The sequence below is a fragment of the Pseudomonas crudilactis genome (assembly GCF_013433315.1).
Classification (GTDB): domain Bacteria; phylum Pseudomonadota; class Gammaproteobacteria; order Pseudomonadales; family Pseudomonadaceae; genus Aquipseudomonas; species Aquipseudomonas crudilactis.
In genome coordinates, this window is sequence record NZ_WXVV01000036.1 from 1 (window position 1) to 55,684 (window position 55,684).

Consider the following 55,684-nt stretch of genomic DNA (forward strand, 5'->3'; position numbering starts at 1 on the left):
TCAGGGCCAGCAGCCGATCGGTTGGAAGCATTCGCAGTCTCTCGCGCACATCAAAAAGGTGCGGGGACTTTGCGGGGGATCAAACAGGAAAGAAGTCGGGCGAGTAGGCGATGTCTGTAGGATGTTTCGCTAAATGTTCTGGAGTCGTTCATCGCTGCAACGGACATTGCCCGTTGCTCAATGTCCGCCACGCTCGTTATGCTGCTGAACCCTTTAATCAGATCCGCGTAGCGGCGCCAACTGTGCCGCCCGGGATATCTTTGTTAACGGATCCGATGATGAATGCACCGCTGAAGGCGTTCGGCCCGATCAAGGCCGTGATTTTCGATATGGACGGTTTGCTGCTGGACACCGAGGGCATTTACACCGAAGTCACCTCGCTGATTGCCCAGCGTTACGGGCGCACCTTCGACTGGAGCGTCAAGCAGAACATCATTGGTCGCGGGGCCAACGATCTGGCCAATTACGTGGTGCAGGCGCTGGATCTGCCGATCACCGCCGAAGAGTTTCTGGTGATCCGCGAACCACTGATGCGTGAGCGTTTCCCAACAGCGCAAGCGATGCCCGGTGCCGAGGAGCTGATTCGCCACCTCAAGGCGCACAATATTCCAATCGCGGTGGGCACCAGTTCATCGCGTCAATCGTTCGGCCAGAAAACCACGCTGCACCGCGACTGGTTTGCGTTGTTCGACTTCATCGTCACTGCAGATGATCCGGAAGTCGGCGCGGCCAAACCGGCGCCGGATATCTTCCTGACCGCTGCCCGTCGTTTGGGTGTCGCGCCTGAAGATTGTCTGGTGTTCGAGGATTCGCCGTTTGGCGTGACCGCTGCGAAAGCCGCAGGCATGACAGCGATTGCCATCCCCGATGCTGCCATGGCCGATGAAAAATACGCACACGCTGACGGGATTCTGCGCACACTGAAAGCGTTTACTCCGAGTGCTTGCGGCTTGCCGGCGCTGGAATGGGCGTAAGCATCTGACACAAAAAACGCCGCCCCTCTGTAACAAGAGGGGCGGCGTTTTTCGTTCAGTCGACTCAGATAAATCAGGCGCCGAAACCACCGTCGATGGTCAGGCTGGCACCGGTAATGTAACCGGCTTCCGGGCCTGCCAGATAAGCGACGAAACTGGCGATTTCTTCGGCTTTACCGTAACGACCCACTGCCATCAACGGGATCAGGCTTTCGGCGAAGTCACCGTGCGCCGGGTTCATGTCGGTGTCGACCGGGCCTGGCTGCACGTTGTTGACGGTGATACCGCGTGGGCCGAGGTCGCGGGCCAGGCCTTTGGTCAGGCCCACCAGTGCTGATTTGCTCATCGCGTACACACCGCCGCCGGCGAAGGGCATGCGGTCGGCGTTGGTGCTGCCGATGTTGATGATGCGTGCGCCTTCGCCCATGTGTTTGGCGGCTTCCTGGGAGGCGATGAAGACGCTGCGAATGTTGATCGCCACGGTCTGGTCGAAGTCTTCAAGTTTGAAATCTTCCAGCGGTGCGACGGCCAGTACGCCAGCGTTGTTGACCAGAATGTCGAGGCGGCCAAAGGCTTCGACTGTGGCGCTGACGGCGTGGCGAATGGCGGCGGCATCAGCGCTGTCAGCCTTGATCGCCAAGGCTTTGCCACCGTTGGCGGTGATGCTGTTCTGCAATTCTTCGGCTTTGGCGGTGGAGCTGACGTAGGTGAAGGCTACTGCGGCGCCTTCAGCGGCCAGGCGTTTGACGATGGCTGCGCCGATACCACGGGAACCGCCTTGAATCAGAGCAACTTTACCGCTGAGGTGTTGAGTGGTCATGTTCGATCTCCAGAGTGATCAAGGCGGGAATGCCTTGGTATTGGTGCCGAGTATCGGCGTGGTATCGACAACTGTGTAGACCATGATTGCTATAGTCTGTGTAAACCAGAAGTTTATAGTGGCGGATCATGGAAACCTTCAGCAGCATTGAATGCTTTGTGCGCAGTGCCGAAGTCGGCAGCTTTGCCGAGGCCGCACGGCGCTTGAGCCTGACCCCGGCAGCCGTCGGCAAAAGTGTGGCCAAACTCGAAGTGCGGCTCGGCGTGCGGCTGTTCCAGCGTAGTACACGCAGCCTGACGCTGACCGAGGCCGGGCAACTTTTCCTGGATCAGGTCAGTGGCAGTTTGACGACGATTCAAAATGCCGTGGCCAATCTGTCCAGTGTCGAAGGGCTGCCGGCGGGAACGCTGAAAGTCAGCATGGGCGCAGCGTTTGGCTGCCTGCATATCGTGCCGATGCTCGGTGAGTTTCTGCGACGATATCCGGCGATCAATCCGGACTGGCATTTCGATAATCGACAGGTCGATCTGATCGGACAGGGCTTTGATGCGGCCATTGGTGGTGGTTTTGAACTGCCGCAAGGGGTGATCGCGCGCAAGTTGAGCCCGGCGCACCGGATATTGGTCGCGTCCACCGACTATTTACAGGCCAATCCCGCGATCATCGAGCCGGATGACCTCAGCCATCACGACGGCATTCTGATCCGTTCCCCGCAAACCGGACGCGTGCGTTCCTGGCAATTGACCGGGCGCAATCCACAGAACTGTCGGCCGTTGATGCTCAAGGCGCGGATGACCATGAGTGATTCGGAGGCCGCTTGCAGGACGGCGGCGCAAGGCTTGGGAATCGCGCTGGTGAGCATGCCGTTTGCGGTGGGCTATCTGGAGGCGGGGACGTTGCAGCGGGTGTTGCCGGACTGGTTTGTCGATGATGGCAACATCTCGATCTATTACGCCGAACATAAGTTGTTGCCGGGCAAGACGCGGGCGTTTGTCGATCATGTGATTGAGCAGTTTGCCGAGAGAGGGTTGGCGCGGCGGTTCAGTGCTATTTGATCAAGGCTTTAGACCGAGTCGCTGCCTTCGCGAGCAGGCTCGCTCCCACATTTGGAATGCATTTCCCCTGTGGGAGCGAGCCTGCTCGCGAATGGGGCGACTCGGTTTCCGAGGATGACCTCAGCGGGCGAACCGCCCCGGCCAGCCAATGATGTTCTTCGGCCGAGGTGTCGCATACGTTCGCACCTTCGACGTCGACAAACGCAAGCGCACCAGCGATTCCGCAATCGTCACCGCCGCTGTCACTCCGTCCACCACCGGCACGCCGGTACGTCGACGAATCTGCTCATCCAGCCCGGCCATGCCGCCGCAACCCAGGCAGATCACCTCGGCTTTATCCTGCGTCACCGCCAGTTCAGCCTGATGCACGATCGCTTCCAGCGCACGCTGCGGTTCGTGCTCCAGCTCCAGAACGGCCAGACCACTGGCCCGCACTGACGCGCAACGGTCCCACAGACCCGACAGTTTCAGCCGATCCTCAATCAATGGCACGGTGCGATCCAGCGTGGTCACCACTGAATACGCGTGACCGAGAAACATCGCCGTACTCGCTGCCGCATCAGTGATATCCACCACTGGCACATTGAGCAATTCCTGCAAACCTTCGCGACCATGTTCGCCGTAGCCGGCCTGAATCACCGCATCGAACGGCTGATCGTAGGACATCACCCGATCCATCACCGCGATGGCCGCCAGGTAGCTTTCAAAATTTCCTTCAATCGAATCGGCGCCGAAGTATGGCGTCAAACCGACAATTTCCGTTCCGGGTGAGGCAACGGCCTGCGCCGATCGGGCGATGGCCTCAGTGATGGACTCGGTGGTGTTGACGTTGACCACGAGAATACGCATGGGGAAATCCTTATTGCGGGCAGTTCTGCGGCCCGAAATCCGGGCCGCGAGGAAGTTAATGGCAGACATTGTCGACAGCGATCGATTCGCCGCTGACGTCGGCGTAGTGCGGTTGGCGTCTGGCGATGATCAGATAAAGCATTCCGGCGATGCCGGCACCGATCAGCCAGGAGAACGGCGAGACGCTGTGGAAGCCCGGTACCAGTGCCAGGACGATGGCTATCAGCGCCGCAGGAATAAACGCCGCCACCGCACGGAAATTGACGCCTCGGCTGTAGTAATAAGCGCCGTTGGGATCTTCGCTGTAGAGCTGCGGTACGTTGATCCGGCCTTTGCGGATCAGCCAGTAGTCGACCATGATCACCCCGTACAACGGGCCGAGCAGGGCGCCGAGACCGGACAGGAAGTACACGATTACCAGCGGGCTGTTGTAGAGATTCCACGGCAGGATCAGCACCGCGATGGTCGCACTGATCAGTCCGGCGCGGCGGAAGGTCAGGTACTTCGGCGACAGGTTGCTGAGCACGAAGGCCGGGGCGACGAAGTTGGCCATGATGTTCACCGCTACCGTCACGATCAGGAATGCCAGGCAACCGAGCACCAGAAAGAAGGTGTTGGGAATCGAGGCGATGATCTCGGTCGGGCTTTCAATGATCCGGCCATTGATCTGAAATTGCGCGCCGCAGAGCAGGACAGTAATCGCGGCGAACACCAGAATATTCACCGGCAAACCCCAGAAGTTTCCTACCTTGATGGTTTTGCGGCACGGCGAAGAGCGGGCGAAGTCGCAGAAATTCAGAATCAGCGTGCCGTAGATCGCCAGCCACAACGCGCCGCCGGCAAAAATGTTGCGCCACATTTCGCCACCCGTGAGCGGTTCGCGGATCGCCCAGGCGATGGTCGCGTTGGCCTGGAAGTACATCCACGCGGCGAGGGCGGCGACGGTCAGCAGAATCACCGGTCCGGCAAAGGCTTCGTAACGGCGCACCATTTCCATGCCGTAGGCAAGGATCGCCAGTTGCACGAGCCAGATCGCCACGAAGCACACCCAGCCAAGCGTCGACAGACCAAGGATCGAATCGTGGTCGTATTCGGCAAAACCGGGATGCACCGCTGTGAGCAACACGCGGAACACCACCGACGCCAGATACGTCTGAATGCCAAACCAGGCAATGGCGATAACCGCGCGGATCAGCGCAGGAATTTGCGCGCCATGGATGCCGAAACTGATCCGGCTGATCACCGGAAACGGCACGCCGGTTTTCTGCCCCATGTAGCCGGACAGGTTCATGAAAAAGTAAACCAGCGCCGCACCAATCCCCAGCGACAGCAGAATCTGCCAGCCACCCAAGCCCAAGGCGTACAGGCCAATGGCGAACGAGTAGTTGGCGATGTTGTGCACATCGTTGGTCCACAGGGCGAAGATGCTGTATTTACCCCAGCGTCGACCTTCGGCCTTGGTTGGCGCCAGATCACTGTTGTGCAGACGCGGACTCAGTTGCAGCGGCTCAATCAGGCCATCGTGCGGCGACGGTTGATCGAGAGCAGAGGCGGGCAGATTCAGCGCGATGTTGTTGGAGAGACTTGTACGCATTCCGGCAGGCTCCTGATGTTCAGGGCCGCGATGACTGTGCATGAGCGGTCAGGCTCGACATATCTTCGTCGCGGCCAGCAACATCACTGGTTACGGGGCATCTGCAGCCTGTACGGGATAGGGCGCTTCAGGCTTGCGGATCGAAAGTGGGTTTATGTTTTGCAGTTTTGTATACAAAACATGTATGCACTAAAGCCAGATTTGTGCCAGTTGCGGCTCTATAGAAGGCCGTACTCATTTCGAAAAGTTATCTAAGTTCGTTAAGTCTTTGAAAATAATTGGTTAAAAATTGACCGTTCGAACAGGTATTTATTTTTGGAGGGCGATTTCGATGGCGGGCGGAGGCGAGGGGTTTTTGGCTGGGATGTAACTTTTCAGGGCGCTCAAAGTAAAAAGTGCACACATAAATGGCACCGATGGTGACATTCGTGTGTACACGTTTTTAAGGTCGCGCAGGTGCAGAGTGTGGGAGCGAGCCTGCTCGCGAATGCGTTGGATCAGTCAACGAAGATGTCGATTGGGACTACGCATTCGCGAGCAGGCTCGCTCCCACAGGGGGATGTCACTGGAATTGGAGATCAGGCCTTGCTGATGATATTCCCGGCATGCAACCCGCATTCTTTCTGCGTCGCCTCTTCCCACCACCAGCGGCCTTCGCGCTCGTGCTGGTTCGGCAGGACAGGGCGGGTGCACGGTTCGCAGCCGATGCTGATGAAACCGCGTTCATGCAAGCTGTTGTACGGCAGCTCGAGCATGCGGATGTAGCCCCAGATCTCTTCGCTGGTCATCTGCGCCAACGGGTTGAACTTGTACAGGGTGCGCTCCGGTGTGGAGAACGCGGTGTCGATTTCCATCGCTGCCACGGCGCTGCGAGTGCCCGGGCTCTGATCGCGGCGCTGGCCGGTGGCCCAGGCTTTAACGTCGGACAGTTTGCGACGCAGCGGTTCGATCTTGCGGATGCCACAGCATTCGCCGTGGCCGTCCTTGTAGAAACTGAACAGGCCTTTTTCCTTCACGAACGGTTCCAGTTTCGTGTAGTCCGGCGACACCAGTTCGATGTCGATCTTGTAGTGCTCGCGCACCTGATCGATGAAGCGGTAAGTCTCCGGGTGCAGGCGGCCGGTGTCGAGGCTGAACACCTTGACGTTCTTGTTGAGCTTCCAGGCCATGTCCACCAGCACCACATCCTCGGCGCCGCTGAAAGATATCCACAGGTCATCGCCGAACTCGGCAAACGCGAGTTTGAGGATGTCTTGCGCGGATTTGTTGGCATAGGTCGTGGCGAGTTCCACGATGTCGAACGTTGCACTCATCAGGGCGGCTTCCTACAGGTCGGTGGCGCTGGGCGCTCTATATGGGGCCGATGGTAACAAAAAGCGGCAGCGCTCGGGGCGCGCTGTGCGTTGCACGCCTGGATGTGAGCGGCTAGAGTTCGGCCTCGCTCGACTCAAATAATCAATACAAACGGGAGTGTCTTGTGGAAATTGCTTGCCTGGATCTTGAAGGGGTGTTGGTGCCGGAAATCTGGATCGCCTTCGCCGAAAAAACCGGAATCGACTCCCTCAAGGCTACCACCCGGGACATTCCCGATTACGACGTGCTGATGAAGCAGCGTCTGCGCATCCTCGATGAGCATGGCTTGAAGCTTTCGGACATTCAGGAAGTGATCGCCACGTTGAAGCCGCTGGATGGCGCGGTGGAGTTCGTCAACTGGCTGCGCGAACGCTTTCAGGTGGTGATTCTGTCGGATACGTTCTACGAGTTCTCGCAGCCGCTGATGCGTCAACTGGGCTTCCCGACGTTGCTTTGCCATCGTTTGATTACTGACGAGACCGGGCGGGTGACCAGCTATCAGTTGCGTCAGAAAGATCCGAAGCGGCAGTCGGTGCTGGCGTTCAAGAGCCTGTATTACCGGGTGATTGCGGCGGGGGATTCGTATAACGATACGACGATGCTGGGCGAGGCGGATGCCGGGATTCTGTTTCATGCGCCGGAGAATGTGATTCGCGAGTTTCCGCAGTTTCCTGCGGTGCATACGTTTGCCGAGTTGAAGCAGGAATTCCTCAAGGCCTCGAATCGGGATTTGAGTTTGTAGTCGTCTGGAAAGGCCCCTTCGCGAGCAGGCTCGCTCCCACATTTGGAATGCGTTCACCCTGTGGGAGCGAGCCTGCTCGCGAAGTTTTCAAGCTTTTAGAGGTTCTGCAGGGTTTCCAGCAAAATCTTCACTTTAGTGATCGACTCCTGATACTCGGCCTGCCAATCCGAATCCGCCACAATCCCGCCACCGCCCCAGCAACACACCTGCCCATCCTTGACCAACAGACTGCGAATCGCGATGGAACTGTCCATTTCGCCGCGCACGTCCAGGTACAGCAATGACCCGCAATACAGGCCGCGCCGGGTCGGCTCCAATTCATCAATGATCTGCATCGCACGTATCTTCGGCGCACCGGTGATCGAGCCGCCGGGGAAACTGCCGGCAATCAAATCCAGTGCGTCGCGATCATCCGCCAATTCACCGGTGACGCTGCTGACCAAGTGATGTACGTTCGGATAGCTTTCCAGGCTGAACAACTCCGGCACGCGCACCGAGCCGATGCGGCAGGTGCGCCCGAGATCGTTGCGCAGCAGGTCGACGATCATCAGGTTTTCCGCGCGATCCTTGGGGCTGGCCAGCAGTTCGGCGGCGTTGGCGGCATCTTCGTCAGGTGTGAGGCCGCGCGGGCGGGTGCCTTTGATCGGGCGGGTTTCGACCTGACGCTGGCTGACTTTGACGAAGCGTTCCGGCGACAGGCTCAACACCGCGCCGCCGTCGGGCAGGCTCTGGAAACCGGAGAACGGTGTCGGGCAGGCTTCGCGCAACTTGCAGTAAGCCAGCCACGGATCGCCCTGACACGTAGCGCGGAAGCGCTGGGCGAAGTTGACCTGATAGCAATCGCCGGCCTGGATGTAATGCTGAATGCGTTCGAAGGCTTGGCGGTAGTCGTCGGCCGAAAGGTCGGCGGTCATCGGGGCGTTCAGTTTGAACGGTGTCAATGCCTCAGCATGCGGCTCGGTGAACAGCGCGATCAGCCGGTGTCTCTCGCTGTCGATCACGGACGGATGGAAGACCAATTGGCTGGTGGCCGACTGGTGATCGCTGATCAGTGCCCAGGCATACAGACCAAAACGCGCGTCCGGCAATTGCAGATCATCGCGGGCCTGGCTCGGCAGATTTTCCAGATGCCGACCGAAGTCGTAGCTCAGGTAGCCGATCAAGCCGCCCGCGAATGGCAGCTCGAAACCCGCTGGCAAATCAGCCTCGCCCAGGCGACTGAGATTGTTCCGCAGACGTTGCAGGAAGTGCGCGCCGCTCTCGTCCGGCAACACCGCCAGTTGTTCCAGCGGCCAGGCGCTGAGCAGGTCATAACGGCCACGGTCAGCGCTCGGGCGGCCACTGTCGAGCAGCACGGCGCCGGGCGCGTTGCGGATGGCCGCGAAGTAGTCGGCGGGATTGGCGCGGTAGGGCAGCGGGTGTACGGAACAGGTCAACATGGGCGGGGCAGATCGGCCGTTGAGGCGGGGTGGGGATTGTAGTCCTCTCCGATGCCAGATCAAAGTCAAAAGCCTACCCCCTCACCCCAGCCCTCTCCCCCAAGGGGGCGAGGGGGAAGGGAGCAGATCGGGGGCTTTTCAAAACTTGGATTCGGCTCGGTATCTCAGGTCATTGTTAATAGCAAAATCGACTCGGTCAGTCCCCTCTCCCTCTGGGAGAGGGCTAGGGTGAGGGGCTCTTCAGCTTTTAGCCCTCGACCGCAGGAATATGCCCAAACATTTCCTGAGTAAACGCCACACGCTCTTCAACCGTCTCCGTCACCCCACGCGCCTTCAACTCTTCCAGCCGCGCTTCCACCGCGTGCGTACGCAACGTCAGCCCACAGTCGTTAGCAATCTGAATATTCAGCCCCGGCCGCGCATTCAACTCAAGAATCAGCGGACCCTTCTCCTGATCGAGCACCATATCAACGCCGATATAGCCCAACCCGCACAGCTCATAACAGCCCGCCGCGAGTTTCATGAAACCGTCCCAGTAGGGCAGTTGCACGCCATCCACCGCGTTGGTGGTGTCGGGGTGTTTTGTGATGATGTTGTTCAGCCAGGTGCCTCGCAACGTCAAACCGGTCGCCAGATCGACACCGACGCCAATCGCGCCCTGGTGCAGGTTGGCCTTGCCGCCAGACTGCCGGGTTGGCAGGCGCAGCATCGCCATCACCGGATAACCCATCAGGACGATGATGCGGATGTCCGGCACGCCTTCATAACTGATGCTTTTGAAGATCTGATCCGGGGTCACCCGGTATTCGATCAGCGCCCGGTCACGGTGGCCGCCCAGCGAGTACAAACCGGTGAGAATGCTCGAGATGTGATGCTCCAGCTCCTCATGGGCAAGGATCTTGCCCGACACCGTGCGATAGCGGCCCTCGAAGCGGTCGGCAATCACGATGATGCCGTCACCGCCAGCACCCTGCGCCGGTTTGATCACAAAGTCGCTGCGCCCGCCGATGATCTCGCCGAGTTTGTCGATTTCCTTCTCGGTGGAGATCACGCCATACAGCTCCGGCACGTGAATGCCGGCCTCGATGGCGCGCTCCTTGGTGATGATCTTGTCATCGACGATCGGGTACAGACTGCGCTTGTTGTACTTGAGCACGTAGTCGGCGTTACGCCGATTGATGCCCATGATGCCCCGCGCCTCCAGCGCTTTCCAGGTCTTCCAGAAACCGAACATCAGGCGTCAGCCTTCTTCAGGAAAGCCTTGAAACGCACCAGTTCGGTCAGGCGGTAGCCGCGATAGCGACCCATCGCCAGCATGAAACCGACCAGAATCAGCAGGATCGCCGGGAAGGTAAACACGAAGTACACCAGCTCAGGCACGGTCATGATCAAGTGCGCCAGAGAGGCGGCGAACAGCGTGCCGATCGCGACTTTCAGCGCATGGCTGGCGCCGCGCTCTTCCCAGGTGATCGACAGGCGTTCAATGGTCATGGTCAGAATCACCATCGGGAACAGCGCCACGGACAAGCCGCGCTCCAGACCGAGTTTATGACTGAACAGACTGATGGCCGCGATCAGTACCACGACAAAGGTCAACACCACCGACAGTCGCGGCAGCATTTGCAGCTTCAGGTGTTCCAGATAAGAACGTAATGACAGGCCCAGCGCCGTAATCACGGTAAACAGCAGAATGCCGAAGCCCAGCTGCGTTTCACGGAAGGCGAGGGCGATCAGCACCGGGGTGAACGTGCCGAGGGTCTGCAGGCCGATCAGGTTGCGCAGGATCAGAATCACCAGCACGCCAATCGGGATCATCACCATGATCATGAACGTTTGCTGGGTCTGCAGCGGCAAGCCGTACAGCGAGTATTCAAGGAAGTTGGCGTCGGTGTTCTCGTCGGTCAGCTTGGCCAGACGAATCGCATTCATCTCGCTGTTGTTCAGGCTGAAGGTCACGTTGGCTTTTTTGCCGCCGTCGACGGTGATCAGGTTTTCATCGCCGGTCCACCACAGCAGGCGGTCGGTCGGCAGGCCTTGCTCGCCGGTTTCCGGGTTGAAGTACAGCCAGTCGTTGCCGTTGAAGCTGCGCAGCCACAGTTCAGGCGTTTGCGGCTGATCGGCGACGAGGCGGATGGTGTGGACTTTTTCCACCGGCACGTGGGCGATGGACAGCAGCAGTTCGACGATTTTGGCTTTGTGCGGCGTCGACGGATCGCCGGCCAGCAGCAGTTTCACGTTGTCATCGTTGACGTTGTTGACGCGTTTGATCGCCTCGCCAATGAACGTTTCGACGTCGGCCGAGTGCTGGCGGATCGGCGCGAGCAGGGCTTCGGCGGCGATTTTCTCAGGGCCTTCGATGGCGATGCTGTCGCGGAAGGTCGGGCCTTTGATCTTGGTCTTTTCCGCGGTGTAGCGCTTGGTCAGCACCAGACGGTAATAAAGGGTCTGGTTGCCCTTGGCCCGGCGTGCCGACCAGGTGACCTTGCGGTTGCCGTCGACGCGGTTCACGGCGACGCCGTAGTTATTGGAGATAAAACTTTCGTTGAGGCTGACGTAATCGCGGCTCAACGGTGGCACGAACATCTGGATCTTCACCGGATCCTTGGTGCTGGCGACGAACTCGACCTTGGCGTCGATGTTCCACAAGTCGTCGGTTGCATCTTCGGTCACCGGGATGCCGAGCACGAAAATCTGATAGGCCGTAACCGAAACGCCCAGAAGCACCAGAATGGTGATCAGGATTTTCAGGTGGAAGGTTAGAGAACGCATGGAAATTACTCGGCGGTATGAGCGGCGATAGTGCAGGCGGGTTTGCCGGCAGCGTATTTAAGACTGGGGTCGACCAGCGCGTCGAAGCGTTTCAGCGCTTCGGAGCCAATCAAAAGCGGATATTGGAACGCACTTCGGTCGGTCAGGTTCACTTCGATGCTGCGCATTGCCGATCCCATGCAGATATCCAGCTCGATCACCGGACGAGCGGTGTACTTCTTGCCTTCTTCCGGGTCGTAGTCGCCGGCGCGGCGCTTGATCTTGCTGACCCGGGCCAACGGCCGTTCGATCGGGTGCGAATGCGCGGCGTCGATCGCCAGGTAGAAACGTACCCAGGACTCGCCATTGCGTTTAAAGCGTTTGATGTCGCGGGCACTCAGCGAGGCGGTTTTCGCGCCGGTGTCGAGTTTGGCCGCGACTTCCAGATTGATGCCGTCAAGCGAAGCGTATTCGTTGAGGCCGTACACGGTTTTTTCCCCCGCGGCGGCTAGGCCGGGCAGGCAAAACAGGGCAAAGAATGTGGGGAAGGGCTTGAGTCTCATAAATCCTGGTGCGCAGCGTTCCGTTTTCGGTTCAGGTCCCTGGCAAAACTTGCGCAAGGCCCTTCGTGTGCCTATCAGCTTTTTATGACAAGCCGTACAAATGGCCAGCAAATGCGGGCGGCATTCTAGCACGGTGGTTTTATGGCGCCAGCGCCGGGGCCGGTCTATAACCCTTGGGGATGTCAGAAGCTGTTATTAGACGATTGTCGACAATATCTATTTATCCTTTGACTGGTGCGGGCGAATTGGCTAGTTTTTGCCGCATTGGATTTAAAGGTGTCGACAATCATGCTGGATCAACTCGATCCTCCGGTCATCAGCGGCGACGATTCCGAGACGCTCTCGGAAAACGTCTTCCGGCGTATTCAGGCGGCCATCGTCAAAGGCGAGATCGCGCCGGGCAGCAAGATCTCTGAGCCGGAGCTGGCGCGCACCTATGGCATCAGCCGTGGGCCATTGCGTGAGGCGATTCATCGCCTGGAAGGCCAGCGCTTGCTGGTGCGCGTGCCGCACGTCGGCGCGCGGGTGGTCTCGCTCAGCCATGCCGAATTACTCGAACTCTACGAAATCCGCGAATCCCTCGAAGGCATGGCCTGCCGTCTGGCGGCCGAACGCATGAGCGTCGAAGAAATCGACGAGTTGCGCCGGGTGCTGGAAACCCACGAGCGCGACGCGGCGTTTCAGGCTGGTGTCGGCTATTACCAGCAGGAAGGCGATTTCGACTTCCACTACCGGATCATCCAGGGCAGCGGCAACCGTACGCTGACGCAGATGCTCTGCGGCGAGCTGTATCAACTGGTGCGCATGTACCGCATCCAGTTCTCGACCACGCCGAACCGCCCACGCCAGGCCTTCGCCGAACACCACCGGATTCTCGATGCCATCGCCGACCGTGACGGCGAGCTCGCGGAATTGTTGATGCGCCGTCACATCGGCGCCTCGAAACGCAACATCGCCCGTCACTACCAGGACGGCGCCCACAATAAGACAGCCACTGAACGAGGTGAGTCATGAGTTCCAAGCACAGCACTCCAGGCCAGCGTTTCCGCGATGCGGTCGCCAGCGAGCACCCATTGCAGGTGGTCGGCGCGATCAATGCCAACCACGCGCTGCTGGCCAAGCGCGCCGGTTTCAAGGCGATCTACCTGTCCGGTGGCGGGGTGGCCGCAGGCTCGCTCGGCGTGCCGGACCTGGGCATCACCGGTCTGGATGACGTGCTGACCGACGTGCGCCGCATCACCGACGTTTGCGATCTGCCGCTGCTGGTCGACGTCGACACCGGTTTCGGCTCCTCGGCGTTCAACGTCGCGCGCACCGTCAAGTCGATGATCAAGTTCGGCGCGGCGGCGATTCACATCGAGGATCAGGTTGGCGCCAAGCGCTGCGGCCACCGTCCGAATAAAGAGATCGTCAGCCAGCAGGAAATGGTCGACCGCATCAAAGCCGCCGTCGATGCCCGCACCGATGACAGCTTCGTGATCATGGCGCGTACCGATGCGCTGGCGGTGGAAGGTCTGGAATCGGCACTCGATCGTGCAGCAGCGTGTATCGAGGCCGGCGCCGACATGATCTTCCCGGAAGCCATCACCGAACTGGAGATGTACAAGCTGTTCGCCAATCGCGTGAAAGCGCCGATCCTGGCCAACATCACCGAGTTCGGCGCAACACCGCTGTACACCACCGAGCAACTGGCCGGCGCCGACGTGTCGCTGGTGCTCTATCCGCTGTCAGCGTTCCGCGCGATGAACAAGGCTGCGGAAAACGTTTACACCGCGATTCGTCGCGACGGCACGCAGCAGAATGTCATCGACACCATGCAGACTCGCATGGAGCTTTACGATCGCATCGATTACCACACGTTCGAGCAGAAGCTCGATGCGTTGTTTGCACAAAAGAAAGGCTGAACAAGACCCCTGTGGAAGCGAGCCTGCTCGCGAGGGACGCCAACGATAACGCGGTGTCCCTGACGCACCGAGGTGTTCCAGCCACCTTCGCGAGCAGGCTCGCTCCCACAAGTTTTCCCCATACAAATTCAAAAAGATTGGAGAACACAATGGCCGAAGCAAAAGTACTCAGTGGCGCCGGGCTCCGTGGCCAGGTTGCCGGGCAAACCGCACTGTCCACCGTGGGCCAGGCCGGTGCCGGGCTGACCTATCGCGGCTACGACGTGCGCGAACTGGCAGCCGATGCGCAATTTGAAGAGGTCGCTTACCTGCTGCTTTACGGCGAGCTACCGACCCAGGCGCAGCTCGACGAATACCAAGGCAAACTGAGCAAACTGCGCGACCTGCCGCAGGCGCTGAAAGAAGTGCTCGAACGCATCCCCGCCGACGCCCACCCGATGGACGTGATGCGCACCGGTTGCTCGTTCCTTGGCAACATCGAACCGGAGAAGGACTTCTCCGAGCAACGCGACAAGACCGACCGTTTGCTCGCCGCATTCCCGGCGATCATGTGCTACTGGTATCGCTTCAGCCACGACGGCAAGCGCATCAATTGCGTCAGCGACGAGCCAACCATCGGCGGCCACTTCCTGCACCTGCTGCACGACAAGAAGCCGAGCGAGCTGCACGTCAAAGTGATGAACGTCTCGCTGATCCTTTACGCCGAACACGAATTCAACGCCTCGACCTTCACCGCCCGCGTCTGCGCCTCGACTCTGTCTGATTTGTATTCTTGCGTAACGGCCGCTATTGGTTCGCTGCGCGGCCCGCTGCATGGCGGCGCCAACGAAGCGGCGATGGAAATGATCGAGCGCTTCTCGTCGCCGGAAGACGCGATCAAAGGCACCCTCGGCATGCTCGAGCGCAAGGACAAGATCATGGGCTTCGGCCACGCGATCTATAAGGACAGCGACCCGCGCAACGAGGTGATCAAGGGCTGGTCGAAAAAACTCGCCGATGAAGTCGGTGACAAGGTGCTGTTCCCGGTTTCCGAAGCCATCGACAAGACCATGTGGGAGCAGAAAAAACTCTTCCCCAACGCCGATTTCTACCATGCCTCGGCGTACCACTTCATGGGCATTCCGACCAAGCTGTTCACACCGATCTTCGTCTGCTCGCGCCTGACCGGCTGGGCCGCGCACGTGTTCGAACAACGTGCCAACAACCGCATCATCCGTCCGAGCGCCGAGTACATCGGCGTCGAACAGCGCAAGTTCGTGCCAATCGAACGTCGCTGAAATGGTGAGTGCCAACCATCGGCATTGAAATCACCCAGATCCTGTGGGAGCGAGCTTGCTCGCGAATGCGGTAGATCAGTCGACATTGATGCTGAATGTCAGTCCGTCTTCGCGAGCAAGCTCGCTCCCACAGTGGCCGGTGTGAATTTCAGGTCGGTGTCTGCCCACCCTTTGCAACCACCGTGACCCGAGTCCTGACCCGATGAACACAGAATTCCGCAAAACCCTGCCCGGCAGCCCTCTGGATTATTTCGACGCCCGTGCGGCGGTCGAGGCGATCCAGCCCGGCAGTTACGACACTCTGCCGTACACCTCCCGCGTGCTGGCGGAAAACCTCGTGCGTCGCTGCGACCCGGCCACGCTCACCGATTCCCTCATGCAACTGATCGAACGCAAGCGCGACCTCGACTTCCCGTGGTTCCCGGCGCGTGTGGTCTGTCATGACATTCTCGGCCAGACCGCACTGGTCGACCTTGCAGGCCTGCGCGACGCCATCGCTTTGCAGGGCGGCGACCCGGCGCAGGTCAATCCGGTGGTACCGACGCAATTGATCGTCGACCACTCGCTGGCAGTGGAAGCGGGCGGTTTCGACAAGCAGGCGTTCGAGAAAAACCGCGCCATCGAAGACCGTCGCAACGAAGACCGTTTCCACTTCATCAACTGGACCAAAAAGGCCTTCAAGAACGTTGATGTGATCCCGCCCGGCAACGGCATCATGCACCAGATCAACCTGGAGAAAATGTCGCCGGTGATTCAGGTGCGTGAGGGCGTCGCGTTTCCCGACACCTGCGTCGGCACTGACAGCCACACCCCGCACGTCGATGCGCTGGGCGTAATCGCCATTGGCGTCGGCGGCCTCGAGGCCGAGAGCGTGATGCTCGGTCGCGCGTCGTGGATGCGCCTGCCGGAAAGCGTCGGCGTCGAGCTGACCGGCAAGCTGCAACCGGGCATCACCGCCACCGACATGGTGCTGGCGCTGACCGAATACCTGCGCAAACAGAAAGTCGTCGGCGCGTGGCTGGAGTTCTTCGGTGAAGGCGCCGCGGCGTTGACCCTCGGCGACCGCGCGACCATCTCCAACATGGCCCCGGAATACGGCGCCACCGCGGCGATGTTCTACATCGATCAGCAAACCATCGACTACCTGAAACTCACCGGTCGTGAAGACCAGCAAGTGCAGTTGGTCGAGCAATACGCCAAGCTGACCGGTCTATGGGCGGACAGCCTGAAAGGCGCGCAATACGAGCGCGGTCTGACTTTCGACCTGTCCTCGGTGGTGCGCAACATGGCCGGCCCGAGCAACCCGCATGCGCGCGTTGCGGTATCCGATCTGGCCGCCAAAGGCATCTCCGGCCAGTGGGATGACGTGCCGGGGCAAATGCCCGACGGCGCGGTGATCATCGCTGCCATCACCAGTTGCACCAACACCAGCAACCCGCGCAACGTCATCGCCGCCGGCCTGCTGGCGCGCAATGCCAACAAGCTTGGTCTGACCCGCAAGCCGTGGGTGAAATCCTCACTGGCGCCGGGTTCGAAAACCGTGGCGCTGTACCTCGACGAAGCGGGGCTGACCACGGAGCTGGAGCAGCTCGGCTTCGGCGTCGTCGCCTTCGCTTGCACCACGTGCAACGGCATGTCCGGCGCGCTCGATCCGCTGATCCAGCAAGAGATCATCGACCGCGATCTGTACGCCACCGCCGTGCTTTCCGGCAACCGCAACTTTGACGGCCGCATTCACCCGTATGCCAAGCAAGCGTTCCTCGCTTCGCCGCCGCTGGTGGTCGCTTACGCCATCGCCGGGACCATCCGTTTCGACATCGAGAAGGATGTGCTGGGCGTGGTCGACGGCGAGGAAATCCGCCTCAAAGACATCTGGCCGAGCGACGAAGAAATCGACGCCGTGGTGAAATCTTCGGTCAAGCCTGAACAGTTCCGTCAGGTCTACATTCCGATGTTCGCCGTCCATGAAGACACCGGCCCGAAAGTCACGCCGCTGTACGACTGGCGCGAGATGAGCACCTACATCCGCCGTCCGCCGTATTGGGAAGGTGCACTGGCCGGCGCCCGTCCGCTCAAAGGCATGCGCCCGCTGGCCGTGCTGCCGGACAACATCACCACCGATCACCTGTCGCCATCCAACGCGATCATGCTTGACAGCGCCGCCGGCGAATACCTGGCGAAAATGGGCCTGCCGGAAGAGGACTTCAACTCTTACGCGACCCACCGTGGCGACCACTTGACCGCACAGCGCGCGACGTTCGCCAACCCGAAACTGTTCAACGAAATGGTCGTGGAAAACGGCAAGGTCAAGCAGGGGTCGCTGGCCCGTGTCGAGCCGGAAGGCCAAGTGATGCGCATGTGGGAAGCCATCGAAACCTACATGGAACGCAAGCAGCCGCTGATCATCATTGCCGGCGCCGATTACGGTCAGGGATCGTCCCGCGACTGGGCGGCCAAAGGCGTGCGTCTGGCCGGTGTCGAGGCGATTGCTGCTGAAGGTTTCGAGCGCATTCACCGCACCAACCTGGTGGGCATGGGCGTGTTGCCGCTGGAGTTCAAAGCGGGCACTGACCGTCACACCCTGGCCATCGACGGCAGCGAAACCTACGACGTGATCGGCGAGCGCAAACCGCGCGCGGATCTGACGCTGGTGATCCATCGCAAGAACGGCGAGCGCGTTGACGTGCCGGTCACTTGCCGTCTCGATACCGCTGAAGAAGTGTCGATCTACGAGGCTGGCGGCGTGTTGCAGCGCTTCGCTCAGGACTTCCTCGAAGAGTCGGCGGTTGCCGTTTAAATCAACTGATGCGGGCATGGAATTTTAAGTCCCATGCTTTCGGTAAGGAGCAATATGGCTCACGCACCACAGATTAAAATCCCCGCCACCTACATGCGCGGCGGCACCAGCAAAGGCGTGTTTTTCAGTCTCAAGGATCTGCCCGAAGCGGCGCAGATTCCCGGCCCGGTTCGCGACGCTTTATTGCTGCGCGTGATCGGCAGCCCCGACCCGTACGACAAGCAGATCGACGGCATGGGCGGCGCGACGTCGAGCACCAGCAAAACCGTGATCCTGTCGAAAAGCATCAAGGCTGATCACGACGTCGATTACCTGTTCGGTCAGGTCTCCATCGACAAGCCATTCGTGGACTGGAGCGGCAACTGCGGCAATCTCTCGGCAGCGGTCGGTTCGTTCGCCATCAGCAATGGTCTGGTCGACGCCAGCCGCATTCCGCACAACGGTGTCGCGGTGGTGCGCGTGTGGCAGGCCAACATCGGCAAAACGATTATTGCCCACGTGCCGATCACCAATGGCGAAGTGCAGGAAACCGGTGATTTCGAACTCGACGGGGTGACCTTTCCGGCGGCTGAAGTGCAGGTTGAATTCATGGACCCGGCGGCAGAAGAAGAGGGCGGCGGTGGCTCGATGTTCCCCACCGGCAACTTGATCGATGAGCTGGAAGTGCCGGGTGTCGGCACCTTCAAGGCAACCATGATCAATGCCGGCATCCCGACGATTTTCGTCAACGCCGAAGCCATCGGTTACACCGGGACCGAGTTGCAGAGCGCGATCAACAGCGATCCGAAAGCGTTGCAGATGTTTGAGACGATTCGGGCTTACGGCGCATTGCGCATGGGCTTGATTGCCAATCTCGATGAAGCAGCGAAACGGCAGCACACGCCGAAAGTCGCGTTTGTCGCCAAGCCTGCGGATTACGTGGCGTCGAGTGGCAAAGCGGTTGGCGCCGGCGATGTCGATTTGCTGGTGCGCGCCTTGTCGATGGGCAAGTTGCATCACGCGATGATGGGCACGGCGGCGGTGGCGATTGGTACTGCGGCAGCCATTTCCGGCACGTTGGTGAACCTTGCGGCAGGTGGCGTTGAACGTAGCGCCGTGCGTTTCGGGCATCCGTCCGGAACCCTGCGCGTCGGCGCTGAAGCCAGCCTGGAAAACGGCGAGTGGGTAGTCAAAAAAGCCATCATGAGCCGCAGTGCGCGTGTGCTGATGGAAGGTTATGTGCGCATCCCCGGGGATTCCTTCTGACTTGAAATCTTTTACCCTCATCGGAACGCCGCCCGCCCAGCCCTCTCCCGGAGGGAGAGGGGGCCGACCGAGGTGTCCGGAGATGTACATCGACCTGAAAGATCGAGGCGATTATGGATTCAGTGAGGGCGGATCGGGCGGGCTGAAGTTTTATATTCACCTGCTCGATTATGGATTCAGCGCAGATCGTTCACTTCGGTGAACCTCTGAAGCATCCCCCATTCAGTTCCCTCTCCCTCGGGAGAGGGCTAGGGTGAGGGGCCCACCCACTGAAGAAACCCAAAACAAGCAGGCACCCCAGACCTGCAATCAACCAGACCCAACCCGCCAAGCCCTGAGGAAGACCGCACCACTCATCATTCCCGCACAGGAGAACCGCAATGAGCGCCAACGTCGACCTGAACAACCGCCCCGACTACGACCGTGTCCTGCAGGATATCGCCGATTACGTCCTCACCTTCAAAGCCCCCTCTGCCGAAGCACTCGATACCGCCCGCAACTGCCTGATGGACACGCTGGGCTGTGGCCTGCTGGCACTGCGTTTTCCCGAGTGCACCAAACACCTAGGCCCGATAGTCGAAGGAACGGTGGTTCCTTACGGTGCGCGGGTCCCCGGCACCAGCTATCGCCTCGATCCGGTCAAAGCCGCGTGGGACATCGGCTGTATCGTCCGCTGGCTCGACTACAACGACACCTGGCTCGCCGCCGAATGGGGCCATCCATCGGACAACCTCGGTGGCATTCTCGCGGTGGCCGATCACCTCTCGCAGAAACGCCTGGCCAACGCTGAAGCACCGCTGACCATTCGCGATGTACTCGAAGCGATGATCATGGCCCACGAGATTCAAGGCGTGATCGCCCTGGAAAACTCCTTCAACCGCGTAGGACTCGATCACGTCATTCTGGTCAAAGTCGCCTCAACCGCCGTCACCGCCAAACTGATGGGCGCCAATCGCGAGCAATTGCTGTCGGCGTTGTCCCATGCGTTCGCCGATGGTCAGGCACTGCGCACTTATCGCCATGCACCGAATGCCGGCTCGCGAAAGTCCTGGGCGGCGGGGGATGCGACGAGTCGTGGTGTGCGTCTGGCCGACATCGCCATGCGCGGCGAAATGGGCATTCCCGGGGTGCTGACTGCGAAACAGTGGGGCTTTTATGATGTGCTGTTCAGCCACACAAATAGCGATCTGGCGCTGAAACCGGAAGATAAACGCGCTTTCAGTTTTTCGCGGCCATTCGGCAGTTACGTGATGGAAAACGTGCTGTTCAAGATCAGCTTCCCCGCCGAGTTTCATGCGCAAACTGCCTGCGAAGCCGCGGTGACCTTGCACCCGCACGTGCGCAATCGCCTGCACGAAATCGACAAAATCGTCATCACCACCCACGAATCGGCGATTCGCATCATTTCCAAAGTCGGGCCGCTGGCCAACGCTGCCGACCGCGACCACTGCATCCAGTACATGACCGCCGTGCCGCTGGCCTTCGGCAATCTGGTCGCCGAGCAGTACGAAGATGATTTCCACAAGGCGCACCCGATCATCGATGTACTGCGCGAGAAAATGGTTATCGTCGAAGATCCGCGTTTCACTCGCGAATATCTGGAGGCCGACAAACGCTCGATCGCCAATGCCGTGCAGGTGTTTTTCAAGGACGGCAGCAGCACCGACAACGTCGTTGTGGAATACCCGATCGGTCATCGTCGCCGCCGTGCCGAGGGCATTCCGTTGCTTGAGGACAAGTTCAAAGCCAACCTGGCCACGCGCTTCACCGGCCAGCGCAGCAGCGAAATCTTCGCGTTGTGCAAGGATCCGGCGCAGCTCGAAGCCACCCCGGTCAATCGTTTTGTGGATATGTTGGTTATCTGAACCACTTTTCCACAGGCAATTTGGTGAGCGCAAACCCGCTCAACAAAACCGCCGAATAGATCATCAGCTCCCGGGACAGGGTTTGCCCCTCGTACCAGGCGCCGATGATCACGGCGAACACCGGGAAAATGATAAACACGAACGACAGAATGATCGGGCTCAAGCGTTTAAGCAGCAAAAAGTAAACGATGAATCCGCCCACCGATGCCACCAGTCCCAGATACAGCAGGGCGCCCCACGAGCGCGCGCTGACGTCACTGAACACCGGCGTCTCAACGCTCAACCCGACAATAAATAACATCGCTCCGGCAATGCCTATCGGCAACGTGTTGTAAGTGATCACGCTGATCGCGCTGCCATGTTTTTTCGTCACCACGTAACACAGCGCATGCATCACCGCTGCGCACAGAATCGCCAACACGCCAAGCCACTCCGCTTGATCCAGATGCAGACCCTGACTACGAATAATCATGAACAGACTGCCAAAGCCGATCGCGATACCGAGCATCTGCGACGGGTAGATTTTCTCGCGCAGAAACAGCGCGGAAAACAGCAGGATAAACACCGGCATGCAACTGAACAGCAGCGCTGTCAGGCCCGATGACACGTGCATCTCGCCGTAGTTGAGCAGGTAGTAGGGCAGGCTGAAATACGACAGCGTGACGAACAAAAAAAACCAGCGACTTTGCCGGGGAAACAACAGCGGTTCCTTGCGCAACAGCGCGAAGCTGAGGAACAGCGGAAAGGCAATCAGAAAACGCAGCCCGGCGGCCGTCAGTGGCGGCACGCTTTCCACGGCAATCTTGATCCCCAGCCACGTCGTGCCCCAGCTCAGACAGACGATCAGAAACAGCGTGCTGGTGATCAAACCGGCGAGCCAGGGTTTGCTGATGTTTATCGGTGTACTGATGGCGGTCGACATGTGGCGTGCTCCGAAACTGTGGAATTGACCTTGTAGCGGAAACGGTCTATTCATGATTGAACCTGTTTAAAGCACGCTATTCGGGGTGACAATGACTGTCAAAGTAAGTATTGCCATGGTGTCAATCCTCCGCGACGGCCTCGTCAACGGCGTGGGCGTGAAATACAAACGTCTAGCGGATGCAGTCGCGCAAGCCATCGATGAAGGCGTTATCGATGCAGGATGCAAGTTGCCGCCGCACCGTTTGCTGGCGGACAGCCTGGGAGTGACCATCGGCACCATCAGCCGTGCCTACGGTGAGCTTGAGCGTGTCGGACTGGTGGTTGCTCGCGTAGGAGATGGCACCTACGTCTGTCAGCGCGGGATGGAGCGGCCGCAGGACAAAGGCTTTCGCAATGTCAGTGATGAGCCTTCAGCCTGTTTCGACATGAGCCGCAATCAACCGATGCCAGGGCAGGAAGCGGCGTTCATGAGCCAGAGCCTGCAGGAGTTGGCCAGCGATCCGCGCGTTTTGCAGCAATTGACCGGCTACACCGCTGAAGCTGGGCTGGCACGGCATCGTGTGGCGGGGGCGGTCTGGTTGCAGCACGGGGCATTTGTCCCGCACGCCGATCAGGTGTTGTGCGTCAACGGTGGCCAACATGGACTGCTGTGCGCGTTGATGGGTTTGCTCAAGGCCGGCGACACGGTGGTCACCGAGTATTTGTCCTACCCAGGGTTGATCGGCGTCGCACGTCAGCTGGGGATAAAACTGATCGGTGCCGCGCTGGATGACGAAGGATTGTTGCCGTCGGCACTGGAGGACATCTGCCGTCAGCATCGGGTTTCGGCGGTGTATTGCACGCCGACGATCCAGAATCCTACGGCTGCAGTCATGTCGATCTCACGGCGCGAGGCGATTGCCGATATCTGCCGCCAGCACAATTTGCTGATTATCGAAGACGAAGCCCATGCGGTTCTGGACCGTCAGCGCCCGTTGCCGCTGAGTTATTTCGCGCCGGAGCGTTCGGTATTGATCGGCAGTCTGAGCAAGGCCGTTTCAGCGGGTTTGCGCGTCGGTTATCTGCACGCGCCGCAAGCGTTGATCGGGCGTTTGAGTGCGGCCATTCGCGCAACGTGCTGGATGGCCAATCCGCTCTCGATGGAAGTGGCCAGTCTGTGGATCGAAAGCGGCATGGCCGAGCGTTTGCTGGACGAACAGATCAGCGAGATCGCTCGGCGCAAGGCTTTGGTGGCGCCGGTTCTGCAGGGTTTGAATTACAAGACTCACCCTTACAGCCCGCACTTTTGGGTGGAAGTGCCTGAGCTGTGGCGGGCGTCGCAGATTGCGGCGGAGTTGAAGGAGAACAACTATCTGGTCGCCACGGCTGAAGCGTTTGCGGTCGGGCATTCAGCGGTGCCGCAGTTTATTCGGGTGAGTGTGTGCAATGCGGTGGGGGATGATCGCTTGCTGCTCGCAGGGTTTGAGGCTTTGGCGAATGCATTAACAGACACCGTGTAATCGTTCTTCGCGAGCAGGCTCGCTCCCACAAGGGGGGGGGTGAATGCAAAATGTGCAAACACCCGAGAACCCTGTGGGAGCGAGCTTGCTCGCGAAGGCGTCAGCCCAGACACCACAAATCTATTTGAACCGCCGCTCCACACCTTTCTCCACCAGAATCTTCGCCGAAATCTCTTCCACCGAAAAATGCGTGGAGTTGATGTTCGGGATGTTCTCGCGGCGGAACAGATTCTCCACTTCGCGCACTTCGAATTCGCACTGGGCGTAGCTCGAATAGCGGCTGTTGGGCTTGCGCTCGTTGCGGATCGCGGTGAGGCGATCCGGGTCGATGGTCAGGCCGAACAGCTTGTGCTGATGGGCGCGCAGGGCGTTCGGCAAGGTCAGACGTTCCATGTCGTCTTCGGTCAGCGGATAGTTGGCCGCGCGGATGCCGAATTGCATGGCCATGTACAGACACGTCGGCGTTTTGCCGCATCGCGACACGCCCACTAGTATCAGGTCGGCTTTGTCGTAATAGTGCGTGCGCGCCCCGTCGTCGTTGTCGAGGGCGAAGTTCACCGCCTCGATACGCTCCATGTAATTGGAGTTGTGCCCGATCGAGTGGGACTTGCCGACGGTGTAGGAAGAATGCTCGGTCAGTTCCTGCTCAAGCGGGGCGAGGAAGGTCGAGAAAATGTCGATCATGAAACCATTGGACGTTGCGAGAATCTCACGGATGTCCTGATTGACGATGGTGTCGAAGATGATCGGGCGAAAGCCGTCGGTTTCAGCGGCTTTGTTGATTTGTTGTACCATGGCCCGCGCTTTTTCAACGCTGTCGATGTACGGTCGCGTGAATTTGCTGAAGGTAATGTTTTCGAACTGCGCCAGAAGGCTTTGACCCAGGGTTTCGGCGGTAATGCCGGTGCCATCGGAGATGAAGAAAGCAGATCGTTTCATTTGCACCTTGGGCCTTAAGCTAATGAGCATTTCTGGATATGATAGGCGCGATTTGTCGGCCGCGACTGGCCCGCATTCTCACTTATTTTCCAGGTCCAGGCCATACAACCGGCCAAGGCTCCCCCGGGCCGCCGGTTTCTGAGCTTTTCCAACACAGTTAGTGGAGAGATCACCTTGGTAGAGTACGTAGTTTCCCTCGATAAGCTCGGCAAACACGATGTTGAGCATGTGGGGGGCAAGAACGCATCCCTGGGCGAGATGATCAGTAACCTGGCAGGCGCCGGTGTTTCGGTCCCCGGCGGTTTCGCCACGACGGCTCAGGCTTATCGTGATTTCCTCGAACTGAGCGGCCTCAACGACCAGATCCACGCGGCCCTCGATGCGCTCGACGTCGACGACGTCAACGCCCTGGCCAAAACCGGCGCACAGATCCGTCAATGGATCATGGAAGCCGAATTCCCTGAAAAACTGAATGCCGAAATCCGCACCGCGTTCGCCGCGCTGTCGGCCGGCAACCCTGACGTGGCCGTGGCTGTGCGTTCTTCCGCCACCGCCGAAGACTTGCCGGACGCCTCGTTCGCCGGTCAGCAGGAAACCTTCCTGAACATCCGTGGTGTGGAAAACGTTATCCGCGCCGCCAAAGAGGTGTTCGCTTCGCTGTTCAACGACCGTGCAATTTCCTACCGCGTGCACCAGGGCTTCGACCACAAACTGGTCGCCCTGTCGGCTGGCGTGCAGCGCATGGTGCGTTCGGAAACCGGCACTGCCGGCGTGATGTTCACCCTCGATACCGAATCCGGTTTCCGTGACGTGGTGTTCATCACCGGCGCTTACGGCCTGGGCGAAACCGTCGTTCAAGGCGCGGTCAACCCCGACGAATTCTACGTGCACAAGGGCACGCTGGAGGCCGGTCGCCCGGCGATCCTGCGTCGCAATCTGGGCAGCAAAGCCATCAAGATGATCTACGGCGACGAGGCCAAGGCCGGTCGTTCGGTCAAGACCGTCGACGTCGACAAGGCTGAGCGCGCGCGTTTCTGCCTGACCGACGCTGAAGTCAGCGAACTGGCCAAGCAAGCGATGATCATCGAAAAGCACTACGGCTGCCCGATGGACATCGAGTGGGCCAAGGACGGTGACGACGGCCAGTTGTACATCGTGCAGGCGCGTCCGGAAACCGTGAAAAGCCGCACCCAGGCCAACGTCATGGAACGTTACCTGCTGAAAGAAACCGGCACCGTGCTGGTGGAAGGTCGTGCGATTGGCCAGCGCATCGGCGCCGGTAAAGTGCGCATCATCAAGGACGTCTCCGAGATGGACAAAGTCCAGCCGGGCGACGTGCTGGTTTCCGATATGACCGACCCGGACTGGGAACCGGTGATGAAGCGCGCCAGCGCCATCGTCACCAACCGTGGCGGCCGTACCTGCCACGCAGCGATCATCGCTCGCGAGCTGGGTATTCCGGCAGTGGTCGGATGCGGCAACGCCACCCAACTGCTGAAGGATGGCCAAGGCGTGACCGTGTCCTGCGCTGAAGGCGACACCGGTTACATCTTCGAAGGCGAACTGGGCTTCGACATCAAGAAGAACTCCGTCGACGCCATGCCGGAGCTGCCGTTCAAGATCATGATGAACGTCGGCAACCCGGACCGCGCTTTCGACTTCGCGCAACTGCCGAACGCCGGTGTCGGTCTGGCCCGTCTGGAATTCATCATCAACCGCATGATCGGCGTCCACCCGAAAGCGCTGTTGAACTACGACGGGCTGCCACAGGAAATCAAGGACAGCGTCGACAAGCGTATCGCCGGTTACAACGACCCGGTCGACTTCTACGTCGACAAACTGGTCGAAGGCATCAGCACCCTCGCCGCAGCGTTCACGCCGAAAAAAGTCATCGTGCGTCTGTCGGACTTCAAGTCCAACGAATACGCCAACCTGATCGGCGGCAAGCTGTACGAGCCGGAAGAAGAAAACCCGATGCTGGGCTTCCGTGGCGCTTCGCGTTACATCAGCGAATCGTTCCGTGACTGCTTCGAACTCGAATGCCGCGCGCTGAAACGCGTGCGCAACGAGATGGGCCTGACCAACGTCGAAATCATGGTGCCGTTCGTCCGTACTCTGGGCGAAGCCAGCCAGGTGGTCGATCTGCTCGCCGAAAATGGCTTGAAGCGCGGCGAGAACGGTCTGCGCGTGATCATGATGTGCGAACTGCCTTCCAACGCGATCCTCGCTGAAGAATTCCTCGAATTCTTCGACGGTTTCTCGATCGGTTCCAACGACCTGACTCAGTTGACGCTGGGCCTGGACCGCGATTCCGGTATCATCGCGCATCTGTTCGACGAGCGTAATCCGGCGGTCAAGAAGCTGTTGGCCAACGCGATTGCCGCGTGCAACAAGGCCGGCAAGTACATCGGTATCTGCGGTCAGGGTCCTTCGGACCACCCGGATCTGGCCAAGTGGCTGATGGAACAGGGCATCGAAAGCGTGTCGCTGAACCCGGATACCGTGCTGGAAACCTGGTTCTTCCTCGCCGAAGGCCAGGCGCCGGCCTGATAAGTATGTGAACGGCCCGCTCCCTGTGGGAGCGAGCTTGCTCGCGAAGACGGAGCAACATCCGCCATGGATGTTGGCTGATACGCCGATTTCGCGAGCAGGCTCGCTCCTGCAAGGGCAGGATTTTGAGATTCAAGTAGGGCGGGCTCCTGTAGATGCCGCCCTTTTTTGTGCAAGAGCATTATGCAAAGCAGCAGTGACCTATTTCCTGTCGCCCTGATCAGCGCCGAACGGCGCGGTGATCTGAGCGAAGATGTGTATCGCTTGAAACCCGGCAACAGTCCCGACTGGTCCGTTGAAATCGCTGTGACCCGGTTGGGCATGGCCGATGACTCGGCGCCTCGCGGTGTGCCGGTGATTTTGCTGCACGGCAGTTTTTCCAATCGACGTTTCTGGTTTTCACCCAAAGGTCTGGGGCTGGGCGCGTATTTGACGCGTCTGGGTTTCGATGTGTGGATTCCGGAGATGCGCGGTCACGGCCTGTCGCAGCGCAACGAGGAATACCGCCGCAACCGTGTCGCCGACTATGCGCGATACGATCTGCCGGCGATTGCCGCGTTCGTGCGTGAGCAGAGCGGGCAGGTTCCGCACTGGATCGGCCATTCGCTGGGCGGCATCACTTTAGCTGCGGCGCTCGGTGGCGAGTACTTGGGCGAGCCGGCGGTGGCTTCGGCGGCATTTTTCGGCACCCAGGTCAGCCGCACATACTGGCCGCTGAAAATCCCGCCAGTGGAGTGGAGCAGCCGCTTCATTCTCAAGCGCTTCGCGCAACTGTCGGGCTCGCGGCTTAAACGTGGTCCGGAAGATGAACCAATCGGCCTGGCGCTGGAAAGCATGCGCTGGTACGGCCTGTTCGGCCGCTTCGGTGACAAGGACAAGGATTGGTGGGCGGGTCTGGCCGACGTTCAAGTGCCAGTGCTGGCGGTGACCGCAGCCGGGGATCACCAGGATCCGGCCTGGGCCTGTCGCAAGTTGTTCGAGCAGATCGGCTCGGAGCACAAGCAGTTCGTCAATCTGGGCCGCGAGCAGGGCTTCAACGATAATTTCGGTCATGTTGAAATGTTGGTGAGCAAAGCCGCGCAGACTGAGGTATGGCCATTGGTGGCGCGTTGGTTGAACGATCAGCGCGCGCCGTTGTTGGGCGAGAAGCCGGATTTGGCTGCTGCGGTCTGAGAGGGAGGCCCTGAAAAGGGCATTTCGTTCGGGTTGGCTTGCGGCTAAGATATGACGAATTGTGCGGTTCTGGTCATATTCGGTGGCAGCTTAGCGATTACGTTTCAGCGTTTGTTCAGGTTCATTCAGCCAACATTCAATGAGCTAAGGTAAACAGCGACCACCGGAACTCGTCTCTTCAGAACGCGGCATCCTTGATCGTCTTGCTTTTTACAGGAGTTTTTCGATGAACCATTACCTTACGCCTGACCTGTGCGACGCCTATCCGGAGCTGGTGCAGGTGCTGGAACCGATGTTCAGCAATTTCGGTGGCCGTGATTCTTTCGGCGGCGAAATCGTGACCATCAAATGCTTCGAAGACAACTCGCTGGTCAAGGAGCAGGCCGAACTCAAAGGCAACGGCAAGGTGCTGGTGGTCGATGGCGGCGGTTCGCTGCGTCGCGCGCTGCTGGGCGACATGATTGCCGAGAAAGCCGCCAAAAATGGCTGGGAAGGGCTGGTGATCTACGGCTGCATCCGTGATGTCGACGTCATTGCCCAGACCGATCTGGGTGTGCAGGCGCTGGCCAGCCATCCGATGAAAACCGAAAAACGCGGCATTGGTGACCTCAACGTCGCGGTGACGTTTGCCGGCGTGACGTTCCACCCGGGTCAATACATTTATGCGGACAACAACGGCGTGATCGTCTCGCCTAACCCGCTGAAAATGCCTGAATAAGCTTTTCGACAAAGGGATGCGGATGTTCGAGGAAGAAAACGCGCAGTGGGGGCTGGTGCATGCCCTGGTGCTGGACGGAAAAGGCGGTGCGCGTTCGATAGCCCGGACTGAGCTCGACGATTTGCAGTTGCAGGCCCATGAAAGCCTGTGGCTGCATTGGGATCGCAGCCATCCGCAGACCCAGACCTGGCTGCGCAAATCCAGCGGTCTCAACGAATTCACCTGCGATTTGCTGCTGGAAGAGAACACGCGTCCGCGCCTGTTGCCGCTGCCGGATGCCGAGTTGCTGCTGTTTCTGCGCGGGGTCAATCTCAACCCGGGCGCCGAGCCGGAAGACATGGTTTCGGTGCGGATTTTTGCTTCCGCCCAGCGAGTGATTTCCCTGCGTCTGCGCCCATTGCGCGCCACCGATGAGCTGCTGGCGCTGTTGAGCGACGGCAAAGGCCCGAAAACCTCTTCTGAACTCATCCTTTATCTGGCGCAGTTCCTCACCAACAAGGTGCAGGATCTGGTCACTTGCCTCTCGGAAATCGCCGATGAGGAAGAAGAAAAGATGGATGCCGACGAACGGTATACCCCTGAGCATGGCGCCATTTTGCACATCCGTCGCCGGGCGGCCGGGCTGAAGCGTTTTCTTGCGCCGCAGCGGGATATTTTCGGACAACTGACGCGGATAAAACTGCCGTGGTTTGTCGATGACGATGCCGATTACTGGAACGAATTGAACAACAGCCTGACCCGCTATCTCGAAGAGCTCGAATTGACCCGAGAGCGCGTGGGGCTTGTGCTGGAGGCTGAAGACCGGCGCCTCAGCGAGCGTATGAATCGCACGATGTACCGCTTCGGCATCATCACCTGCATCTTTTTGCCGATGAGTTTCATCACCGGCCTGTTGGGCATCAACGTTGGCGGAATTCCATTCTCCAGCAGTCCTTATGGTTTCCTGATTGCCTGTTTGACGGTGCTCGCCCTGGCCTTCGGTCAGTGGTGGTTATTCCGTCGTTTGCGCTGGGTCTGAACATGGCGCATGTGACCCGACCAAATCTGCCCGCGTCTTTCACAGACATCACGAGAGGTGCGTATGCACGATCCGTTTGAACAGTCTTTGCGCGACATGCTCAACGCTTCGCCGTCCAGCCGCGACGACGATGCCTGCCTGGGCCGCGTACTCAAAACCGCCAACCGCCAGGTTGGCGCCGGTGATCTGTTCAGCCTGCTGGGCCGCTGGCTGCCCGCGCTGATGATCGCCCTGAATAACGGATCGGCCCATGTCTCGCCGGTTTCCCGTCTTCGTAAACCTACCGCTCGCACTGCTGATAAGGCTGATTGAATATGGAACTCGACCTCTGGACTCAGAGCCTCGTCACTGCAATGACTGCGTTGTGGACCAAAGTAGCCAACTTCATTCCGAACCTGTTCGGCGCACTGGTCGTGCTGCTGTTGGGTTTCGTTGTGGCCAAGCTGCTCGATACCTTGCTGTCCAAGCTGCTTGCCAAACTGGGCCTTGATCGCCTGATGGGTGGCACCGGCCTGACCAAATTGATGTCGCGAGCCGGGCTGCAAGTGCCGATCTCGACCCTGATCGGCAAAATCGTTTACTGGTTCGTTCTGCTGATTTTTCTGGTTTCGGCAGCAGAATCCCTTGGCCTTGAGCGAGTTTCAGCTACGCTGGATATGTTGGCGCTCTATTTGCCGAAAGTATTCGGCGCAGCCTTGGTGTTGCTGGTAGGTGTTTTGCTGGCGCAACTGGCCAACGGGCTGGTGCGCGGGGCGGCAGAAGGTGTGGGCCTGGACTACGCTTCGGGACTTGGACGGATAGCTCAGGGGCTGGTGATCATCATCAGTATCTCGGTGGCAATCAGTCAGCTCGAAGTCAAAACCGACCTGCTGAACCATGTGATTGTCATTGTATTGATTACCGTTGGTCTGGCGGTTGCGCTGGCCATGGGTTTGGGAAGCCGGGAAATTGCCGGTCAGATTCTTGCGGGAATCTATGTGCGTGAGTTGTATCAGGTTGGGCAACAAGTGCGTGTTGGCGAGGTCGAAGGGCAGATCGAGGAGATCGGCACGGTTAAAACCACATTGCTGACCGATGAGGGTGAGCTAGTCTCTCTTTCCAATCGGATCCTGCTGGAACAGCATGTGAGTAGCCGCTAATCCGGCAAACCCTGCTAATGTATGCCGCCGCAAAATGCCAGCTGATGCTGGTTGCGGTGGACATTGACCTGACTGTCGGCACGCCTTGTTTTGAATAAAGCCCAAACGCTATCCACGCGCTACGACCCCCGCGAGCTCTCTGATGAGGAGTTGGTCGCGCGCTCGCATACCGAGCTTTTTCACGTAACGCGCGCCTATGAAGAACTGATGCGGCGTTACCAGCGAACATTATTTAACGTTTGTGCGAGATATCTTGGGAACGATCGCGACGCAGACGATGTCTGTCAGGAAGTCATGTTGAAGGTGCTGTATGGCCTGAAGAACTTCGAGGGGAAATCGAAGTTCAAAACGTGGCTCTACAGCATCACGTACAACGAATGTATTACGCAGTATCGGAAGGAACGGCGAAAGCGTCGCTTGATGGACGCATTGAGTCTTGACCCCCTCGAGGAAGCGTCCGAAGAAAAGGCGCCGAAACCCGAGGAGAAGGGCGGGCTTGATCGCTGGCTGGTGTATGTGAACCCGATTGACCGTGAAATTCTGGTGCTACGATTTGTCGCAGAGCTGGAATTTCAGGAGATCGCAGACATCATGCACATGGGTTTGAGTGCGACAAAAATGCGTTACAAACGTGCTCTAGATAAATTGCGTGAGAAATTTGCAGGCATTGCTGAAACTTAGTTCAGCGCAAATATCTCTTACGTGTAGGCAAGTTCTGATAGACTTGCCGCCGAGTTGTCCCCCGGTTTGCGGGACTGCTTCACAATCACCAGATGGGGATTTAACGGATGAAACTGAAAAACACCTTGGGCTTGGCCATTGGTTCTCTGATTGCCGCCACTTCGTTCGGCGCTCTGGCACAAGGCCAAGGCGCAGTTGAAATCGAAGGCTTCGCAAAGAAAGAACAATTCGACAGCGCTCGTAACTTCAAGAACAACGGCAACCTGTTCGGCGGTTCGATCGGTTACTTCCTGACCGACGACGTTGAACTGCGTCTGGGCTATGACGAAGTGCACAACGTGCGTTCCGACGACGGTCGTAACATCAAGGGCGCTAACACCGCTCTGGACGCTCTGTACCACTTCAACAACCCAGGCGACATGCTGCGTCCATACGTATCGGCTGGTTTCTCCGATCAGAGCATCGGTCAGAACGGTTCCGGCGGTCGTGACCGCTCCACCTTCGCCAACCTGGGCGCTGGTGCCAAGCTGTACTTCACCGAGAACTTCTACGCCCGTGCCGGCGTTGAAGCTCAGTACAACATCGACCAGGGCGACACCGAGTGGGCTCCTAGCGTTGGTATCGGTGTGAACTTCGGTGGCGGCTCCAAGCCTGCTGCTGCTCCAGTTCCAGCACCAGCTGAAGTCTGCTCCGACAGCGACAACGATGGCGTTTGCGACAACGTTGACAAGTGCCCGGACACCCCAGCCAACGTAACTGTTGACGCTGACGGCTGCCCAGCAGTTGCTGAAGTTGTTCGTGTTGAGCTGGACGTTAAGTTCGACTTCGACAAGTCGGTTGTGAAGCCAAACAGCTACGGCGACATCAAGAACCTGGCTGACTTCATGAAGCAGTACCCATCCACCACCACTACTGTTGAAGGTCACACTGACTCCGTCGGTCCTGACGCTTACAACCAGAAACTGTCCGAGCGTCGTGCAAACGCCGTTAAGCAAGTTCTGACCAACCAGTACGGTGTTGAATCGTCCCGCGTTCAGTCTGTTGGCTACGGCGAATCCCGCCCAGTTGCTGACAACAAAACTGAAGCTGGCCGCGCTGTAAACCGTCGCGTAGAAGCGCAGGTTGAAGCTCAAGCTAAGTAATTAGCTGCCGCTCTGAGAAAAGCCCGGCTTAGGCCGGGCTTTTCTTTGCCTGCGATTTGGCTTTCGAAGACTACGCAGCCCCTGTGCACGAGCTGCCGCAGGCTGAAATCCGTTGATCTTCAACAACAGCCGCCACCGCCCCGATCACCAGAATCGCCGGGCTTTTCAATCCAAACGCATAAGCGTCGTTACTCATTGCCGTCAGATCACTGCGGCATTCGCGCTGCTCTGGCAACGACGCATTTTCGATCATCGCCACCGGCGTATCCGCCGCCATCCCGCCCGCCAGCAACTGATCGCGAATCTCGCCCAGCTTGGCCACACCCATATAAACCACCAGCGTCGTACCGCCCTGCGCCAGCGCCTGCCAGTTCAATTGGCTGTCGTCCTGGGTGTGTGCAGTCACCAGCGTCACCCCGCGGGCCACACCGCGCAAGGTCAGCGGAATATCGCACTGCGTCGCCCCGGCCAGCCCGGCGGTGATGCCATTGACCAACTCCACCTCGACCCCACGCTCCCGCAGCCACTGCGCTTCTTCACCCCCGCGGCCGAAAATGCACGGATCGCCGCCCTTGAGCCGCACCACACACTTGCCTTGGCGGGCGTAACGCAGCATCAGTCGATGGATAAACGCCTGCGGTGTTGAGCGGCAGCCGCCGCGTTTGCCTACCGCAATAATGCGCGCGGCGGGGCAGTGCTCCAGAACCGCGTCGTTGACCAGATCATCGATCAGCACCACATCGGCTTCGCGTAAGGCGCGTACCGCTTTGAGGGTCAGCAGTTCGGGATCACCAGGACCTGCGCCCACCAGCCAGACTTTTGCATTCATGGTGTTTTCCTCATCAGATGACGGCGACTGGCTGCACATCGGCAGCCAGCAAACGTTTTATTTCCGGGACACACGAGCCGCATTGCGTGCCGCAGCCCAAATTGTTTTTCAAACCTTGCAGATCCAGCCCTTGGCGAATGCCGGCGCAGACCGCGTTGAGGCTGACGTTCTTGCAGTTGCACAGGGTTTTATCCGCAGCGATCTGCGCCCCGGCACTGCCCGGCGGCGCACTCATCGGTGCAAGTAACCAGCGCCGCAGTTGTTCGTCCGCACGGCCTTCCAGCCACAAACTTTGCAACCAATGCCGGGCGAGGGTTTCGCCGGCCAGTCGGATCGCGGTGATCCGGCCGTTTTCAATGCGTACGCGCTTGCCGATAGCCCGACGGGGATCGTCATAAGCGAGTACCGGGCCTTCGATGAGTGACAGGCATTGGTCGATCTGAGCCAATAATTGTGGATTCGGCGCCTCGTTGCTGGCAGCGCGTATCAGCAATGCCGATCGTTCACGTCCGACAAGGCTGAGACTCACGTAGGAAAATGCCTCGCAAAGCGGTCGTAGGGTCTCGAAATGCCGTTGAACATCGCCCTCGATCAGTGCGAACAGTTGCCACGGCAGATTCACCGCTTCCAGGCGCACACCGCTGTGTTTGAGTTCCGGTTGTTTCGACAGTGGATCAAAGGCCGGCAGGGTCAGGCTGTTCACGCCGCCCTTGAGAAAGCGGTCGCCCCAGTGCATCGGTAGAAACGCTTGCCCTGGACGCACACTGTCATCGCTGCCGACCGCAACAATCACTGCGCCGCGACGACTTTTCAGATTGACCAGATCACCCGGCTGCAAGCGATGACGGCGCAATTCGTCTGGATGCAGACTCAACACCGCTTCGCTGACATGCCCGAACAGCTGCGCCGCCGTGCCGGTGCGGCTCATACCGTGCCATTGATCACGCAGGCGTCCAGTGATCAATGTCAGTGGAAAGCGTGCATCACGCTGTTCTTTGGCGGCGCGATAAGGGTCTGCGATGAACTGAGCGTGTCCGTTGGCAGTTGGGAAAATCCCGTCCTCGTACAGGCGTGGCGTTCCTTGCCGCGCGCCGACAGGGAAGGGCCATTGCTGTGGCCCGAGCTCGTCGATCAGCGCATAACTGATACCGGACATATCCAGATCCCGCCCGTGCGTTAGTCCTTTGAATTCATCGAACAACTGCGCAGGTTGGCTGAAGGTAAACAGGCTCGGTGCTGCGGGGCGCAGACGTTTTTCCAGACGCTGTGCGAAATCTACCGTAATCGCCCAGTCGGCTCGCGCTTCACCCGGTGGGAGGATGGCTTTGCGCACGTGGGAAATGCGTCGCTCGGAATTGGTCACGCAACCTTCTTTCTCGCCCCAACTGGCGGCGGGTAGCAGGAGATCGGCGAATGCTGCGGTTTCGGTGGTGCGAAAGGCTTCTTGCAGAACCACAAACGGGCAAGCTTCCAGCGCCGCGCGCACCGCACTCTGATCCGGCATCGACTGCGCCGGGTTGGTACAGGCAATCCACAACGCCTTGATCTTGCCGCTGCGTACCTGGTCGAACAGTTCGATTGCGCTGAGCCCGGTGCTACCTGGTAAGCGGTCAACACCCCAATAAGCCGCCACTTCAGCTCGGTGTTCAGGGTTGGCCGCCTCACGATGTCCCGGCAACAGATTCGATAAGCTTCCGGTTTCGCGCCCGCCCATGGCATTTGGCTGACCAGTAAGGGAGAAAGGTCCTGCGCCCGGACGGCCGATTTGTCCGGTGGCCAAGTGCAGATTGATCAGTGCACTGTTCTTCGCGCTGCCAGCCGTGGACTGGTTCAAACCCATGCACCACAGCGACAGAAAACTCGGCGAAGTGCCGACCCATTCGGCGCATTGCTGTAATTGCTCGACACTGATCCCGCACAGCTGCGAAACCATTTGCGGGGTGTAATCGCGCACTAGGTTCTTCAGTTCGGCGAGTCCATCGGTGTGCGCCTTGACGAAGTCGCGATCAATCCAGTCTTCCCACAACAGCAGATGCAAAATCCCATGGAACAACGCGACATCGGTACCGGGCAGAATCGTCAGGTGCAGATCGGCGAGGTCGCAAGTGTCGGTGCGCCGTGGATCAATAACGATGACTTTCATCTGTGGCCGGCGGGACTTTGCCTCTTCCAGCCGACGAAAAAGTACCGGATGGGCGTAGGCCATGTTACTGCCGACGATCATCACGCAATCGCTGAGTTCCAGATCCTCATAGCTGCACGGCGGGGCGTCGGCGCCGAGGCTGCGCTTGTAGCCGACCACGGCTGAGGACATGCACAGGCGCGAATTGCTGTCGATGTTGTTGGTCCCGACCAATGCCCGTGCCAGCTTGTTGAAGGCGTAGTAGTCCTCGGTCAGCAACTGTCCGGAGATATAGAACGCCACGCTGTCGGGGCCGTGCTCGGCGATGGTCTCGGCGAACACGTTGGCGGCATGCTCCAGCGCGGTGTCCCAGTCCGTGCGGCTGCGCGCCAGGCCTTTGCCCAGACGCAGTTCCGGGTACAGCGCGCGAGCGGCAAGGTCGCCAGTCAGGTGCAGGGTCGAGCCTTTGCTGCACAGTTTGCCGAAGTTGGCCGGATGCGCCGGATCGCCGCTGACGCCGAGAATGCGCTCGCCGTCATGCTCGATCAGCACGCCGCAGCCGACCCCGCAATAACAGCAGGTCGAGGCGGTCGTCTGGCGGTTCATCAGATGGCGTCCCGCAGAGCCAACTGCACCCGACCGTTTTCGACCCGCGCCGGGTGATGGTGCGCGCAACCGATGTCTGGCGCCTGCGCCTCGCCAGATTCGAGGTCGATTTGCCAGTTGTGCAGCGGACAGGCCACGCGTTTGCCGTAGATCAAGCCTTGCGACAACGGTCCACCCTTGTGCGGGCAGCGGTCGTCGAGGGCGAAAACTTCGTCGTCGCTCGTACGAAAAATCGCAATGTCACCTCTCGGCCCGGCAATGATTCGCGAACCGAGGGCATTGATCTCGTCGAGGGCACAGATATCCAGCCAGTTCATGCCAGCACCTCCAGATTTTTCACGGGGATTACGTCGAATTCTTTCTTCAATTGCGGCTGCGCCAGACGTTCTTTCCACGGGTCTTGTTCGAACGACAGGGAGAATTGCAGGCGCTCGTTAAGCGCTTTGCGGCGCTCGGGGTCTTCCAGCACGGCTTTCTTGATGTGTTCCATGCCGACCCGTTGCAGGTAGTGCACGGTGCGTTCGAGGTAGAAGGCTTCTTCGCGATATAGCTGCAGGAACGCGCCGTTGTACTCGCGCACTTCTTCGGCGGTTTTCAGCTTGACGAAGAACTCGGCGACTTCAGTCTTGATCCCGCCGTTACCGCCGATGTACATCTCCCAGCCGGAGTCGACGCCGATAATTCCTACGTCTTTGATCCCCGCTTCCGAGCAGTTGCGTGGGCATCCGGAGACCGCGAGTTTTACTTTATGCGGCGACCACATGTTGAACAGATCGTGCTCAAGCTCGATGCCCAGTTGTGTCGAGTTCTGCGTGCCGAAGCGGCAGAACTCACTGCCGACGCAGGTTTTTACCGTGCGGATGGATTTGCCGTAAGCGTGGCCGGACGGCATGTCGAGATCCTTCCACACGCCGGGCAGATCCTGCTTCTTGATGCCGAGCAAATCGATACGCTGACCGCCGGTGACCTTGACCATCGGCACGTTGTACTTGTCGGCCACATCGGCAATCCGCCGCAGTTCCGAAGGATTGGTCACGCCGCCCCACATGCGTGGCACCACCGAATACGTGCCGTCCTTCTGGATGTTGGCGTGTGCGCGTTCATTGATCAGGCGCGATTGCGGATCGTCCTTGGCTTCGCCGGGCCAGGTGGAAATCAGGTAATAGTTGAGAGCTGGGCGGCACGTTGCGCAGCCGTTCGGCGTGCGCCAGTTGAGGTAACTCATGGTGCCGGCGATGGTCAGCAGATGCTGCTCGCGAATGGCTTGGCGGATCTGCCCGTGATTGAGGTCGCTGCAACCGCAAATGGCTTTTTCGCTTTTCGGTTTGACGTCGGCTGCGCCACCCACGGTGTTGATCAGGATCTGTTCGACCAGTCCGGCGCAGGAGCCGCAGGAGCTGGCCGCTTTGGTGTGTTTCTTCACCTCGTCGACGCTGAACAGGCCATGTTCCTGAATCGCTTTGACGATGGTGCCTTTGCACACGCCGTTGCAACCGCAGACTTCGGCGGTGTCGGCCATGACCATGGCTTTGTCCTGGCCCTGATGTCCTACGTCGCCTAATGCATTTTCGCCAAACATCAGGTGATCGCGGATCTCGCCGATGGCGTGATTCTCACGAATCTGGCGGAAATACCAACCGCCATCTGCCGTATCGCCGTACAGACAGGCGCCGACCAGCACGTCATCCTTGATCACCAGTTTTTTGTACACGCCGCCAATCGGGTCGGAGAGGGTGATGGTTTCCGTGCCTTCGCTGCCCATGAAGTCGCCGGCGGAAAACAGATCGATGCCGGTGACTTTCAATTTGGTTGACGTCACCGACCCCTGATAACGGGCGAAGCCCAGTTGTGCGAGGTGATTGGCGCAGACTTTGGCCTGTTCGAACAATGGCGCGACCAGCCCGTAGGCAATGCCGCGATGACTGGCGCATTCACCGATGGCATAAATACGTGGGTCGTAGGTTTGCAGGGTGTCGTTGACCAGAATCCCGCGATTGCACGGGATGCCGGCCTTTTCCGCCAATTCTGTGTTGGGACGAATACCGGCAGCCATTACCACCAGATCGGCGGGGATGATGTCGCCGTTCTTGAACTGCACCGAGCCGACCCGGCCATTGCCTGCGTCGTGCAGCGCCTGAGTCTGTTCGCACAGACGGAAGTGCAGGCCACGGGATTCAAGGGCGTTTTGCAGCAGTTGGCCGCTGGTTTTGTCGAGTTGACGTTCCAGTAACCACTCACCGATGTGCACCACGGTGACGTGCATGCCGCGCAGCATCAGGCCATTGGCGGCTTCGAGACCGAGCAGACCGCCACCGATGACCACCGCGTGCTTGTGGGTTTTGGCGGTGTCGATCATCGCTTGGGTGTCGGCGATGTCGCGATAACCGATCACACCCTGCAAGGTGTTGCCGGGGATTGGCAGGATGAACGGCGTCGAGCCGGTGGCGATCAGCAGGCGATCGTATTCGGCTTCGGTGCCGTCCTCGGCGATCACCCGGCGTTTGACCCGGTCGATCTCCACCACTTTGCGGTTGAGCAGCAACTTGATGTTGTTTTCCAGGTACCAGTCGAGGTCGTTGAGCACGATCTCTTCGAAGGTCTGCTCACCGGCCAGCACCGGCGAAAGCAGGATGCGATTGTAGTTGGTGTGCGGTTCGGCACCGAAGACCGTGATGTCGTACAGCTCGTTGCTCAGCTTGAGCAGTTCTTCGAGGGTGCGGACCCCGGCCATGCCATTGCCGATCATCACCAGTTTGAGTTTTTTCATCAGGTTCTCCGGGGAGCTGCGGCTGGCCTCTTGTGGGCAGTCAGGCCTTGCTCGAGAAATTTTGCGCAAACAAAAAAAGGCGTCCCGCTAGTTGCCTAGCGAGGACGCCTTTGTCCTGGTCCCGTTCTCTCGGGAAGCGCAGCCTTCGCCGTTGAAGGTTGGGCTTTATGTGTGTGTTGAGTGGGGTAATGCAGTGGTTGTGCCAAGTGGGGGCGGTGGCGGGTTTATTGGGGGTGACGGATTTTGAGGATGGATTTTTTGCACTGATTCGAAGCGGGTTGCTCGTTCGTGGGGCATTCAGGAAGGTGGATTTTTGGTGATTGGGCGGGCGCCTTCGCGAGCAAGCTCGCTCCCACAGGAGGTTTGTGAACACCACAGATCCCATGTGGGAGCGAGCTTGCTCGCGAATGGCGCGACTCGATTTAACTGTGAAACAGCAATACCAGCAGCACCAGATTCCCCAACAAAGCCACCAATGCCATGGACCGCCAGACCTTCAACGGCTCTCGCTCCAACAAGGGCCGAGGACGCACACTCAAACTGCGCCGCTCACCCTGTTCCAGCACCAACAACCATTCTTCCGCCGTTTCAAAACGCTGCTGCGGATCCGCCGCCACCCCGCGCTCCAGACTTTGTGTCAGCCATTCCGGCAGGTCCGGCCGATAACGGCTGGCACTTACCGGCAGACCAAAGCGGGGTCGCTGAAATGCTTCGATCTCGCCATAGGGAAAATGCCCGGTGAGCAAGAAATACAAGGTCACGCCCACCGCGTACAAATCCTGCTGCGCACTCGGCGGATCGCCGCGAAACGCTTCCGGGGCGATGTAACTGGGGGTTCCGGGCAGCGTCGACGGCGCGTCTTCGGACAGGCCAGGACAATACGCCAGGCCAAAATCCAGCAGGCGCAGTTCGCCATCGTCACCCACGTGCAGATTTTCCGGTTTGATATCCCGATGCAGAATCTGCCGCCGATGCAGCAGCCCCACCGCGCGCAGCAGGCGCTCGGCGATGTCCTGCCACTGTGCCAACGGCAACGGGCCTGACTGTTGAAACAGCTGTGCCAGCGTCTTCCCAGAATATTCCCGCATCACGTAGTACAAATGCTGACGCTGATTGCAGCCATGGACTTCAGGAAAATGCCGACCGGCCACGCGTTTGAGGAACCATTCCTCGGACAGCAGCGCCTGCCCGGCGTGAGGATCATCGGCGCTGCGCGACGGCAGGGTTTTCAGCAACCATGTCTGACCTTGCCCATCGAAAACCCGATACAGCAGCGATTGCTGACTCTGAGCGACAATCCTCTGAACCTGCCAGCCCTCGAAAGACTGGCCGGGTTTCAGCGGCGGCGGCAGGGGCCATTGCTGCAAATGAATCAATGCATCGCCGATATTCGCTTCACCCAGCGCATCGACCCGCACCAGCAATGCACTGGCATTGTCCTGACTCCCCGCCAGATGCGCCGCGTTGACCAGCGTTTGCGCAGCACTGCTCAGATCCGGCTGGTCACGCAGAATTGCCGCAATCGCGGTGTCACCCAACGTCGACCAGACACCGTCACTGAGCAGCACAAAGCTTTCACCGTCACGCAGCTCTCCGTCGAGAAAATCCAGCACCAGATGCTGATCCAGCCCCAGCGCGCGTTTGAGCACATGCTGCATGCCCGGTTGATCCCAGACATGATCCTCAGAGATCCGCTGCAAGCTGTCGGCATGCCAGCGATACACCCGGCAATCGCCGACGTGGGCGAGGGTAAAACGCCGACCACGCATGACCAAAGCGCTGACCGTGGTGAGCAGCGGTTGCCCGCCACCGTTGGCCTGCAACCAGCGGTTTTGCGCGAGCAGCAGACGATCCAGCGCCTGCGCCACGCTCCAGGTTTCCGGCGTGGCGTAGTAGTCGAGCGCCAAGGCCTGCAAGGTCGAACGCGCCGCCAGCCCGCCATCGGCGCACTGGCTGACGCCGTCGGCGATGGCGAACAGATAACCTTTGCTCGCCGCCAGCGCCGGAGCCGGTGTCACCGAACGCAAAGCGTCCTGATTTTCTGCACGCGGGCCGGTGGTGCTGGCTTCGGCAAAACTCAATTGCAGGGCCATCGACGGTTCAGACCCGCGCCGCCGTCACCGCTGCCGAGCCCCAGGTGGTTCTCCAGCGACGCTTGACGCCGTGCAGGCCAAACCACGCCAACACGCCGAGGCTGGCAAACAACCACAGGGCCAGTTGATAGCTGCCGGTGCTCTGTTTGATCGCGCCCATGCCGGCCGCCAAGGCAAAACCGCCGATGCCGCCGGCCATGCCGATCAGTCCGGTCATCACGCCGATCTCCAGACGAAAACGCTGCGGTACCAGTTGGAAAACCGCGCCGTTGCCTGCCCCTAAACCGAGCATGGTGCAGACGAAAAGTGCCAGCGCCGCGTAGGAACTCGGCAAGTTGAAACCGACCGCGGCGATGCATACGGCAGCAACGGTATACATCGCCAGCAGTGTGCGAATGCCACCGAAGCGATCAGCCAGCGCGCCACCCAGCGGCCGCATCAGACTGCCGCCGAACACGCACGCAGCGGTGTAGTAACCGGCAGTCACCGGGCTCAAACCGTATTGATCGTTGAAGTAGCCGGGCAGGGCGCTGGCCAGCCCGATGAAGCCGCCGAAGGTCACGCTGTAGAAAAACATGAACCACCAGCTGTCACGGTCGCCCAGCGCCTTGAAGTAGTCGGCCATGGCTTTGGCTTTCGGCCGTTGTGGCGCGTTTTTCGCCAGCCAGGCAAACAGCACCAGCGTCAGGATCAATGGGATCAGGGCGAAACCGAAAACATTGCTCCAGCCGAACGCGGCGGCGAGTACCGGCGCGAGCAGCGCGGCGAACACGGTGCCGGAGTTGCCCGCACCGGCAATGCCCATGGCTTTGCCCTGATGCTGCGGTGGATACCATTGCGAGGCCAAGGGCAGGGCGACGGCGAACGAAGCGCCAGCCATACCGAGGAACAGGCCGAGTATCAACGCCTGCTCGTAGCTATGAATGCCGATTTTCCAGGCGCCGAACAGCGCGCAAATCACAATGACCTGACCGATCAGACCGGCGGTTTTCGGCGACAACCGATCGGCGAGCATGCCCATCACGAAGCGCAGTACGGCGCCGGCGAGGATCGGCGTGGCAACGACCAGGCCGCGTTGTTGGGTGGTCAGGTGCAAATCAGCGGCAATCTGCACCGCCAACGGGCCGAGCAGGTACCAGACCATGAAGCTCAGGTCGAAATAGAGGAAGGCCGCGAACAGGGTCGGGGTGTGGCCGGATTTCCAGAAGCTTGAATTCATCGCGCACCTCAGCTGAAAAGAGTCTCGAAAGGAGTCATGCAACAGCAGGTGGGGCGCCGCCACGGCCGCACCACCGGCCCCGGGCTGTGGGGCCAAAACGCAAAAACGCCGCTACCTGATGCGCCGGTTGGGCGAACGGGTGAGCGACGTCTTTGTCGTAGGTGGGGCAACCGCCGTTGGTTACCTGTGCGTTTTACATAGCGAGATTTGTGCCAACAGCCGGAAAATCAAAAGCCCCTCACCCTAGCCCTCTCCCAGAGGGAGAGGGGACTGACCGAGGTGTCTGACATCAAACATCGACCTGAAAGACCGCGTCGATTATGGATTCACAGCAGAAATCACAGGTCGGCGTACTTCGCGAGCATCCCCCGATCAGTCCCCTCTCCCTCCGGGAGAGGGCTAGGGTGAGGGGCTTTTCAAGCGCTCAGCGCCTTTCAGCCAAGCAACTCACTCATCGCAATAATCTGCTCCGCCACCTGAATCAGCTTCTGCTGCCGGCTCATCGCCTGCCGCCGCATCAAGGTGTAAGCCTCTTCCTCGTTGCAGTCCTTCATCTTCATCAACAACCCCTTGGCCAGTTCGATGCGCTTACGCTCAGCCAATTGCTGATCGCGAGCCTGAAGCTGCGCACGCAAGGCCTGATCACTCTCGAAACGCGCCATCGCCACATCGAGAATCGGCTGCAAACGCTGGGCGTGAATGCCTTCGACGATGTAGGCACTGACCCCGGATTTGATCGCCTGGCGCATCACGCCCGGGTCATGTTCATCGGTAAACATCACGATCGGCCGTGGCTGGTCGCGGCTGACCAGCACCACTTGTTCCATGACGTCGCGGCTCGGTGACTCGGTATCGATCAGGATCACGTCCGGGCGCACCGTTTCGACGCGCGCGGGCAGATCGATGGTCAGACCGGACTCGTCGATCACCTCGAAACCGGCCTCGGTCAACGCAGCCTTCAGGCGCCCGACTTTTTTCGCTGTGTCATTGATCAGCAGAATGCGCAACATATTCGCGGTCTCCTGTCAGCGGCGGGCGAGAAGGGGAGCGTCGTCGTTCAACGCATGCAGCTTGAAACTGCGCGCGTAGCCGGCCGGGTCGCTGCCGTCCCAGACTTTACCGTCGAGCAACTGGCTGCTGCGCATATCGGTACCCCACGCGGCGACGCCGACAGCGGTGGCGGCGTCGCGGTAGACGTCCAGCCGCTGGACCTGTCGGGCAACGGCGAGGTAATCCGGGTCTTCGCGCAGCAAACCCCAGCGGCGGAACTGGGTCATGAACCACATGCCATCGGACAAGTACGGCAAATTCACTTGGCCATTGCCGTGGAAGCGCAGCGCGTGTGGATCCTGCCAGCGATTGCCGAGGCCATCGGCATAATCACCGAGAAAACGCGGTTCGATGCACGAAAGCGGCGCGTCCAGATATTCCGGCGCGCTGAGCAACTGCGCGGTGCTGCGACGATTTTCCGGGCTCTCTTCGATAAAGCGGCTGGCCTCAAGGATCGCCATTACCAGCGCTCTTGCGGTGTTCGGATACTGCTCGACAAATTCACGGGTGCAACCAAGGACTTTTTCCGGGTGATCGGGCCAGATGGTCTGGCTGGTCGCCAGGGTAAAACCGAGATCCTGCTGCACCGCACTGGCGGCCCACGGTTCGCCAACGCAAAAACCGTCGATACGCCCGGCTTGCAGGTGCGCGACCATTTGCGGCGGCGGGACGACGACGCTGTCGACATCCTGCAACGGATGAATGCCCTGACTCGCCAGCCAGTAATACAGCCACATCGCATGAGTGCCAGTGGGAAACGTCTGGGCGAAGGTGAGTTTTGCGCGGCTTTGGTGCACATGCCGATCCAGCGCTTCAGGACTGCTCACGCCGAGGCTTTGCAGGCCGTGGGAGAGGTTGAGACTCTGGCCGTTCTGATTCAGGCCCATCAGCACGGCCATATCGGTCGGAGCAACGCCGCCGATACCCAGATGCACGGCGTAAATCAGCCCATACAAACTGTGTGCGGCGTCGAGTTCGCCGCTGACCAGATTGTCGCGCAGATTGGCCCAAGAGGCCTGGCGCTTGAGATTCAGGGTCAGCCCGTAAGGCTGGGCAAAGCCCTGTGTGGCAGCAACGACGACCGAGGCGCAGTCGCTCAGGGCCATGAAGCCGAGGTTGATCGCAGTCTTTTCCGGGGCATCGCTGCCATTGACCCAGGCCAGTGGCCCTACCGAAGGTTCATTCATACACCGCCACCTCGAAAAAAAAGCGCCGCCACGGACTTTGCGCAGGCAAAATCCGGGACGACGCCATTGTCCTTGCCCGCAAGCCGTCATTGACCTGCGCGCTGATAGTCAAGGAGGGTGCAAGGCATATGCCACCGGCAGTGATTTGCGCGTGCGCCTCGCGCGGCAGGTCGATGCCCGGCTATAATCGCCGCCTCTTTTCGCCGCCCGAGTCATCGCCGCCCATGTACACCCTGGCCCGTCAGCTGTTGTTCAAACTTTCCCCGGAAACCTCCCACGATCTGTCGCTGGATCTGATCGGCGCGGGTGGGCGTTTGGGCTTAAACGGCTTGCTGTGCAAGGCGCCGGCAAAGAAGCCGGTGACGGTCATGGGCCTCGAATTCCCGAACCCGGTGGGTCTGGCGGCGGGTCTGGACAAGAACGGCGCGGCCATCGACGGCTTCGCGCAATTGGGTTTCGGTTTTGTTGAAATCGGCACCGTGACCCCGCGTCCGCAGCCGGGCAACCCGAAACCACGGATTTTCCGCCTGCCGGAAGCCGAGGCGATCATCAACCGCATGGGTTTCAACAACCTCGGTGTGGATAACCTGCTGGCGCGCGTGGCCGCTGCGAAATACAAGGGCGTGCTGGGCATCAACATCGGCAAGAACTTCGATACGCCGGTTGAGCGCGCGGTCGACGATTACCTGATCTGCCTCGACAAGGTTTACGCCCACGCCAGCTACGTGACGGTCAACGTCAGCTCGCCGAACACCCCGGGCCTGCGCAGCCTGCAATTTGGTGATTCGCTGAAGCAGTTGCTCGCGGATCTGGCTACCCGCCGCGCCGAACTGGCGTTGCGTCACGGCAAACATGTGCCGCTGGCGATCAAGATTGCACCGGACATGACCGACGAAGAAACCGCGCAGGTGGCTCAGGCGTTGATCGAAACGGGCATGGACGCGGTGATCGCGACCAATACCACCCTGAGCCGTGTTGGCGTCGAAGGCATGGAGCATGGCGACGAGGCGGGCGGTTTGTCCGGCGCACCAGTGCGGGAGAAGAGCACCAATACCGTGAAGGTGCTGGCGGGTGAGTTGGCGGGTCGGTTGCCGATCATCGCGGCCGGTGGCATCACCGAAGGCAAGCATGCGGCCGAGAAGATCACGGCAGGTGCGAGCCTGGTGCAGATCTACTCCGGCTTCATCTATAAGGGCCCGGCACTGATCCGAGAATCCGTAGACGCGATCGCCGCCCTGCGCTGATCCAATTGTGGGAGCGAGCCTGCTCGCGATAGCGGTGTATCAGTCACTGAAGATGTTGGCTGAACTGACGCTATCGCGAGCAGGCTCACTCCTACAGGTTTTGTGTATGGCACAAATAATGTGACAGGCATAAAAAAGGGCTCCTCGAAGGAGCCCCTGGGCCGCAGCCCGCCGTCCGGGAAGGACGTGCATGGTAAGTCGTTACAAATTCAGATTGTCGTGTCGGAATTAATGCCCTGTGTCAGCCGACGGCGTGAAGTTCGTTGAGTCTGTGGATTCCCGCAGTGCCGGTCATACCGTCCCAGTTGTCGCCGCGTCCTTCTCGCCAGCCGTTAATCCAGGCTTGACGTACCGACGGTAGAGTAAATGGGCAAAGCTCACGGGATTTGCCACCAACGCCATATTGATATCCGCGCAAAAATGCTCTTTCCAACGGATCACGCTTAAGTCTTCTCATAGGGTGTTTCCCTCACTTGTTGACTGTTTTGTGTCGCGTTGACCTCAACTGAGGTCTGGCAGAAAAAACCTGCCATGGTGCGGCTCGCTGCCGGCGTGGCGAGCCAAGGTGTTGACGCCGTTGCGACGTCAACCTGTGTTCAGTTCTAACCAATGAGTCACACCGAGGGAATGATCGTTTTGTCATAAGGACGTAACGAAATTAGTGCTACAGCCATAAGTAACGACGGGTTTCATGCACGGTTTTTCAGCAAACCCCGGTATGATCGGCCCCGCGCTGCATGATGGGGTTAATTCTTTAGTGAGAATGACCCACGTTTGCGCTGGGGTATAAAGCGACGAAGGGTCGCTTTAAGACTTTTTGTTTCATCAACTTTTTTATCTGTCCCGGCATCTAAGCTCTTTTAACCCGAGCAGCGGGGATGGAACGGCACACCTTCGTGCCACGCGGGCGTTCTTTTAGAAAAGCGCCTGATTGAAAAACGGATCGGCAATGCGTTGCCGATTCACTAGCCAAAGGCTCTGGAAATACCATGTCCGACCGTTTCGAACTCTTCCTCACTTGCCCTAAAGGCCTTGAAGGCCTGCTCATCGAGGAAGCCGTCGGGCTTGGCCTTGAAGAAGCGCGCGAGCACACTTCCGCCGTGCGTGGCATGGCGACCATGGAAACCGCTTATCGCCTGTGCCTCTGGTCGCGTCTGGCCAACCGCGTGTTGCTGGTGCTCAAGCGTTTCCCGATGAAGGACGCCGAAGACCTCTACCACGGTGTGCTCGACATCGAGTGGCAGGATCACATGCTCAGCGACGGCACCCTGGCCGTTGAATTCAGCGGCCACGGCTCAGGCATCGACAACACTCACTTCGGCGCTTTGAAAGTCAAAGACGCCATCGTCGACAAACTGCGCACGCCGCAGGGCGACCGTCCGTCGATCGACAAGCTCAACCCGGATCTGCGCATTCACCTGCGTCTGGATCGCGGCGAAGCGATTCTCTCCCTCGACCTCTCCGGCCACAGCCTGCACCAGCGCGGTTATCGCTTGCAGCAGGGCGCTGCACCGCTGAAGGAAAACCTCGCAGCGGCAATCCTGATCCGTTCCGGCTGGCCACGCATTGCTGCCGAAGGCGGCGCGCTGGCTGACCCGATGTGCGGTGTCGGCACGTTCCTCGTCGAGGCGGGCATGATCGCCGCCGACATGGCGCCGAACCTGCGTCGTGAGCAGTGGGGCTTTACCGCATGGCTCGGTCACGTCCCGGCGCTGTGGAAAAAACTCCACGAAGAAGCCGTCGAGCGCGCCGCTGCCGGTCTGGCCAAGCCACCGCTGTGGATTCGCGGTTATGAAGCTGACCCACGACTGATTCAGCCGGGCCGCAACAACGTTGAGCGCGCAGGCCTGAGCGAGTGGATCAAAATCTATCAAGGCGAAGTCGCGACCTTCGAACCGCGTCCGGATCAGAACCAGAAAGGTCTGGTCATCTGCAACCCGCCGTACGGCGAGCGTCTCGGTGACGAAGCCAGCCTGCTGTATCTCTACCAGAACCTCGGCGAGCGTCTGCGTCAGGCCTGCCTGAACTGGGAAGCGGCGGTGTTCACCGGTGCACCGGATCTGGGCAAGCGCATGGGTATCCGCAGCCACAAACAGTATTCGTTCTGGAACGGCGCGTTGCCGTGCAAGCTGCTGTTGATCAAAGTGCTGCCGGATCAGTTCGTCACCGGCGAGCGGCGTACCCCGGAACAGCGTCAGGCCGAGCGCGAGCAAGCGGCTTACGACCAGACCCCGGACGAGCCGCAAGAGCGCAAGTTCAACAAGAACGGCAACCCGATCAAACCGACGCCAGCCCCGGCACCGGTGATCGAGCAACCGCGCTTGAGCGAAGGCGGGCAGATGTTTGCCAACCGTTTGCAGAAAAACCTCAAGGCCATGGGCAAGTGGGTCAAGCGCGAAGGCATTGATTGCTACCGTGTCTACGATGCCGACATGCCTGAATATGCGATGGCCATCGACCTGTACCACGATTGGGTGCACGTCCAGGAATACGCCGCACCGAAGTCCATTGATCCGGAAAAAGCCTCGGCGCGCATGTTCGACGCCTTGGCCGCCATTCCGCAGGCGCTGAACGTCGACAAGAGCCGCGTGGTAGTCAAACGCCGCGAACGTCAGAGCGGCACCAAGCAGTACGAGCGTCAGGCTGCACAGGGCAAGTTCAATGAAGTCAGCGAGGGCGGCGTGAAGTTGCTGGTCAACCTCACTGACTACCTCGACACCGGCCTGTTCCTCGACCACCGCCCGATGCGCATGCGCATTCAGAAAGAGGCCGCCGGCAAGCGCTTCCTCAATCTGTTCTGCTACACCGCGACCGCCAGCGTGCACGCGGCCAAGGGCGGCGCGCGCAGCACCACCAGCGTCGATCTGTCGAAGACTTACCTCGACTGGGCACGCCGCAACCTGTCGCTGAACGGCTACTCGGACAAGAACCGTCTGGAGCAGGGCGATGTGATGGCGTGGCTGGAAAGCAGCCGTGACGAGTACGACCTGATCTTTATCGATCCGCCGACCTTCTCCAACTCCAAGCGCATGGAAGGCATCTTCGACGTGCAACGTGATCAGGTGCAGTTGATCGACCTGGCCATGGCCCGTCTGGCAAGCGGTGGCGTGCTGTATTTCTCCAACAACTTCCGCAAGTTCCAGTTGGAAGAAAACCTCGCCGAGCGTTACGCGGTCGAGGAAATCAGCGCGCAGACCATTGATCCGGATTTCGCCCGTAACACCAAGATCCACCGCGCCTGGAAAATCACGGCTCGTTGACGCTTTGCGCAATTGGATCCACAGAGCCTTGATTTTTAAAGGCTCCGTGGATCTGCCCGCGCTAGCTAAATTAGTGGCTAATAGCTATAACTCACACACGGTCAATGGGGTTTTCCCGTAAATGCTGGCGTAGTGTGAGTTGTCTTTATGTCGTTGCACCCCGTGCGCCCAAAGATTCTGGGTTTCATCAGTGAAGACGTCTCGGCCTGGCTGGTCGCGCTGCTGGTATTGCTCGCCGGCGGAATTCTCACGGGGCTGCTCGCCTGGGCCACCCTCAATCAGTTTCAGCAACAGACCCGTCAGCGTTTTCAACTGCTGGCCAATGAACGCTACAGTCGCATCGAAGAACGCTTTCAGGACCAGGAGCAACGCCTCGACGGCCTGCGTCGTTTCTTCGCCAACTCTGAATCGGTGTCCCGCGCCGAGTTCGACGGGTACACCCACCCCTTATTAATGCGTACCCAGGCCTATTCGTTTGCCCTCAAGATCAAGGGGGCCGAGCGCGCGGCATTCGAACAGCGCGTGCGTGACGAAGGCCTGAGCAACTTCACCCTGCGTGAACTGAATGCCCAGGGCGAGCTGCAACTGGCTGGCGTGCGCGATGAATACGTGCCGGTGCTCTACAGCCAGACGCAAAGTCGGCTCGGCTCACCATTGGGTTATGACCTGCTCGCACAACCGCTGCGGCGCGACACGCTGCAACGTGCCGACAAGCTCGGCGGGCTGGCGGTGTCGCAACCCATGCACCTGGTCAGCATCGAACCATCGTATGCGCGCGGTGTGCTGCTCGTCGCACCCGTGAGCCACAATGGCGAGCGCCAATCGTTTGGCTACGTGATGGCGGTGATCAGCATGCGTCAGTTGCTGGCCGACGGTTTGCCGGATGCCTTCCATGACTATCTGTCGGTGCGCATTCTCGACATGTCGACCAATGATCAGCACGAAGTGTTGTTCGAGTCGACCAACGAACCGGCGCCGAGCGACCTCACGGCCACGCGTCTGGTGCGCATGGCCGATCACGACTATCAGGTCGATATTCTGCCGAGCGAGGCGTTCGTTCAGGCCAATCATTCGTCGGTCGGCAGCGTGATCATTCTGGGCAGCTTGCTCAGTTTGCTGCTCAGTGCCTTGCTCTATGTGTTGGTCAGTCAGCGCCAGCGCGCCTTGCGCATGGTCGAATTGCGCACACAGGAATTGCACGCCAGCGAACAGGAATTGCGTGGTACCCACGGGCAGTTGCGCGGCGTGCTGAATGCCGCAACGCAGGTGGCGATCATCGCCACCGACCTGCGCGGGGTGATCAACACCTTCAACCCCGGCGCCGAACAAATGCTCGGCTACAGCAGCGCCGATGTCGTCGGCCACATGACTCTGGAAAACCTGCACCTGCCCCGCGAGTTGACGGCCCGCGCCTCCGAGTTGAGTGCGCGTTACGGCAAAAGCATCCCGACCTGCCACGCGATGCTGGTCGAGGGCGGCGAAGTCGGCGGCCACGAGGCCCGCGAGTGGACGCTGGTGCGCAGCGATGGCAGCCATATTCCGGTGAACATGCTCGCCACGCCGGTAATCGATGAACAAGGGCTGTGGGTCGGGCATCTGGCGATCTGCATCGACATCACCGAACGCAAGCGTGTGCACGAGGTGCTGGCGGCGCGGGATGTGTTGCTGAAGAAACTCAGCGCGCACGTGCCCGGCGGCATCTATCAATTCAAGATGGAATTCGACGGGCGCTTCAGTGTGATCTACGCCAGCGACGGCATCCGCGAGATCTACGAACTGGAACCGGACGTGCTGTTGTTCAACGCCGAGGCGATTTTCACGCGCATTCATCCACAGGACGTTACCCGCGTGCGCTCTTCGATTCGTGCCTCGGCGGACAGCCTCAGCCCGTGGCGCGAGGAGTATCGCGTACAGCTGCCCGAACGCGGCTTGCGCTGGGTGCGCGGCGAGGCGACGCCGGAAGAACTGCCGGGCGGCGGTGTGCTCTGGCATGGCTATATCTCGGATATTTCTGACCTGAAACGCGTGGAAGAAGAATTGCGTGCGCTGTCGGTGACCGACTCGCTGACCGGCATTCATAACCGTCGCTATTTCCAGGAACGCCTGACCACGGAAATGGCCCGGGTCGAGCGCGGCGGCGGTGAGTTGTCGGTGATCATGCTCGATATCGACCATTTCAAACGTATCAACGATCAGTACGGTCACGCCGTGGGCGATCGGGTGCTGCAAGCGGTGTGCGAACGCATCGGCCATCGTTTGCGCCGTACCGATGTGTTCTGTCGATTGGGCGGCGAGGAGTTCATGGTGTTGTGCCCGGACATCGACGGCGAGCATGCGTACATGCTGGCGGTTGAGTTGTGGCAGGGTTTGCGTGGCGCGCCGGTGGATGTGGTCGGCGTGGTCACGGCGAGTTTCGGGATCGCCAGTTGGCGACTGGGGGAGGGCGCGGATGCGCTGTTGTTGCGGGCGGATTCGGGTGTGTATATGGCAAAGCAGCGCGGGCGTGATCGGGTCGAGCAGATGAGCTAGGCCGCGAAGCGGTTCCCCTGTGGGAGCGAGCTTGCTCGCGAAGGCGTCAGGTCAGTCAATAAATGCGTCGACTGATACTCCGCCTTCGCGAGCAAGCTCGCTCCCACAGGTTTTTGTGGTGTTGCCTGAACGGCGTTAGAGGACCGAAGCGGTCTGCGCCAGTTTTGGCTGCTTGTACAGGTCCAGCAGCACCTGATCCAGCACCGACGACGCCCCGAACGGCGCTTTGTCGTTGAGGATCGCCACCACTGCCCAAGTGTTGCCATTCACATCACGGCTAAAACCGGCAATTGCCCGCACGGTGTTCAGGGTGCCGGTCTTGACGTGGGCTTCACCGCGCATCGCCGTGGTTTTCAGACGCTTGCGCATGGTGCCGTCGGTACCGGCAATCGGCAGCGAGCTGATGTACTCGGCGGCATACGGGCTGTGCCAGGCGGCTTGCAGCATGCTCGCCATTTCACGGGCGCTGACCCGTTCAGCACGGGACAGGCCGGAGCCGTTCTCCATCACCAGATGCGGCGCAGTGATACCTTTCTTCGCCATCCACTGACGCACTACGCGCTGCGCTGCCTTGGCGTCGTCACCGTCGGCATCATTGCGGAATTTCTGGCCAAGGCTGAGGAACAGTTGCTGGGCCATGGTGTTGTTACTGTATTTGTTGATGTCGCGGATGATCTCCGCGAGGTCCGGCGAGTAGGCGCGAGCCAGCAGTTTGGCGTTGCCCGGTGTCGAGGCCAGACGGTCCTTGCCCTGAATGCTGCCCCCCAGTTCCTTCCAGATCGCGCGCACGGCACCGGCGGTGTAGGTCGCGTGATCGAGCAGCGACAGATAAGTCTGCGAACTGCAACCTTCGCCCAACTGGCCGGCCACGGTCACGGTCACGCTGCCATCCGCTTCTGGCACCGGGTTGTAGCGCACGCCGCCGGTGCATTGTTTGGAGGGCAGGGCTTTGACGGTGTTGGCGATGTGGATGCTGGCAATCGGCGGCTCAACCGAAATCAGCACCCGGCCATTATCGTTACGGGCAACGAAACGCAGGGCCTTGAGGTTGACCAGCAACGAGTCGGGTTTGACCAGGAACGGCTTGTTCTCGTCATTACCGTCATCGTTGAATTCTGGCAGCACTGGCTGCACAAAAAAGTTACGGTCGAGGATCAGATCACCGGTGATTTGCGTCACACCGTTGGCGCGCAGGTCGCGCATCAACAGCCAGAGCTTTTCCATGTTCAGCTTTGGATCGCCGCCGCCCTTGAGGTAGAGGTTGCCATTGAGGATGCCGCCGTTCAGGTCGCCATCGGTGTAGAACTCGGTTTTCCACTGATGGTTGGGGCCGAGCATTTCCAGCGCCGCGTAAGTGGTCACCAGTTTCATCGTCGAGGCCGGGTTGACCGACACGTCGGCGTTGAACACGGTCGGCGTGCCCGGGCCATCCAGCGGCACCATCACCAACGACAGGGCGCTGGGCTGCAATTTGCTCGCCTTGAGTGCTTTTTCAACGTTGGGAGTCAGGGAAGTATTGATGGTGGCAGCAGAAACAGGCAGGGCCAGCGGCAGAAGAAGGCCGGCGAGAAGCAGGGGACGCAACGATTTGATCATATGAAATAAAACCCTACAGTCGAGGGGAAAATAACGAGGACATGGATGAAAAAGCCCTCAGCGGTCATGAAAGTGTCGGCATTATGCCCCAAGGTGTTACAGCTTGTGCCTTGTCTGGGCCGGCCAATACGTTATTTTTTTACAGGCGGTCGGCTACAGGGGCCAGAGAGTCGGGCAATCGGCGGCTTAAACTGGTAAAGTGCCGGCCGTTAATACTTAAGAGGATTGTTCCAATGGCGACTAACCGTTCCCAGCGTCTGCGCAAAAAACTGTGCGTTGATGAATTTCAAGAGCTGGGTTTCGAACTGAACCTGGACTTCAAAGAAGACTTGTCCGAAGAAGCCATTGACGCTTTCCTCGAAGCCTTCATCAAAGAAGCCATGGAAGCCAATGGTCTGGGTTATGTTGGCGGCGACGACTTCGGTCTGGTTTGCCTGCAGAAGCGTGGCTCGGTCAACGAAGAGCAGCGTGCTGCCGTTGAAGCCTGGCTGAAAACCCGCTCCGAGCTGACCAAGTATGAAGTCAGCCCGTTGCTGGACGTTTGGTATCCGGAAAAGCCGATCAACGCGGCTAAGTGATACTGAAAAAAACGGCGACCTGAGGGTCGCCGTTTTTTTTCGTCTGGGGTTTGGGTGTTTAGGTTTCGGTTTGGGATTTGTGGTGAGTCTACCCCTCATCGGAACGCCGCCCGCCCAGCCCTCTCCCCCTGGAGAGGGGGCCGATTTGTGGGCTTCAAAGCCTGAGTTCAACTCGGTACCCCACGTCGGCGTATGTCTTCCAAACACCTCGGTCAGTCCCCTCTCCCTCCGGGAGAGGGCTAGGGTGAGGGGCTTTTGACCTTAAACTTTACGCCAATTCAAAATCAGTAAAGTCAAAACTCCCGCGACAATCCCCCAAAACGCCGAACCAATGGAAAACAACGTCAGCCCCGACGCCGTGACCATAAAGGTAATCAGCGCCGCTTCCCGTTCCTTCGCCTCGGTCATGGCAATGCTCAAACCATTGATGATCGAGCCAAACAGCGCCAGCGCGGCAATCGACAGCACCAGTTCCTTCGGCAGCGCGGCAAACAACGCCGCCAACGTTGCGCCGAACACCCCGGCAATCCCGTAGAAAATCCCGCACCAGACCGCAGCGGTGTAGCGCTTGTTGCGATCTTCATGGGCGTGCGGTCCGGTGCAGATTGCCGCGCTGATCGCTGCGAGGTTGATGCCGTGGGAGCCGAACGGCGCCAGCAACAGCGAAGCGATGCCGGTGGTGGTGATCAGTGGCGAGGCCGGGACGTTGTAGCCATCGGCGCGCAACACGGCGATGCCGGGCATGTTCTGCGAGGTCATGGCCACCACGAACAGCGGAATGCCGATGCTGATGGTCGCCGCCAGCGAGAAGTGCGGCGTGGTCCACACCGGCGTCGCCACTTCCAGATGAAAACCGCTGAAGTCGAGCAGACCCATAAAGCCTGACAGCGCGGTGCCGATCAGCAGCGCGGCGAGCACGGCATAACGCGGCGACAGGCGTTTGATCAGCAGATAAGTGAAGAACATCCCCAGCACCAGCCCGGTGCGGTGCTGCGCGGCGACGAAGATCTCACTGCCGATCTTGAACAGAATCCCTGCCAACAATGCCGCTGCCAAGGAGGCCGGGATCTTTTTTACCAGCCGCTCGAAGCTGCCGGTCAGCCCGCAGATCGTCACCAGCACTGCGCAGGTGATGTAGGCGCCAATGGCCTCGCCATAGCTGACACCGCCAAGACTGGTGATCAGCAACGCGGCGCCGGGCGTCGACCAGGCAATGGTGATCGGTGTGCGATAACGCAACGACAGGCCGATCGAGCACACCGCCATGCCGATCGAGATCGCCCAGATCCACGAAGAAATCTGCCCGCTGGTCAGACCTGCCGCTTGCCCGGCCTGGAACATCAGCACCAGCGAGCTGGTGTAACCGGTCATCATTGCGATGAAGCCAGCGACGATGGCCGAGGGCGAAGTGTCGGTCAGAGGGCGGAGTCGGGTGTGGGTGGCGTCGTTCATGACGGCGGTGTTCCTTATACCAATGAAGATCCCTTGTGGGCGAGCAGCGGATTCTGTGATCAAGCCTAAACTCAAACGTAACGGATCGTTGCAATACAGCCGAAGTCACAAACAGCCGTACAGTCGTGTTGCCACCTTCCATTG

Annotated in this window: 43 protein-coding genes; 22 read left to right on the forward strand and 21 right to left on the reverse strand. The window is 59.5% G+C overall.

Going from position 1 to position 55,684, the window contains the following annotated elements:
• Window positions 1-278 precede the first annotated feature (278 nt).
• Window positions 279-974: an HAD-IA family hydrolase gene (locus tag GTU76_RS28490; protein ID WP_026000652.1), complete on the forward strand. Its 696-nt coding sequence runs from the start codon at window positions 279-281 to the stop codon at window positions 972-974.
• Between the two features lie 73 nt (window positions 975-1,047).
• Here GTU76_RS28490 and GTU76_RS28495 read toward each other — a convergent pair whose 3' ends face one another.
• Window positions 1,048-1,794: a 3-oxoacyl-ACP reductase family protein gene (locus GTU76_RS28495; RefSeq protein WP_016985737.1), complete on the reverse strand. Its 747-nt coding sequence runs from the start codon at window positions 1,792-1,794 to the stop codon at window positions 1,048-1,050.
• A gap of 128 nt (window positions 1,795-1,922) precedes the next feature.
• Here GTU76_RS28495 and GTU76_RS28500 point away from each other — a divergent pair, with 128 nt between their 5' ends.
• Window positions 1,923-2,849, forward strand: coding sequence for a LysR family transcriptional regulator (locus GTU76_RS28500; RefSeq protein WP_175554914.1), 927 nt, complete (start codon window positions 1,923-1,925; stop codon window positions 2,847-2,849).
• Window positions 2,850-2,969: 120 nt separating this feature from the next.
• Here GTU76_RS28500 and GTU76_RS28505 read toward each other — a convergent pair whose 3' ends face one another.
• The 3 genes from GTU76_RS28505 to GTU76_RS28515 all read right to left on the reverse strand — a co-directional run bounded on the left by GTU76_RS28505 (window position 2,970) and on the right by GTU76_RS28515 (window position 6,605).
• Entirely contained in the window at window positions 2,970-3,698 is a 729-nt protein-coding gene (locus GTU76_RS28505) for an aspartate/glutamate racemase family protein (RefSeq protein ID WP_007916448.1), read from the reverse strand.
• 55 nt (window positions 3,699-3,753) lie between these two features.
• Window positions 3,754-5,292 carry an NCS1 family nucleobase:cation symporter-1 gene (locus GTU76_RS28510; protein ID WP_180700154.1) on the reverse strand — a complete coding sequence of 513 codons (1,539 nt, stop codon included), beginning with the start codon at window positions 5,290-5,292 and terminating at the stop codon, window positions 3,754-3,756.
• A 578-nt stretch (window positions 5,293-5,870) separates the two neighbouring features.
• The gene (locus GTU76_RS28515) at window positions 5,871-6,605 is read right to left on the reverse strand and encodes a phosphoadenylyl-sulfate reductase (RefSeq protein WP_016985741.1); all 735 of its coding nucleotides are present in this window, start codon (window positions 6,603-6,605) and stop codon (window positions 5,871-5,873) included.
• Between the two features lie 164 nt (window positions 6,606-6,769).
• Between GTU76_RS28515 and thrH the strand changes: the two genes are divergently transcribed.
• Window positions 6,770-7,387, forward strand: coding sequence for a bifunctional phosphoserine phosphatase/homoserine phosphotransferase ThrH (gene thrH / locus GTU76_RS28520; RefSeq protein WP_016986256.1), 618 nt, complete (start codon window positions 6,770-6,772; stop codon window positions 7,385-7,387).
• 95 nt (window positions 7,388-7,482) lie between these two features.
• Here thrH and pabB read toward each other — a convergent pair whose 3' ends face one another.
• The 4 genes from pabB to rloA form a co-directional block, all read right to left on the reverse strand.
• Window positions 7,483-8,826: an aminodeoxychorismate synthase component I gene (gene pabB, locus GTU76_RS28525; RefSeq protein WP_180700155.1), complete on the reverse strand. Its 1,344-nt coding sequence runs from the start codon at window positions 8,824-8,826 to the stop codon at window positions 7,483-7,485.
• Between the two features lie 247 nt (window positions 8,827-9,073).
• Entirely contained in the window at window positions 9,074-10,060 is a 987-nt protein-coding gene (locus tag GTU76_RS28530) for an alpha-L-glutamate ligase-like protein (protein WP_016983747.1), read from the reverse strand.
• Window positions 10,060-11,595 carry an osmotic stress tolerance membrane protein RloB gene (gene rloB / locus GTU76_RS28535; protein WP_016983748.1) on the reverse strand — a complete coding sequence of 512 codons (1,536 nt, stop codon included), beginning with the start codon at window positions 11,593-11,595 and terminating at the stop codon, window positions 10,060-10,062. Before rloB ends, GTU76_RS28530 begins: the two co-directional genes overlap by 1 nt.
• A 5-nt stretch (window positions 11,596-11,600) precedes the next feature.
• Window positions 11,601-12,137 carry a retropepsin-like aspartic peptidase RloA gene (rloA, locus tag GTU76_RS28540; protein ID WP_016983749.1) on the reverse strand — a complete coding sequence of 179 codons (537 nt, stop codon included), beginning with the start codon at window positions 12,135-12,137 and terminating at the stop codon, window positions 11,601-11,603.
• Window positions 12,138-12,428: 291 nt separating this feature from the next.
• Here rloA and GTU76_RS28545 point away from each other — a divergent pair, with 291 nt between their 5' ends.
• The 6 genes from GTU76_RS28545 to prpD all read left to right on the forward strand — a co-directional run bounded on the left by GTU76_RS28545 (window position 12,429) and on the right by prpD (window position 21,225).
• Window positions 12,429-13,151 (forward strand): GntR family transcriptional regulator, encoded by a 723-nt coding sequence (locus GTU76_RS28545; RefSeq protein ID WP_172828118.1) that lies wholly within the window; start codon window positions 12,429-12,431, stop codon window positions 13,149-13,151.
• Entirely contained in the window at window positions 13,148-14,041 is an 894-nt protein-coding gene (gene prpB / locus GTU76_RS28550; protein WP_016983750.1) for a methylisocitrate lyase, read from the forward strand. The genes GTU76_RS28545 and prpB overlap by 4 nt, the downstream gene beginning before the upstream one ends.
• Before the next feature lie 149 nt (window positions 14,042-14,190).
• Complete coding sequence (prpC, locus tag GTU76_RS28555; protein ID WP_007916430.1) at window positions 14,191-15,318, forward strand: bifunctional 2-methylcitrate synthase/citrate synthase; 1,128 nt, start codon at window positions 14,191-14,193, stop codon at window positions 15,316-15,318.
• Between the two features lie 202 nt (window positions 15,319-15,520).
• Window positions 15,521-18,115, forward strand: coding sequence for a Fe/S-dependent 2-methylisocitrate dehydratase AcnD (gene acnD, locus GTU76_RS28560; RefSeq protein ID WP_180700156.1), 2,595 nt, complete (start codon window positions 15,521-15,523; stop codon window positions 18,113-18,115).
• Window positions 18,116-18,169: 54 nt separating this feature from the next.
• Window positions 18,170-19,360, forward strand: coding sequence for a 2-methylaconitate cis-trans isomerase PrpF (prpF, locus tag GTU76_RS28565; protein WP_175554909.1), 1,191 nt, complete (start codon window positions 18,170-18,172; stop codon window positions 19,358-19,360).
• 380 nt (window positions 19,361-19,740) lie between these two features.
• Complete coding sequence (gene prpD / locus GTU76_RS28570; RefSeq protein WP_180700157.1) at window positions 19,741-21,225, forward strand: 2-methylcitrate dehydratase; 1,485 nt, start codon at window positions 19,741-19,743, stop codon at window positions 21,223-21,225.
• Here the strand turns inward: prpD and GTU76_RS28575 are convergent.
• Complete coding sequence (locus tag GTU76_RS28575; RefSeq protein WP_016985582.1) at window positions 21,218-22,147, reverse strand: DMT family transporter; 930 nt, start codon at window positions 22,145-22,147, stop codon at window positions 21,218-21,220. The two genes, prpD and GTU76_RS28575, sit on opposite strands and share 8 nt — an antisense overlap.
• Window positions 22,148-22,238: 91 nt before the next feature.
• On the opposite strand from GTU76_RS28575, the gene GTU76_RS28580 reads away from it, so the two are divergent.
• Window positions 22,239-23,648, forward strand: a complete 1,410-nt coding sequence (locus GTU76_RS28580) for an aminotransferase-like domain-containing protein (protein WP_180700158.1) — start codon at window positions 22,239-22,241, stop codon at window positions 23,646-23,648.
• 120 nt (window positions 23,649-23,768) lie between these two features.
• Here GTU76_RS28580 and ppsR read toward each other — a convergent pair whose 3' ends face one another.
• Entirely contained in the window at window positions 23,769-24,587 is an 819-nt protein-coding gene (gene ppsR, locus GTU76_RS28585) for a posphoenolpyruvate synthetase regulatory kinase/phosphorylase PpsR (RefSeq protein WP_016985584.1), read from the reverse strand.
• Window positions 24,588-24,761: 174 nt separating this feature from the next.
• Here ppsR and ppsA point away from each other — a divergent pair, with 174 nt between their 5' ends.
• From ppsA to GTU76_RS28625, 8 genes are all read left to right on the forward strand, one after another.
• Complete coding sequence (gene ppsA / locus GTU76_RS28590) at window positions 24,762-27,137, forward strand: phosphoenolpyruvate synthase (RefSeq protein WP_141129062.1); 2,376 nt, start codon at window positions 24,762-24,764, stop codon at window positions 27,135-27,137.
• A gap of 183 nt (window positions 27,138-27,320) precedes the next feature.
• The gene (locus GTU76_RS28595; protein WP_016985586.1) at window positions 27,321-28,310 is read left to right on the forward strand and encodes an alpha/beta fold hydrolase; all 990 of its coding nucleotides are present in this window, start codon (window positions 27,321-27,323) and stop codon (window positions 28,308-28,310) included.
• Between the two features lie 226 nt (window positions 28,311-28,536).
• Window positions 28,537-29,028 carry a ribonuclease E activity regulator RraA gene (rraA, locus tag GTU76_RS28600; protein ID WP_175554903.1) on the forward strand — a complete coding sequence of 164 codons (492 nt, stop codon included), beginning with the start codon at window positions 28,537-28,539 and terminating at the stop codon, window positions 29,026-29,028.
• A 22-nt stretch (window positions 29,029-29,050) separates the two neighbouring features.
• A complete protein-coding gene (locus tag GTU76_RS28605) occupies window positions 29,051-30,046 on the forward strand; it encodes a zinc transporter ZntB (protein ID WP_175554902.1) in 996 nt (331 codons plus the stop codon).
• Between the two features lie 63 nt (window positions 30,047-30,109).
• Window positions 30,110-30,358, forward strand: a complete 249-nt coding sequence (locus tag GTU76_RS28610; protein ID WP_008076827.1) for a hypothetical protein — start codon at window positions 30,110-30,112, stop codon at window positions 30,356-30,358.
• Between the two features lie 2 nt (window positions 30,359-30,360).
• A complete protein-coding gene (locus tag GTU76_RS28615) occupies window positions 30,361-31,185 on the forward strand; it encodes a mechanosensitive ion channel family protein (protein ID WP_007916401.1) in 825 nt (274 codons plus the stop codon).
• A 90-nt stretch (window positions 31,186-31,275) separates the two neighbouring features.
• Window positions 31,276-31,866, forward strand: coding sequence for an RNA polymerase sigma factor SigX (gene sigX / locus GTU76_RS28620; protein ID WP_011333251.1), 591 nt, complete (start codon window positions 31,276-31,278; stop codon window positions 31,864-31,866).
• Between the two features lie 107 nt (window positions 31,867-31,973).
• Window positions 31,974-33,008: an OmpA family protein gene (locus GTU76_RS28625; protein ID WP_016985589.1), complete on the forward strand. Its 1,035-nt coding sequence runs from the start codon at window positions 31,974-31,976 to the stop codon at window positions 33,006-33,008.
• A 70-nt stretch (window positions 33,009-33,078) separates the two neighbouring features.
• Here GTU76_RS28625 and cobA read toward each other — a convergent pair whose 3' ends face one another.
• From cobA to GTU76_RS28665, 8 genes are all read right to left on the reverse strand, one after another.
• Window positions 33,079-33,837 (reverse strand): uroporphyrinogen-III C-methyltransferase, encoded by a 759-nt coding sequence (gene cobA / locus GTU76_RS28630; RefSeq protein WP_180700159.1) that lies wholly within the window; start codon window positions 33,835-33,837, stop codon window positions 33,079-33,081.
• 13 nt (window positions 33,838-33,850) lie between these two features.
• Window positions 33,851-36,565 (reverse strand): nitrate reductase, encoded by a 2,715-nt coding sequence (locus GTU76_RS28635; protein WP_180700160.1) that lies wholly within the window; start codon window positions 36,563-36,565, stop codon window positions 33,851-33,853.
• Window positions 36,565-36,882, reverse strand: coding sequence for a nitrite reductase small subunit NirD (gene nirD, locus GTU76_RS28640; RefSeq protein ID WP_175554899.1), 318 nt, complete (start codon window positions 36,880-36,882; stop codon window positions 36,565-36,567). Before nirD ends, GTU76_RS28635 begins: the two co-directional genes overlap by 1 nt.
• Window positions 36,879-39,332 (reverse strand): nitrite reductase large subunit NirB, encoded by a 2,454-nt coding sequence (gene nirB / locus GTU76_RS28645; RefSeq protein ID WP_180700161.1) that lies wholly within the window; start codon window positions 39,330-39,332, stop codon window positions 36,879-36,881. The genes nirD and nirB overlap by 4 nt, the downstream gene beginning before the upstream one ends.
• A 422-nt stretch (window positions 39,333-39,754) precedes the next feature.
• Window positions 39,755-41,425, reverse strand: coding sequence for a bifunctional protein-serine/threonine kinase/phosphatase (locus GTU76_RS28650; protein ID WP_180700162.1), 1,671 nt, complete (start codon window positions 41,423-41,425; stop codon window positions 39,755-39,757).
• 7 nt (window positions 41,426-41,432) lie between these two features.
• Window positions 41,433-42,644 carry a nitrate/nitrite transporter gene (locus tag GTU76_RS28655; protein ID WP_175554896.1) on the reverse strand — a complete coding sequence of 404 codons (1,212 nt, stop codon included), beginning with the start codon at window positions 42,642-42,644 and terminating at the stop codon, window positions 41,433-41,435.
• Between the two features lie 434 nt (window positions 42,645-43,078).
• The gene (locus GTU76_RS28660) at window positions 43,079-43,654 is read right to left on the reverse strand and encodes an ANTAR domain-containing response regulator (protein WP_007916390.1); all 576 of its coding nucleotides are present in this window, start codon (window positions 43,652-43,654) and stop codon (window positions 43,079-43,081) included.
• Between the two features lie 15 nt (window positions 43,655-43,669).
• Complete coding sequence (locus GTU76_RS28665) at window positions 43,670-44,881, reverse strand: CmpA/NrtA family ABC transporter substrate-binding protein (protein ID WP_180700163.1); 1,212 nt, start codon at window positions 44,879-44,881, stop codon at window positions 43,670-43,672.
• Window positions 44,882-45,105: 224 nt separating this feature from the next.
• Here GTU76_RS28665 and GTU76_RS28670 point away from each other — a divergent pair, with 224 nt between their 5' ends.
• A complete protein-coding gene (locus tag GTU76_RS28670; protein WP_016985598.1) occupies window positions 45,106-46,125 on the forward strand; it encodes a quinone-dependent dihydroorotate dehydrogenase in 1,020 nt (339 codons plus the stop codon).
• A 241-nt stretch (window positions 46,126-46,366) separates the two neighbouring features.
• Here the strand turns inward: GTU76_RS28670 and rmf are convergent, their stop codons facing one another.
• Window positions 46,367-46,582 (reverse strand): ribosome modulation factor, encoded by a 216-nt coding sequence (rmf, locus tag GTU76_RS28675; RefSeq protein WP_003223300.1) that lies wholly within the window; start codon window positions 46,580-46,582, stop codon window positions 46,367-46,369.
• A 532-nt stretch (window positions 46,583-47,114) separates the two neighbouring features.
• On the opposite strand from rmf, the gene rlmKL reads away from it, so the two are divergent.
• Both rlmKL and GTU76_RS28685 read left to right on the forward strand, forming a co-directional pair.
• Window positions 47,115-49,385, forward strand: coding sequence for a bifunctional 23S rRNA (guanine(2069)-N(7))-methyltransferase RlmK/23S rRNA (guanine(2445)-N(2))-methyltransferase RlmL (rlmKL, locus tag GTU76_RS28680; RefSeq protein ID WP_102900771.1), 2,271 nt, complete (start codon window positions 47,115-47,117; stop codon window positions 49,383-49,385).
• A 147-nt stretch (window positions 49,386-49,532) separates the two neighbouring features.
• Window positions 49,533-51,914, forward strand: a complete 2,382-nt coding sequence (locus GTU76_RS28685; protein ID WP_180700164.1) for a sensor domain-containing diguanylate cyclase — start codon at window positions 49,533-49,535, stop codon at window positions 51,912-51,914.
• Between the two features lie 135 nt (window positions 51,915-52,049).
• On the opposite strand, the gene dacB is transcribed toward GTU76_RS28685, so the two are convergent.
• A complete protein-coding gene (gene dacB / locus GTU76_RS28690) occupies window positions 52,050-53,510 on the reverse strand; it encodes a D-alanyl-D-alanine carboxypeptidase/D-alanyl-D-alanine endopeptidase (protein ID WP_160057069.1) in 1,461 nt (486 codons plus the stop codon).
• A 233-nt stretch (window positions 53,511-53,743) separates the two neighbouring features.
• On the opposite strand from dacB, the gene GTU76_RS28695 reads away from it, so the two are divergent.
• Window positions 53,744-54,088 carry a YggL family protein gene (locus GTU76_RS28695; protein WP_007916365.1) on the forward strand — a complete coding sequence of 115 codons (345 nt, stop codon included), beginning with the start codon at window positions 53,744-53,746 and terminating at the stop codon, window positions 54,086-54,088.
• A 261-nt stretch (window positions 54,089-54,349) separates the two neighbouring features.
• Here the strand turns inward: GTU76_RS28695 and GTU76_RS28700 are convergent, their stop codons facing one another.
• Entirely contained in the window at window positions 54,350-55,540 is a 1,191-nt protein-coding gene (locus GTU76_RS28700) for a benzoate/H(+) symporter BenE family transporter (protein WP_180700165.1), read from the reverse strand.
• Between the last annotated feature and the right edge of the window lie 144 nt (window positions 55,541-55,684).

Coding starts and splice junctions, on each gene's coding strand:
- nirB (WP_180700161.1), bottom strand. CDS start 39,332: ATGAAAAAACTCAAACTGGTGATGATCGGCAATGGCATGGCCGGGGTC.
- acnD (WP_180700156.1), top strand. CDS start 15,521: ATGAACACAGAATTCCGCAAAACCCTGCCCGGCAGCCCTCTGGATTAT.
- GTU76_RS28635 (WP_180700160.1), bottom strand. CDS start 36,565: ATGAACCGCCAGACGACCGCCTCGACCTGCTGTTATTGCGGGGTCGGC.
- GTU76_RS28650 (WP_180700162.1), bottom strand. CDS start 41,425: ATGGCCCTGCAATTGAGTTTTGCCGAAGCCAGCACCACCGGCCCGCGT.
- GTU76_RS28615 (WP_007916401.1), top strand. CDS start 30,361: ATGGAACTCGACCTCTGGACTCAGAGCCTCGTCACTGCAATGACTGCG.
- prpF (WP_175554909.1), top strand. CDS start 18,170: ATGGCTCACGCACCACAGATTAAAATCCCCGCCACCTACATGCGCGGC.
- nirD (WP_175554899.1), bottom strand. CDS start 36,882: ATGAACTGGCTGGATATCTGTGCCCTCGACGAGATCAATGCCCTCGGT.
- GTU76_RS28655 (WP_175554896.1), bottom strand. CDS start 42,644: ATGAATTCAAGCTTCTGGAAATCCGGCCACACCCCGACCCTGTTCGCG.
- GTU76_RS28500 (WP_175554914.1), top strand. CDS start 1,923: ATGGAAACCTTCAGCAGCATTGAATGCTTTGTGCGCAGTGCCGAAGTC.
- GTU76_RS28595 (WP_016985586.1), top strand. CDS start 27,321: ATGCAAAGCAGCAGTGACCTATTTCCTGTCGCCCTGATCAGCGCCGAA.
- GTU76_RS28700 (WP_180700165.1), bottom strand. CDS start 55,540: ATGAACGACGCCACCCACACCCGACTCCGCCCTCTGACCGACACTTCG.
- rloA (WP_016983749.1), bottom strand. CDS start 12,137: ATGAGACTCAAGCCCTTCCCCACATTCTTTGCCCTGTTTTGCCTGCCC.
- GTU76_RS28670 (WP_016985598.1), top strand. CDS start 45,106: ATGTACACCCTGGCCCGTCAGCTGTTGTTCAAACTTTCCCCGGAAACC.
- GTU76_RS28625 (WP_016985589.1), top strand. CDS start 31,974: ATGAAACTGAAAAACACCTTGGGCTTGGCCATTGGTTCTCTGATTGCC.
- cobA (WP_180700159.1), bottom strand. CDS start 33,837: ATGAATGCAAAAGTCTGGCTGGTGGGCGCAGGTCCTGGTGATCCCGAA.
- GTU76_RS28580 (WP_180700158.1), top strand. CDS start 22,239: ATGACTGTCAAAGTAAGTATTGCCATGGTGTCAATCCTCCGCGACGGC.
- rloB (WP_016983748.1), bottom strand. CDS start 11,595: ATGCGTTCTCTAACCTTCCACCTGAAAATCCTGATCACCATTCTGGTG.
- GTU76_RS28695 (WP_007916365.1), top strand. CDS start 53,744: ATGGCGACTAACCGTTCCCAGCGTCTGCGCAAAAAACTGTGCGTTGAT.
- rlmKL (WP_102900771.1), top strand. CDS start 47,115: ATGTCCGACCGTTTCGAACTCTTCCTCACTTGCCCTAAAGGCCTTGAA.
- GTU76_RS28605 (WP_175554902.1), top strand. CDS start 29,051: ATGTTCGAGGAAGAAAACGCGCAGTGGGGGCTGGTGCATGCCCTGGTG.
- GTU76_RS28610 (WP_008076827.1), top strand. CDS start 30,110: ATGCACGATCCGTTTGAACAGTCTTTGCGCGACATGCTCAACGCTTCG.
- rraA (WP_175554903.1), top strand. CDS start 28,537: ATGAACCATTACCTTACGCCTGACCTGTGCGACGCCTATCCGGAGCTG.
- prpD (WP_180700157.1), top strand. CDS start 19,741: ATGAGCGCCAACGTCGACCTGAACAACCGCCCCGACTACGACCGTGTC.
- GTU76_RS28495 (WP_016985737.1), bottom strand. CDS start 1,794: ATGACCACTCAACACCTCAGCGGTAAAGTTGCTCTGATTCAAGGCGGT.
- GTU76_RS28515 (WP_016985741.1), bottom strand. CDS start 6,605: ATGAGTGCAACGTTCGACATCGTGGAACTCGCCACGACCTATGCCAAC.
- GTU76_RS28510 (WP_180700154.1), bottom strand. CDS start 5,292: ATGCGTACAAGTCTCTCCAACAACATCGCGCTGAATCTGCCCGCCTCT.
- ppsR (WP_016985584.1), bottom strand. CDS start 24,587: ATGAAACGATCTGCTTTCTTCATCTCCGATGGCACCGGCATTACCGCC.
- GTU76_RS28490 (WP_026000652.1), top strand. CDS start 279: ATGAATGCACCGCTGAAGGCGTTCGGCCCGATCAAGGCCGTGATTTTC.
- rmf (WP_003223300.1), bottom strand. CDS start 46,582: ATGAGAAGACTTAAGCGTGATCCGTTGGAAAGAGCATTTTTGCGCGGA.
- GTU76_RS28685 (WP_180700164.1), top strand. CDS start 49,533: ATGTCGTTGCACCCCGTGCGCCCAAAGATTCTGGGTTTCATCAGTGAA.
- prpB (WP_016983750.1), top strand. CDS start 13,148: ATGAGTTCCAAGCACAGCACTCCAGGCCAGCGTTTCCGCGATGCGGTC.
- GTU76_RS28530 (WP_016983747.1), bottom strand. CDS start 10,060: ATGTTCGGTTTCTGGAAGACCTGGAAAGCGCTGGAGGCGCGGGGCATC.
- GTU76_RS28575 (WP_016985582.1), bottom strand. CDS start 22,147: ATGTCGACCGCCATCAGTACACCGATAAACATCAGCAAACCCTGGCTC.
- dacB (WP_160057069.1), bottom strand. CDS start 53,510: ATGATCAAATCGTTGCGTCCCCTGCTTCTCGCCGGCCTTCTTCTGCCG.
- pabB (WP_180700155.1), bottom strand. CDS start 8,826: ATGTTGACCTGTTCCGTACACCCGCTGCCCTACCGCGCCAATCCCGCC.
- GTU76_RS28505 (WP_007916448.1), bottom strand. CDS start 3,698: ATGCGTATTCTCGTGGTCAACGTCAACACCACCGAGTCCATCACTGAG.
- GTU76_RS28665 (WP_180700163.1), bottom strand. CDS start 44,881: ATGAATGAACCTTCGGTAGGGCCACTGGCCTGGGTCAATGGCAGCGAT.
- prpC (WP_007916430.1), top strand. CDS start 14,191: ATGGCCGAAGCAAAAGTACTCAGTGGCGCCGGGCTCCGTGGCCAGGTT.
- GTU76_RS28660 (WP_007916390.1), bottom strand. CDS start 43,654: ATGTTGCGCATTCTGCTGATCAATGACACAGCGAAAAAAGTCGGGCGC.